This window comes from Moorena producens 3L, from assembly GCF_000211815.1.
In the GTDB taxonomy this organism is placed as follows: Bacteria; Cyanobacteriota; Cyanobacteriia; order Cyanobacteriales; family Coleofasciculaceae; genus Moorena; species Moorena producens.
Window position 1 is genome coordinate 1 of record NZ_GL890966.1, and the last position, 54,257, is coordinate 54,257.

Sequence of the window (54,257 nt, forward strand, 5' to 3'; positions counted from 1 at the left end):
CAAAAACTTTTATTATTTGTTAGACTTAAATTAGGGTAACACCGACAGGGATTATTATGTAACTTAAATTAAAGCCGAAAACCAAGGGTTTAATAGTTGCGCTATATCCATACGGTGGAACCAACTTTGTTGACATTTTTATTGGCGCTCGCGGGATATTCCGTCAGAGCTTTGGGAGATACCCCCTGGATGTGAAAGCATCTTGCATTGGCGATACAGAATTTGCTTTTGGTAGATTTTGGTAGCTAAAAAGTATCGGTTAACCTCTACCTCTCTACTCCATCTGCGTCCTTAGTTCAGTTGGTAGAACGCAGGTCTCCAAAACCTGATGTCGGGGGTTCGAGTCCTCCAGGGCGCGCTCAAAATTGGTAGAATACAAAAGTTAGGTGCGCTCTTACTTGGCGAATTAAATTCTCCAGGGGTCGCACCTGTGCTATGCCAGGGTTTACCTGAGCAAATCCAGTGGTAGTCCGTCAGTTGAGGGGGCTGAGTAGCAGAGTTTGACTCAACCATCAGGACTAGTGGATTATTGTGGCAGGGATCCTACCAGCTAGACTATTGCTGACGCAAGGAGCAGGAAATTGACACCTGTAAATCCCACTTGTGTCTTCTAATCCCTGGCTGGATTAACTCAGCAACATACGCACATAGCACTAAGCACCGACCATGGTAGACAAATTTTGGGTTTAAAGCCCCATCCTTCAACGGAGGGCTTTGAGTTATAATTAGACCTAGCGGTAAAGCGCATATATAAAAAGCGTAGTAGGTCTAGCGGACAGCTTCTGATCCGGAACCCTGGTAGCAAAAATCCTAAATCTTGTATAAATTTGGAAGCCGTAGCACGAGAATTCAATAAATATCTTTCGGTGGGCTTTCCGTTTGGCAAATTTAATTCGCCACGGGTCGCACCGTTCCAAACGCCGCCGGGCAGACGGTGTATGCTTGTGGAGGGTAAAGTCGTTGGACTCCCGGAGAAGCAAGAATCCTCGCTGCGTTATTCACGAGGAGTGTCAATGCGTTGATGGGGGAAAGGAGAAGTTGTGGCGAAGAAAACAAAAGCTGAACCAGAGACTAAAGAAACTGAATCTGGGTTTAACCTAGGTAAGTTCTTCAACGAAACCAAAGAAGAACTCGCTAAAGTCGTTTGGCCTTCTCGGCAACAGTTAATTAGCGAATCAGCAGCGGTATTGTTGATGGTCATTCTGTCTGCCACCATAATTTACTTGGTAGATGGTTTATTTTCCTGGGCATCAGGACAGGTATTTTGATGAGTTTTGCTGCAGACGAATCCCAAGATTTCGATCAACAGGTATCAAAACCTGCAGGTTCACGTTGGTACGCAGTCCAGGTTGCTTCTGGCTGTGAAAAACGGGTTAAAACGAACTTGGAACAGCGTATCCAAACCATGGATGTAGGGGACCGGATTTTGAAAGTGCAGATTCCCCAAACACCTACGGTTAAAATCCGTAAGGATGGTTCTCGGCAACACAGCGAAGAAAAAGTTTTCCCCGGCTATGTGTTAGTCCAGATGGTGATGGATGATGAAGCTTGGCAAGTTGTCAAAAACACACCAAATGTGATTAATTTTGTTGGGGCAGAACAAAAACGCAGCTACGGGCGTGGACGGGGACATGTTAAACCCGTACCCCTCAGCCCTGGCGAAGTGGAGCGGATCTTCAAGCAAGCCGAAGAGCAAGAGCCGATTGTCAAAGTAGATCTGGCAGTAGGGGACAAAATCATTGTGCTATCTGGTCCGTTTAAAGGATTTGAAGGGGAAGTGATTGAAGTTAGCCCCGAAAGGAGCAAACTCAAAGCGTTACTCTCGATCTTTGGGCGGGATACACCAGTAGAATTGGAGTTCAATCAGATTGAAAAAACAAGCTAGACCCTAGATCATGGCTAAAAAAGTTGTTGCATTGATTAAGTTAGCGCTCCCAGCTGGGAAAGCTAACCCAGCTCCCCCCGTCGGACCAGCACTCGGTCAGCACGGGGTCAATATTATGGCATTCTGTAAAGAGTACAATGCCAAAACTGCTGATCAAGCTGGTATGGTGATACCAGTAGAAATTTCAGTGTTTGAGGATCGAAGCTTTACCTTTATCCTCAAAACTCCACCAGCATCTGTACTGATTAAGAAAGCTGCTGGCATTGAGAAAGGTTCAGCACAACCCAACCGCACTAAAGCTGGCAGCCTTACTCGCTCCCAGCTGCAAGAAATCGCCCAAACTAAAATGCCTGACCTCAATGCCAATGATATAGAAGCGGCAATGAAAATTGTGGAAGGCACAGCTAGAAACATGGGTGTAGCCATAACCGATTAGAAGGATGCATAGAAAGAGTGAAGGATGAAGGATGAATTTACACTTTCAACTTTCAACTTTCAACTTTCAACTTTTAACTTTCAACTTTCAACTTTCAACTTTCAACTCCAATGTCTTAAAGTAAACCATAGAGGGGGAGGAGTTTTACTTCGCTAAGTACCCCAGGAGATCTAAATGCCCAAGAAACCATCGCGTCGATTACAAGAACTAAAAAAGAAGGTTGAAGAGCGACCTTATGAACCCATAGAAGCTCTCAAACTCCTCAAAGAAACAGCCACCGCCAAATTTTCGGAATCGGCTGAAGCCCATATTCGCTTAGGAATTGACCCAAAGTATACTGACCAGCAACTGCGCACTACAGTAGCTTTACCGAAGGGAACAGGTCAGACGATACGAGTAGCAGTGATTGCTCGGGGTGAAAAAGTCTCGGAAGCTACTAATTCAGGGGCAGACATTGCCGGTTCTGAGGAGTTAATTGCAGAAATTCAAAACGGGATGATGGATTTTGACCGGCTAATTGCTACGCCGGACATGATGCCCAAAGTAGCCAGATTAGGTCGTCTCCTCGGACCACGGGGCTTGATGCCTTCTCCTAAAGGTGGTACAGTTACTAATGACATAGCTCAGGCAATTCAAGAATTCAAAGCTGGTAAACTAGAATTTAGGGCTGACCGTACTGGCATTGTTCATGTTATGTTTGGTAAGGTATCCTTTAGCCCCGAAGACTTACTGGTGAATCTCAAAGCTTTGCAGGAAACTATCGACCGCCATCGCCCATCTGGCGCAAAAGGTCGGTATTGGCGCACTTTATATGTGTCTGCCAGCATGGGTCCATCGATTGAAGTGGACATTGCTATTCTGCGTGAACTCAAGCTTGAGGGTGCCGCTTAAAACAGAACACTGACGAGCGAGAGTTAGCCACCTACTAATTTATTGGGTGGCCAGGGATCGCGCCGGGATAAATCCCGGCTATCGTGTTAAAATAGAATTACGAGTAAGAATAAGGTTGGTTACGTTGATTTTTTGCTAGTATGGTGAGATTCCAGCCAGTAAGAGACGGGGTTGATCCTACGACTATGGAACAGGCAAGTAATGCAGCAAAAAGTAGTGATTTATTGCCCTGATTTGTTTGGTACAACCACTCCGAAAGTTATTTAAATGAAAAGTAAATCCACAGGTTAACTTCTATGTTAATCCGTTCGCGTAGCGTGGCCTACGGCCAGGGAGGTAGGGCAGTTTTGAATCTGCCGCAACGATATACTAGATTAACTTCTAGATCAGACCGTGAGCTTAGTGGAGCGCGGTTTTAAACCGCGCAACGACATCCGCTCAGAATCCCCGTCTTTTCAAAGCGGGGAGAGTTCAAAAACTAGAAAATTGAAGAAGGCTTGCGCTGAAGACAGCAGGAGTAACTAGCTTAATATCCTGCCGAGGTTAAAGTACTATGTATCATCTGCCCAGGCACTGATCCTACAGTGAGTTCTATAGCGGTAATGATACGACCCTTAACCCCGGCCAAGTCTCCGGGGTTTTAGTTTGGTTATTTGTTATCAGTGAGATCATCGACGGTTGAATACTTATCATTCTTGGTTGAGAGTCAATTGAAAATAAATAATATTTATTTTTATTTATTTTTATTTATTTTCAATGAACAATTAACCAATTAACACTTAACAAAATGGGTAGAACACTTGACGAAAAAAAGACAATTGTGGCGGAGCTCAAGCAAACCTTGAGTGAGTCTCAGTTGGCTGTAGTTATTGATTACCAGGGGCTGTCGGTTGCTGAAATTACCGATTTACGGAATCGTCTGCGTCCCACTGGCACGATTTGCAAGGTGACCAAAAACACCTTCATGCGGCTTGCGGTGGAAGAAGACGAAAACTGGCGGCCAATGACAGAATTCCTCAGTGGTACTTCAGCCTTTCTCCTGGTCAAAGACGATGTTGGTAGTGCCATCAGAGCTTACCAGGAGTTTAAGAAAACCGCCAAGAAGACTGAATTTCGCGGCGGCGTGATGCAAGGTCAAGCCTTGAATGAAGAGCAAGTTAAGGCAATTGCTGACTTGCCTTCTAAGGAGGAACTGATCGCGCAAGTTGCTGGAGCGATTAATTCTATCGCTACCAAACTTGCTGTCGGTATTAATGAGGTACCAGCCTCCTTGGGTCGTAGTATTAACGAGGTGCCAGCTTCTTTGGGTCGATGCATCCAAGGGGTTGCTGCCAAGGAAGAAGGCAACAGCTAGTACTCGGTTTTCCCCCTTCTGAGATTTGTACAACACTCAACTACAAGAGTTAAGTACAACACTCAACAAATTAAACAATTCACCTAAAAGGAGTTATATCAATGTCTGCTACAACTGATGAAATTCTCGAAAAATTAAAATCTCTCACTCTGCTAGAAGCTTCTGAGCTAGTTAAGCAGATCGAAGAGGCTTTTGGTGTCAGCGCTGCTGCTCCTGCTGGCGGTATGATGATGATGCCTGGTGCTATGGCTGGTGCTCCTGGAGCTGCTGAGGCTGAGCCAGAGGAAGAGAAAACTGAATTTGATGTGGTTCTAGAAGAGTTCCCCTCTGATAAGAAGATTGCTGTACTTAAGGTGGTGCGAGCAATCACTGGTTTGGGTCTCAAAGAAGCCAAAGAGTTGGTGGAATCTGCTCCTAAAGCGATTAAAGAGGCCATTGCTAAAGAGGCGGCTGAAGACGCTAAGAAGCAACTGGAAGAGGCTGGTGCTAAAGTTACCGTCAAGTAACATCTACCATCATGTCTGGTTGACTAATCATCATATCCCTTCTCGGGTAATGTAAGCATTCAGCGGTCAGCGGTCAGCCGTCAGCCGTCAGTGATTGGCCGTAGGCCACGCTACGCGAACAGCGGTCAGCTATCATGGTTATTTTATTCAAAAGCACCTCAAGTAGCTTGAGCCTACAGCCAATGGCTGTTAGTGTAGCGTGCCCATAGCGCATAAGCTGATAGCTGAAAGCTGTTCGCGTTCGCGGAGCGTGGCCATTCGCGTAGCGTGGCCAACGGCCAAGGCCAAGCGTGCGCGTAGCGCTTAAGCTGTTCGCGTAGCGTGCGCGTAGCGCTTAAGCTGATAGCTGAAGATTAGGGACTATTTGGTAAGTGATTAACCAGACTTGAGCTCAGTTGAATCAACCTCGATTTTTGGGGAGCCGACGCAATCGGCTCCTTTTTTTTGTGGAACGGACATCTTGTTTTTTGTGGAACGGGCATCTTGCCCGTTTGATTTTATGGAATGATTTGAATAGTTTTGTGGAACGGGCATCTTGCCCGTTTGATTTTCGGTTGAGGGGGTGACAAGCCAGCTCAACTTTTTGGCCTTGCTTAATAATGGAATGATTTGAATAGTTTTGTGGAACGGGCATCTTGCCCGTTTCATTTTCAGTTGAGGGGGTGACAAGCCAGCTCAACGGTGATGCGATCGCATAGCATCGCCTTCGGGGGAATCCCGCCTAGGGCTTGAGAAGACGCTGATTTCAATAACTCCATCCAGTCAGTGAATCCAGTCACCTCATGCAGTAATTAACTTCACCGGTTGATGTGATTTATATCACACCTTTATCTAACTAAATCGATAATAATGATTATTAGGGAAAATTATAAGATTAGTCAGCCAAGTCTTAGAATTTATCATTTCAGGGCAAAGCATCTGATTATATGCTCAGGATTATAAGCTCAGGGTAGCGCGTCTCTGGCTAAGAAAATATATCACTCAAGAAATATAATATCATCTCTGATTGACTAATTATCATATCCGAAATCAGGTAATTTGGAATTGGTAATTTGTATTTGGTGATTTTGAATTGGTAATTGGTAGTTGAGGATTACCCATTACTGATTACGCTTACCCAACAATCTATAGACTATTTTGGAAGTGATTAACCGCACTTGAACTAATAGATCAGTTCAGATCATTTATGTAAAGCTGTATCGGTTTCTTCAGCTAAACGTGAGATGCTCTTTGTGCCGTGTGTTTCACATTTAACTAGATTTTACGTGCATTTCTGCTGAAACTATTCGAGCAGAGGTCGCTGTCATCAGTAACCTAGAAGCAATTCTTTGCAAACGTAACGATTCACTCGTTTGCCTATAAGCCTTAGGGTTGCTTTGCCAGTAAACTGTGAACCTCTCTATCCTAATTTAGCATGTTACAAAGAAAATCGACACCGCTTATCCTACCAGAGGAAAATAAATTTCCAGACTGTCTGACGATGGAGCTTAAAGTTGAGCCAGTCTCGACAGGGATTTTTTCATCTCGCGATAGAGAGCAATTAAAGCTATACCTGACTATTCAATTTAATGAACAGTGGCTGCAGATGCTATTGGGTCGAGTTAGGTTCGGACTCAAAGGTGGAGAACTCAGGCTAAGGCTAAAAAATGGCAAGATACCTTTGGAAGCTCGTAACTTCAGTGGCTCATTTGAGCCTGCTGTTGAAAAACAGAGGAAGCAGCAAGAGAGTAAGGAAAATCACAGTAAAGTCGAGGCTTCTTGGGATAAAAATCAACCTGGAGTTAAAGCTAACCATGGTGAAAAGAATACAGGAGGGACAACAGATGGGTTTCAGTTCATTGACTATCAGATCACAACGAAGGGGTCAGAGGAAACTCCAGCTTGGGTTTTTGAGGTAAAAACGGGTCAACCCGTGTTTAAAGGATTACTCAAGGAAGTCGAGCTGGGAACAATAGATGTAATGGCAAAGCCGTGCTACATAGAAGCTACCTTTGAAGTTTTTAAACCAGATGTTCATGTGACTGGAGCTGAAGGGTTGTGGTCTCCCGAAATTAGTCGGGAAGAACGTGTAGTCTTAGATAGAAAGATTGCCTTACTGATTCTAGAGCACCAATTAAAACCTTATTTAAGTAAAGTGGTACTAAAGTATGACTAACGAACAATCTAAACCGGTGACTAACGAAAAATTCAACCAGGAGTTGGAAGAATTCATCAGAAGTGTTGAAGGCGCTAACACTACTAATTTTTCTCAACTGGCGGAGATAGCTGAACTAAATCTTTATGAAGACTTGGCTAGAGTTGACTTAAGCGGGGTTAACTTAGAAAACGTTAATCTGAATAATGCTGATTTAAGGGGAACGAATTTTAGGAATGCCAATCTAACTGGTGCTGATTTTAGGAATGCCAATCTAACCGGTGCTGACTTTAATGATGCTATTTTAGACAACGCTCAATTTGGTAATAATTCAGGGCTTACTGAGGATATTATATCTGCTCTCAAGGCTCAAGGGGCAATTTTTTTTGATGATTCTGAAGAATTCTTGCTTCCTACAGAAAAATTACATAATGTAGAAGCGCTCTGGAAGCAGGGTATCAAAAAAACTATTTTGATGATAGAGGAATTGAGTGATAAGGATGTAGAATGGATGATTGCTACAGGCAGCAAGAAAGAAATTATTGCTGATACTACGCTTATCGAAGAAGGGAAAGAGATTGATGCACTGTATATAGTGTTGGACGGACAGTTTACAGTTTCAGTTGGGGGCAGAGATATTGCTGAATTATCGGGAGGTGAAGTAGTAGGGGAAATGTCTTTTCTAAAACGAAGTTTACCTGCCGCTACTGTTACCGCTATAAATGACTCAGTAGTTTGGTCAATTTGTCGGCATAAGTTGCAGGAAAAGCTACAGCAAGATAAAGATTTTGCATCCCGTTTCTATAAAGCTACTTCTATTATTTTAGCTGATAGGTTACTCGGCCAATCTTATCAAAATCAATATTCCCAAATTCAGCCATTACCTAACTACTATTGCAGCCCTAAAAATCTTAATAATCAGGCTTATTTGAATCGTTATGATGCACAACAAAAATTATATTCTCTAATCAAAGGGATGTCGGACAAGTGCTTTAGTTAAACCCAACTATTTAGCACTTATCACATTTCTAAATTCGGTGAGGTACTTTTGTCCTAGGTGGCGCAGAAGTAGGGAGTAGGGAGTAGGGAGTAGGGAGTAGGGAGTAGGGATGGAGCGCTCCCCAGAAATTCTGGATTCTTATGATGACTTCAGCAATTCTGTCTACTGTCTACTCCTGAAAATAATTAGTTAAGACATAATTCGAGGGAGTGATAAAATCCTAAAAAGGGTGTTAGACAATCCTAGCATTAGAGAATGGGATTCGGCGTTCGCGCAGCGTGGCCTACGGCCACAGCCGAGGCTACGCGAACCCATGATTAATTTATTTCTATTTTATTGCCGCTAAAACTTTTGAATAGTCTATCATGGCAGCTAAAGGAATATTCATCATCACGTGAATAGTAGTCTTTAATCCAGGTTTGTAAAAATTCAAAATTCGCTTCTTGTTCTTTGGGAGTCTTATACTTATGGGGCTCCCATGGTCTGAGTCGATTGTTTTCTAGGCATTTTTTAACTCCAGGATTCAAAAATATCATCTCGGATGAATAGTTGGCGGCTGTTTCAATTAAACTACCGTAGCATCCTTCAATTATCCATCCAGGATTTTTTTGAATAAAGTCGATTAATAATCTCTCGCTTTCGGCATCTTCCCGTCTTACTCCTGGTAGATCGGGTATCCAAGTAATAGTATCTAGATCTAATATGGGTAAGCTTAACTCAACCTGCAATTTTAAGGCTAAGGTAGTTTTTCCCGCTCCAGAGTTGCCGAATATTAGTATCTTTCTCATGATAAATGAAATAGACAAAAGGTAAGCATATGCGCTACGGGCACGCTAAGGGAACAACCCTTAGCTATCAGCTATCAGGCGGGGAGCCTTGAGCACTAGAGTCTTGCTCAGGTAATTAGGATTGCTTTTTACTTTAAATCCGCTTCCCAAACACCAATGTAAATGCGATCGCTACCGTCTCGTTCAATCACACCCTGCAAGCGGTTATTATTACCACTGGAAAATTTATAGGTCTTAGACTCGCGCTGATATACATCTTTCAGCCCCTGTTTAATGTCAGTGGAGATGTTGTTACTGAGCAGCTTGTCTAAGGTCTGTGACATGATTTCTAGGTCAACGGATTGCGAAAAAGTAACTTCCGTTTGGCGCAGACGCCCAGAACTTCGATCAAACAAGTATCCTAGATCTACTTGATTGGGCACAACGTTTTTATAAAGGAAAGCGCGAGTCTTCCACATGCCGTTTGATTTTTTTGTGGGCTTGCCTAAAGCATATTCCACTGCTCTGCGCTGAGTTCCTGGGGGAAATTTGGGAATAGCCTTGAGCTGAGCAAGATTTTGGTTATTGGTATTGTTTTCTACGATGGGTGAAGGTTCGGTGATAGGTTTCCGTGTTGTTACTGGAACTGGTTTTACAGTAGTGTCTGGTTTGGATGGGGATGTTGGTGTTACCGGATCGGTTACCTTAGTTTCTGGTTTTGATATCGAGGGAGTAGTTACCGGATCAGTTACCTTAGTGTCTGGTTGTGATGGGTTTGATGGTGTGACCGGATCAGTTACGGCAGTTTCTGGTTGTGATGGGGATGATGGTGTGACCGGATCGGTTACGGTAGTCTCTGGTTGTGATGGGTTTGATGGTGTGACCGGATCGGTTACGGTAGTCTCTGGTTGTGATGGGTTTGATGGTGTGACCGGATCAGTTACGGTAGTCTCTGGTGTAGTTACTGGTGATGGATTATTGGTCTGGGACTGTGATGGGTATGATGGTGTTTCTGGTTTAGTTACTGGTGATTTGTCCTTGGTCTGGGACTGTGATGAAGATGAAATAGTCTCTGGTGATGGGTCTTTTGATGATACTTTTTTATCTTGCGATTCTTGAGAACTTGGCTTGTCTGGGTATGATGTTGATTTAGATTGATCATAGGATGGGACGGTCGTAGAGGGATTCAAGAACTTGTTGAATCCCGAACCAAATGCCACCACAATCAGTAATATACCGCCTCCGATTAAACCTCCCTTTAAAACTGCCTTGTAACTATCGTTTTGTTTTACAGTGACTGGTAATGGGCCTTTAATAGTGGACACTGAACCTTTATTGGCTGGTGGTGAGTCACCCGGGGAAATGGGGACTGTGGCTACCGTACCCTTGTTGGCTGTTGATGGGGCACCAGGAGAAATGGGGACTGTGGCTTCCGTAGGTGATGCAGGGTCAGATTGGAGAGCATCAAGCATTTGTCTGGCACTAATAAAGCGATCGCGTGGATGGAATCGAATCGCTTTGTCGAGCACTATTCCTAGGTTTGAATAAAGGGGTGGGGCATCTTGACGCCATAAAATCTCACCAGTCCTCTCATCTGTGTGGAATAGCTGTGGTATTTTACCCGTGAGCAACAAAATTGCTGTCAGCCCCAAACTGTATAGATCACTGCTATAGGTTGGGTGTCCTGCTGACTGTTCCGAAGACATATAGCCAGGAGTGCCAATTATAATTGATGCTGGGTGGGGGGTGCCAGAGTTGGTGACTACGGTACTCATTGCTTCTTTGACTGCACCAAAATCAATCAGAACTGGTACCCCATCTCGTTGGCGGATAATGATGTTATCTGGCTTAATGTCCCGATGAATGATACGGCGAGAGTGGACATACTCTAGAACCCTTAACAAACTAATTAGGAGTTCCCTAACTTCAATCTCAGTAAATTTTTTTCCCTGTCTAACCTGTGTTGTAAAGGTATTGCCTCGAATCCACTCTTGAACCAGGTAAAACTTTTCGGCTTCAGAGAAATAGGCATAAAGTCTCGGAATCTGGTCATGTCCTTCCCCTAAGGCTTCTAAAACAGCTGCTTCTCGTTGGAATCGCTCTTGGACGAGCTTGTAAGCTTTGGGATTATGGGCCAATGCCTTAAGTTGCTTAATCACACACCGCCGTCTTGAAGGCATATGGATATCTTCGGCGAGAAAGGTGTCACCGAACCCACCCGAACCTAGAGTCTCAAGGACACGGTAGCGATTGTTTAAGAGTTTTGGATTCATGACGGATTCAGGGACAATTCGGTTCGAAGTGTGGTCTTCATTCTAATGTTAAGCTGGTGTCCTATTCAATTGGATGGTTGAGCAATGAGTTATTGGTAATTATTCATTGCTCATTTGTCCATAACAGGAGACTGTGCTTCCTCAAAACCGACTCAGGACTGAAAACAGTTATTTGGCATTTTAGGGGGTGATTATATTAATCTATGCATAAAAGTCAATGATTATGATGAAATTAGTAATAATTCTTAATATTAACTGAACCCAACGTGGAAACAGATTTTACTCAACACAGTGCCAATACAGAAAAGCCTTGTGTTTTAGTGTGCCAACATAAGTCTTGTTTAGCAGCCGGTTCAGCTGAGGTGCTGGCTGCGTTCGAAGAAGCTGATCTTTCTGAGTTTAGCGTGATTGGTACAACTTGCCAGGGACAGTGTAGTTCTGGTCCAACAGTGCGGATTGTTCCGGAGGAGACTTGGTATTGCCGAGTCAAGCCACAAGATGTACCGGTAATTGTGGAACAACATCTCCAAGGGGGTAAGTTAGTAAGGGCAAAACTGCATCCCCGCATCCATATGAGTTTTGGGTATTAGCTATTAGGTATAGCAGTTTTCAAGGGTTTTAGGGAGTCGGGAGTCGGGAGTCGGGAGTCGGGATGGACTGGCGCACTCAGGACTGATTCACTCAGGACTAATCTCGCAATACGTAGCCAACACCGCGCACGGTTTGGACTAGACGGCTTTCGTTGTTGGCTTCTAGCTTCAGGCGCAAGTAGCGAATGTAAACTTCTATGATATTAGAGTCACCCATAAAGTCATAACCCCAGACTCTTTCGAGGATTTGCTCTCGGGTAAGGACTTGTCGGGGATGGGCAAGGAGATATTCGAGTAGATCAAATTCTTTGACAGTCAGTTCAATTAATCGCTGACCTCGATAGACCTCACGGGTGCTATGGTTTAAACTTAAGTCGGCAAATTGCAGGATGTTGGGGTCTTCGGTTTGATTGCGTCGCAGATGAGCTCGGACCCTGGCTAATAATTCCTCTACGCTGAAGGGTTTGACTACGTAGTCATCAGCACCAGCATCTAAACCACTAACGCGATCGCTTACTTCATCTTTAGCGGTTAATAAGATAATCGGCACCTGATTACCAGTAGTGCGCAGGCGTCGGCAAATTTCTGGTCCTGATATGCCCGGTAGCATCCAGTCGAGTATTACTAAATCTGGATTAGATTCCCGCGCTGCTCCCAAACCAGCTAAGCCATCGTAGGCAACACTAACCTCATAACCTTCGTACTTCAGTTCCAGTTCAATGAACTGGGCTAGTTTGGTTTCATCTTCGACAACTAAAATATGGTGGGTCATAATAGCTTGATGGTGTCTAGGCCAAACAACTGTAAGTTTTCAGGACTAATACAGAAATAATAACGGCTCTAACAATTCATGATATCTTCCACAACAATAGTTTTATAGTATTTTGCTATGGATAAATTTGGGAGATAATCGGTGCGTAGACTAATCTTTCGTTTAGGAATTGCATTCATAGTCGGCTTATTTGGGTTAATCAGCTACTTTACCACTGTCTCTGAGAATCCAGTCACTGGGGAAAAGCAGCGCATCCAACTTTCCCCCCGTCAGGAAGTGGTGATTGGGTTACAAGCACGGGGACAAATGGCGGCTCAACACGGTGGTCTTTACCAAGATAAAGCCCTTCAAGGATATATTTCTCAAGTGGGAGAGGGGATTGTCAAAAAGTCGGCAGCCTCTGGTTCACCTTATCCCTTTGAGTTCTATTTGTTGAGTGACCCCCGCACTGTGAATGCCTTTGCTTTACCAGGGGGACAAATTTTTCTGACTCTAGCCATGCTCAGGCGACTCAATACAGAAGCGCAGCTGGCCGGGGTGTTGGGCCATGAGATTGGTCACGTGGTGGGACGACATGGTGCAGAACATCTGGCCAAGCAGAAACTTGGGGTAGCATTGGTTAATGCTGTTGGTATTGCTGCCAGTGATGATGCCCAAAGTGGTAGGCAAGCAGCACTATTTGCCCAAGCCATTAATCAAATGGTTAGCCTTAAGTATGGACGCGAGGATGAATTAGAAAGCGATCGCCTGGGTTTTCGGTTTATGACACAAGCGGGCTATAACCCTAGGGGAATCGTTGAACTGATGCAAGTCCTTAACTCGATTCGACAGGGTGGACAACCACCGGAGTTTTTTAGTACTCACCCTAACCCTAGTAATCGGATTGAACAACTCCAGAGTCTGATTGCTAAAACTTACCCTAATGGTATTCCTGCTAATCTGCAAGAGGGTCGGGAGCGGTTTGCTCGGAATCTTAAACGGCAACGGTAAGGAGTGTGGTGCTAGATTAATCACCCTCAAGGTATACTCCTTTAGGATCTGGTTTCACATCTCCTTAACTAAATTTTTATGGCAGTTAATCAAGACACACTTTGGGAGCGTTTCTTATCCCCGATCATCTTTAGCTTGATTGATCAAGAAAAGCTGCTACAGTTTAACGAAACTATGGATTGGGAAGCTGAGTGCGATCGCTTCCGTAACCCTGAGCTAATCTATCCTGACTATTACAGCACTCAGAATTTCCATGGTATTGAAGGGGGCTACTTGAATGGAAGTGCAGCCACAAGCTACGACCCAATTACCCAATATGCGTTGCCCCCTAATGAAACCTGGGTGCGTCAGGGGTTGATTGATAGTATAGTAGGGAAGCCACGACGAATTCTGGATTTGGGCTGCGGCACCGGTTCCACAACCTTGATGTTAAAGCAGAGGTTTCCTGATGCCCAGGTGATTGGTCTGGACTTATCACCTTATATGCTGGTCATGGCTGACTACAAAGCTAACAAGGCTAATGTGGATATTCAGTGGCTTCATGGTATGGCTGAACAGACGGGTTTAGCTGATCAGTCTTTTGATCTAGTTACAGCATCACTGTTGTTTCACGAAACTCCACCTCAGGTAACTCAGTCGATTTTGCATGAATCCTTCCGACTGCTCCAAGGGGGAGGACAAGTTTTGATTCTAGACGGCAATCAGACTACGATCCGGGAGGCGAATTGGCTAACGGAAGTTTTTGAAGAACCCTATATCAAGGCTTACGCTAATGGTAGCGTTGATGCTTGGATGGGTGCAGCTAGTTTTGAAGCAGTGCGCACTACGCAATGGTGGTGGCTCCATCAAATAACTCAGGGTCTAAAACCTTTGCCAGTAGGTAAATCAGCTGTTTGGGAATCTCAATCTCAGGAGAGTTTTCCAGATGAAATTGCTTCACAAGGGGTGCCGGTTCCAGCGGTATAGTGCCTTTCTCAAGTAGTAAGCATTCAGCGTTCAGCGCTCAGCGCTCAGCAGACTTAACTCAGATAAATGAATGGTTACCTGTTTTATTCAAAAGTCAAGTAGCGTCGCACAGGCTAGAAGCCTGTGAGGTAACGCATAAGCTGATAGCTGATACGCGACACGCTGATAGCTGACCTCAAGTAAGCACTTGGACACAATTAACCTTGAATGTTAAGATTAGTAAAGTTTACTCTTAAAATAAGGGGATAGGCAAGGGGGAACGGGGAACAAAAAAGGGTTTATTAACGTTATTTTATTTATGTTTATCAACAAGATAAACATAATTTATCTCTAGGTACTTATGAGTTTGAAAGCAGTTCTGTTTGATTTTAACGGAGTAATAATCAATGATGAGCCGATTCACGAAAAACTAATTGAGGAAATTATTATTGGGGAAAATTTGCGTCCGGATTCCGAAGAGTTTCGACAGGTTTGTACAGGCAGAGGCGATCGCTCTTGTCTGCGAGAGTTACTTAAGCGTCGCGGTCGGGTGGTTACGGAGGATTACTTAAACCAGCTAATCACCCGCAAAGCTGCTGCCTATCAACGTCAGCTAGAAAGTATGGAAACCTTGCCCATTTATCCTGGTGTGGAGGATTTAATGGTTCAGATCCAGGGTGCTCAGATACCGATGGCTCTGGTGACTGGAGCACTGCGGAATGAGGCAGAAGTGGTGCTCCATCGCGCTGGTTTAGCTAACTATTTTAGTTTGATTGTTGCTGGTGATGATATTACTACTAGTAAACCGGAACCGGATGGCTATCTGCTAGCGGTAGAGCGGCTCAATCAAGCCTATGGTAACCTCAACTTGAAACCTGGGGAATGTCTAGTGATAGAAGATTCTTTGGCTGGAATTGAAGCAGCAAAGCGAGCTGGCATGCCAGTGGTAGGAGTGGCTAGTACCTATCCCCTTCATATGCTACAGCGTCACGCTAACTGGACTGTGGATTATTTGAATCAGCTGGAATTAGAACGAGTGCAGCAGGTCTCTTCTGGGGTATCACCTCAGCCAGTAGCAGAAATCTAGACCATACAAGGGCACAGGGATATTAGTCCCGGTGCTAGAATAAACATATAAATAAAAGTAATAAACCAAAGTACTAGGGGAATTGGCTCAGTTGGTAGAGCGCTGCGATCGCACCGCAGAGGTCAGGGGTTCGAATCCCCTATTCTCCATAGATAGCAGGTAAGCTATCAGCTATCAGTTTTCAGCCGTCAGCCGTCAGCCGTCAGCTTGGTGGCACAGGCTTAATGTTTGTGGCACAGGCTTTGACGCTGTGACATAACTCAGCATTATTCGAATGCTGACCTGTTTGATTCAAAAGCTGATAGCTGATCGCTGATAGCTGATAGCTGATAGCTTACATATTACCTATCCCTGAACTGGTTCAACCAATTGGTCAAATCCACTTCGGTTTCAAAATCCAACAAGGCTTCCCCTAAATCCTCAAACTGGGAAAAGGATAATTGCTCAATTTGATGCTGTAATTGGGGATTGAGCTGACCTAGGCGACGGTTAAGTAGACGGATAATTAAATTAAGCTCATTGCGCTTTCCTTGTTCTAATCCTTGTTCTAATCCTTGTTCTAATCCTTGTTCTAATCCTTGTTCTAATCCTTGTTCTAATCCTTGTTCTAATCCTTGTTCTAATCCTTGTTCTAATCCTTGTTTTAATCCTTGTTTTAATCCTTGTTCTAATCCTTGTTCTAATCCTTGTTCTAATCCTTGTTTTAATCCTTGACTAATAATGCGTTGATAAACCACCGACTCTTGCATCATATCCTCCCGAAAATAAGCTTGAATTAACTGCTCATCAAATTTCACCCCAGCCAACAGTTGCACGCAAGCAGACAGGTTACGCTGCTGTTGTCTATCTTCAATCATATCGATTTTGGCTGCTACCTGGGAGAGTAATGTTTCTGGGACTTCAGCTTGTGCTAACACTGCCAAGGGTAGTAACCCTGGCGTTGTCAGTAACGGTTGTGGATCACATTCCCAAATCCGAATCACTCGGTAGTGGAAGGATAGGTTCGGTTCGGTAAATTGATTCACAAATACTCCCGCTAATCGGGTTGGTTTCAGAAAAATTATTACCTGGTCAATCTTACAGCGATACTGGCGATACAACCTCACCCAATAATCAATCATCCGCAGGGGTAACGGAGGTTCAGATTGGGGTAGGGTTTGAAATTCTAGATGCAAAATAGCATCAGCAACTCGCACAAAAAACAAGGCATCTGCCCGAATTGGTTCTGTACTTAATTCGGTGTTGAGAATTTCTATATCTTCTGGTGGTTCCTGGTTCCACAACCAACGGGTAAAGGATTGGGGATATTGTTCCACCAAATATTTCAGGGTACTGTCATAACTCATAACACATAATAAAAACCGGAAGTTACAGGTTACAGGTTAGTTTAGATTACAGGTTAGTTTAGATTTAATTTCATGAAGGGTCAATTGGCTATAATAGTAGATTATGCTCGTCTATAGTAATCTTGCTCACTTAGGCAAGTGCGATCGCATAAGCCTCTGAGCCTCGTAAATATCTAAATCTAAAATACTTATCCAACATTCCGCCGGAACTCGGCAGGGGTGTGCCCGGTCCAACGCTTGAAGGCTCTGCGGAATGCACGATCTTCTGAGTAACCCAGCAAACAAGATATGGCTTCGATACTGAGTCTGGGGTCACTGAGGAACTGTTGTGCGTTTGCTTGACGAGTTTCGTCTAACAATTGCCGAACGGTGATACCATGGTCTTGGGTCAAGCGTTGTAAAGCACGAAGACTCATGTTCATCTTTCGTGCTAGAGCCTCTGCACCATATTCAGAACGTTCAGCATTGTGAGCGATCGCATCACGGACTCTAGATAGTTCCGGAGAATCACTAGAACCTGCTAACCGTTCTCGCACCAGGTCTAGATGGCTCTGGATATAACGAAATAGATCCGGATCAGGCTGTTTGGTGGGTAGGTCTAGGGCCCCTTGACGAAAGACAAAGGCATTGTGGGATTGTTGAAAGCATACTGGGGTACCAAAGAACTCCTCATAAACCTGGATTGGTCCGAAGGGCAGGTGATTAAAGTCCACGCGCACAAGGAGATCATCCGCTCCCAGAATTTCCCGCATATAGCGCAACCCCAAAGCTAGTCCCACTTCAGCCGCGCAACCCCCATCCTCGGCATCCATCGGATGATGCATTTGTAAAATTCCCTCTGAGGAGGACTCAATCAGGGCGATGTGCAGTTGATCCGATAGCACAGACCGATAGCGCACTAAGTTCTGCAACGCTTGTCTGAGATTTTCAGCATATCTAGCTCCATAGGCTAGTGTTCCAAAGTATGAGAAGGGAGTAGCACTGGCCATGTGGAGTGCGATCGCTTCTCCTGGGTAAGCCTTGGTCAGTAAGCGCCATACCGTTGGTACCAGGTGTTGAGACAGGTGGGCATCGGGATCGAGCAGATCGGTACGGGTTAGTCCTGTGGCGGCAGTGATCTGTTCCATGTCCACTCCCCGTGCCACTGCATAAGCTACGGTACTCGCCACCACGCTAGCTAGCATTTCGGGTTTGTGCAATCTGTCGCGAAATGTCCGTTTTGGTGCGCCCATTGTCCTTATCACACCTCTGTTAAAGATGGCAATTTGGTTATAGAAAGCTCTTAAGCATTCAGCTCTCAGCTCTCAGCCGTCAGCTTAAAACAAGCTATTCGACTGATCAGTTCAACGGACTCAAAGCCAAAGACTATAAATTCCTAGCTTGGGCGTTCCCGTAGCGTAGCCGAAAGGCCAGGGAACTGAGATTAAACGAATGCTTAGCTCTTTCATTCAAAAGCTGATAGTAGCACAGGCTTCGACGCTGGGAGTTAGCCCATTAGCTGTTCGCGTAGCGTGCGCGTAGCGCTTAAGCTGAATGCTTACTATTTCAAAACCATTATAGTGCCCCATGAGCTGCATTATTGGTTTGCCATTTGTAAGGCATTTGATGACAGGGTTGCACCTTTAAATTTAGTCAAGAAATTTTTCAGTAAAGCGAGATTAAAGGAGTAGAACAATGAGTGAATACAATGTAAACGATCGATTTGATGCCCAGGATCTCCTTAAGAAACCTGGTGAAGGAGAAAGGACAGCCACCGACATGATAATCATGGCCCGATCCAGAGACATGGGTGGTGATTTCTCAGTGATGCAGGGTGTGATCAATCCCGGTCACTTGCTGTCACCCCACAGCCATAAGTTTTGCGATCAACTGGTCTACGTGATCTCCAGTGAACTTGTGTTCGAGATTGGCGGTGCAGATGGACTAAGGTTCACAGCTCCTGCGGGAAGCTACGTCCAAAAGCCACGGGGCATTGTCCATGCTTTCTGGAACTCCACCGATACACCGGCTCATTACATCGAGCTGTCAGGTCAGGAAACCTTTGAGGGGTTTGTTGACTCCTTGAAGGGGGGCGATCGCAAGGGTCTCGCGAACGCAGAGCGGGACTGGGGCATGGTTTTTGCTCTCGACGAAATTCCAAGGCTGATCAAGGATAACAACCTCACGGGCCTCGCCATGTCCGAGACTCCCGACTTACCCCATCTACCTAATCTTCCCGAACCAGTGGCAAAGCTGTTTAGCAATATGAAGTTGCGCTAGAAAATCTTGTAGGGTGGGCAAAAATTGTTTGGTTCTTTTGAGTTTTGTAGATAAAAGAACGTTGCCCACCCTACTTTAATGGCGTTGCTGAATCAAGGAATGAATACGCGATCATCTGGTTTTGGTCAAGCCCCCGTGGGTCCCCCAACTTTGCGGTGCGACCCAAGGGCGATTTACTCGCCCTAGGAGGCGCGCACCGGAAGGGACGCAAGAAAGTCTTATTCCCCCCAAGCGAGCAATCCCTCGCTTGGGGGGCTAGGGGGGCAAAACCATACCCAGAATCAGCAACGCCATTTTTTTTACTTGTAGGAATGGGGAGATAGGAAAATGGGTAGGTTGTTGAGAATTCTAGGGATAGCGATCGCATCGGCTTATTTTGCCTCGATGTTAGCACTTAGCAGTGCCACAGCAACCATCCCTACACCGCCATCTCCCTCCTTTGCAAGGAATTTTACTGGGCAAACAGCGATAATCTCAGCCCAAGCTATGGAATCATCAAGGGTTCAACCTGCTATACCGGTCAAGGCTGAGATTGATGCTAAAACTGAAGTGTTGTTTGAGCAACTTTTTGAGGGATTTGGGGCATTCAATATCCTGATTATCTTTTTACTTACCGTCGGTCCGCTCAAACTAATTGTACCCTTTGTCAAGCTGACAGCTAATGCTGATCCGGCCTTGCGTCGCCAGCTTGCTTTACGGGGGTTTGGCATATCCACCTTAGTTATTTTTGCGGTAGCACTACTTTGCCAAAATGTTCTGAAAGCCTGGCAAATCGATCTCTCAGCAATGCTAATCGCAACAGGTATTATCCTTTTTTTAGTGGCTCTGCGAACAGTATTATCCCAGTATAATCACCACCAAAATAACGAGCACTCGCCTGTAAATCCTTCTCTGAAATTAACGATTAATCCTTTAGTTTTTCCCAGTATTTTAACTCCCTATGGCATTGCTGTTGTGGTGACCATTAGCGCCATGTTCGGACGGATGGCAATTGCTCCCGGTTCTATGTTTTTGCTATTATTTGTGGTAATGGTACTAAACTTAGGAGTGATGTTGGTCGCCCATCCCCTTTTGAATCTCATCAAACCCGTCACTCTAAGAGTGCTTGGTTTTGTGTTTGGGGTGATGCAGGTGGCTCTGGGACTAGATATGATTTTGACGGGAGTGAAACTGGAAGCGATCGCACTGAAATTTCTTCTAGGGTTGTAACATAATCGGCGTTGCTGATTCTGAGTATGGTTTCGCCCCCCTAGCCCCCCAATTCTGGGGGGAAAAAAACTCTAAAAGTCCCTTCCGGTGCGCGCCTCCTAGGGCGAGTAAATCGCCCTTGGGTCGCACCGCAAAGTTGGGGGACCCACGGGGGCTTTAAGAAAACCAGATGATCGCGGATTCATTCCTTAATTCAGCAACCCCACATAATCGACCCATAATTACCCGATCTCACCACATACTTCCCATAAATTTCCCTATTCCCGATCACAGACCAAGCTGTTGTCGCAACGCATCGGGCATATTCTCGGCTTTGTCCAAACCTGTAGCATTTTTCCACTTCGTCTGTCGATTCCAAGAGATGCCTTCAAGGTTAGCACTAGTTAGATCTGCACCAGTCAAGTCCATACCATTAAGGTTTGCATCTGTGAGATCTGCACCACTGAGGTCCGCATGTTTGAGGTTTGCACCATTGAGCTTTGCATATCTGAAATCTGAACCAGTCAGGTTCGCACTAGTGAGGTCTGCACCAGTGAGATCCGCACCCATGAAGTTGGCACCACTGAGATCAGCATTCCTGAGATCAGCATTCCTGAGCTCAGTAATACTCAGGTTGGTTTTACTGAGGTTCGCTCTAATTAGCAATGCTTTACTAAGCTTGGCTGTATTAAGGTTAGCTCTCGCAAGATTGGCTTTAGTTAGATCAGCTCCCGTAAGATTAGCTCCAGTAAGTTCAGCGTCATTGAGACTAGCTTGATGAAGTATAGCATTCGCCAAGTCAATGTCAATCAAATCGGCATTTGGGGCATCCAGCCCCCTCATGGAAACACCATAGTTGTTCAAAACCTCAAGGGCTTTTACTCTGGCATGACTAGTAGCTACTCCTGCTCCTGCGGCATTATCGACAATTTGCCATGCCTCATAGATTATCCTTTTTCTGCGCTCTAGACCTTCAAGCATGTAAAGAGACGCTCCAAATAAAAGAGCGAAACCTTCAAGATTTTGCACTTTAGAGACGAACAATAGTTGCTTTACCAAACAAAACCCGTCTGAATCTTGAGGTGAGCAAACTTGTTCGGTTTCAGTTGTCTTTGGCTCCAATGACGTTTCAGTTGTTTTTGGTTCGAATAACGTTTTAGTTATTTTTTGCTCCAATACACTTAATCCCACTAGAAAGAAGTAAGCAATAATGAAGGAAAGCACTACACGAAGCCAGATATTGCTTAGATACTTTTCGCTTTTGGGAACCACTACACGAAGCCAGACATTCCTTAGACGCTTGTTTAATAAGCCAATCACCTGTATCCTTATTTACTAAAAGTCCTGATCTTATTTGCAGTATATAGCAGGTCTTAATTGAGAGAGGTAATTTCGTCCTAGGTTGCGCGGGAGTAGGGAGTAGGGAGTAGGTAACTTCGGAATAGCTATACAGCTTTGGCAAAAGGCATTGCCACCATGAGCAACTGCCGTGGTTTCCCATGAGCAACTTCCCGTTGAGATTGGTTTTAGCACTTTTGGCTTATTTGAATTGGTCAATACATGAGTGCGTATTGTTATAATATGCTATAAGCAAAATAGTATCCCCCCCTGCGCCCGCGCCCCATAATTTGGTGAAAGGGTATTGCAGCTGTTACCCCCTTATAGATTGGGGGATGGGTACCTTGGGTGGAATTTTGCAGGTGGCGCTCTAGCCATCAGAATGCCTGGGAATTTGTCCTGCTTAACAAGGGATAGCTCCTGAAGGGCATCGGGAGCAGGTCAAAGTTGGCTAAAAAATCAACTATATATAGAGTTTTTCGTTCTTATGAGGGACAATCAGTGTCTTGATGCAGTCGGCCAAAGGGTGAAACCCTCAGCATAGGGCTGCATCCCTACTCTGTGTTACGAAGTCTCTGCTCCGATTAACCCACCACAAAAGCACCTCAACCAATTGAGAAATGCTATAAGTGACATACTCCCAAGGCACCTGATGATTTAGAGATGATTTCAAGTTAACTTATTTTGTCCTAAGCTAAGCTGATCTAGCTGGAGCAGTATCTTAGACCCTAGGGTAATACCGAACAGCCACAAAAGATGGTTGTTATGGTCTAACTATTTATGTATTTCACTCAGGGCAAACGCATCTAAAATTATAGAAGCCTTACTCAGAAGCAATGCAGCGCTTTAATCAGGGGGTTTCCACCAGTCGCTACTGCATCAAGACAAAAATTTCAAAATTAATCAGCAAAAATTAATCAGCAAAACTACCTATCCTATGAATCTCATATCCAGTAGGCATTTCAAAATAAGATGCGTCTACCCTGCGTCCTACCCTAAAGTTAAAAAACGCTAATCATCCACCAAGCTATAAAATTAGCTAAAGCAATTAATTCAATTAAAATAACCCAATGATAAGCTTAGAACCAGGAGATTCTATTAAAGACGGCGACTATACCATCCAACGTGAATTAGGAAAGGGAGGCTTTGGAACGACTTACCAAGCTACTCGTCACTTACCCGATGGTCAGGAAGAGATTGTTGCCATAAAAATTGGAAGAGAAGAACTACCCGATAATCAACGAAGCGAAAGAGAAAAAAAATTTAAAGATGAAGCGCAGCGACTCAACCAATTTAACCATAACCATATTGTTAAATTCATAGAGTACTTCTATGAACCAACAATATATCGTCCTTGCATCGTGATGGACTATATCGAAGGAGAGAACCTACACAGACTCACTCAACCAGGGAATGGAATTCCAGAGGAACAAGCCATCAAATATATTCAGCAAGTTGCCGATGCCTTGACAGCAATGCATAAGGTTAAGTTGATTCATAGAGATGTCAAGCCTAGTAATATTATGGTAAGACATGGAACTGAAGAAGCAATACTGATTGATTTTGGGATCTCCCGGGAATTTGTTCCTGACCGGACAATAGAGCTAACGCGACAATGGTCGGAACGTTATGCTCCACCCGAGCAACAACTACGCCGCTTTAAAGCAGGCCCACCACTTGATATCTATGCCTTATCCGCCACCTTCTATTTCTTGTTAACCGGACGCCAACCAGTTAGTAGCAGAGACCGGGAACATGAATTAAAAAGATATAGAAAAGACCCTCAAAAACAAGATGTGGAAAACTTCGTCACCAACAAAAAATTGAGAATAGCAATTCTCAGAGGTATGGAACTAGATCAACAGCGAAGACCTCAGTCAATCTCAGATTGGCTAAAATTACTAGAGTCTCCAGCAATAATAAGTCTAACTGATAGGTTTAGACCTATTGTTGGATATATATTTAGTTTTAGTATTGAAGCTCAAGTTAAAGTTTTATTGACAATTTATAAACTTATAAAATACAGAGATTTATACAGCTTAGAAAAAGCTATCAATCTATTTGAGCAAAATCAAAACAACTATCAAGGAAACAAAGAATTTGAAGAACTCTTTAGTGAAATAACTCGTAGATATGCTCAAGACGTATTAGCTCTAAGCGGAGAGCCAGGAGTTCGTAAGGGAATTGAAAAGTTGGAAGAAATTCAGCAAAGACTGGAGAATAACTTCGACATTGAAAACCTGCCGGAAGATGATATCATCGCTCAGGAATATAAAGATGTTAGTGCTCTTCTAGAGCAGATGATAAATTCCCGTAACGGTAACAATTAGGATTTTCATGTATTATTTAAATAACAGCCAAAGCAATTATCCCCAATAAAGCCAAAGCTGATACAATTGTAGAAGCACCTTTCTTATCCTGAGATAAATCCTCCTGTTCTTCAATCGGTTCTTTAATAGTTTCCCAGCACGCCTCTCTAATGGTCGCACTCCACTCACTGCCCATTTCTGAAAACCAAAACACATTAGGATCACCAATAAATGGCTGACGGTTAATGGTTTGCTCTTCACGGTTGACGGAAATTGGGTGACGGTTAATGGTTGAGCCTTGACGGTTAATGGTTGGCCTTTGATGATTGGTTAATGGGTGACGGTTATGGTAGTATTCGGACTGATATCGGTAAGTATCAACAATAATTGGTTTGGCCTGATCACCAGTAACGGTATTGTTTTTCTGTGACATCGATTAACACCCGATTCTCAAGGTTGACAAGGTAAGCATTCAGCTAAGGCACTAGCTGCTCAATGCTGAGTGCTAATAGCTGATTTCTAAGTATCTATAGACTTATCGGGTTAATCACCAAGAATTATGCAGAAAATTTTCAAGACCAGTAAGCTGTCAGCTGTCAGTGGTCAGCGGTCAGCGGTCAGCGGTCAGTGGTCAGCCGTCAGTGGTTAGCAGTCAGCGGTCAGCCGTCAGCCGTGAGCTTTTAGCTCACGCTACTTGAGGTGCCGTCAGCTTATTTTATTTAAAAGCACCTCAAGTACTGTGGCACAGGCTTCCAGCCTGTGACCTAACCCATAAGCTAATCGCTGCTATTAGCCTAGCTGAGAGCTGAGAGCTGATAGCTGATAGCTGTTCGCGTAGCGTGCGCGTAGCGCATACGCTTACCCTAAACCTATCGCCTCAAATTAACATAGCGAGTCAGAATCCGAATGATCTCACCCTCGACAGGGGAAGGAATCGGCGGGGTCCACGCTATGACTTCGGCAAAGCGAAGCACGTGCAATTGGTTAATCACACTCTCAACACCTTTGGGTACACCACAGGCGAGGAGGCGGACTGGGGTTTTGCCCTGAGGGACATCATAGATCGGAGCTTTGATGAGCTCTGGAAGCGATGCAGCGCGGTCTTGGGGGTTTCCCCCATGAGCGACTGCATCAAGACAGGAACGTGGGTTTACCATGTATATATCACCTTGTTTCTTTGGTGGTGGAATAGCGATCGCACAGAGGTTGTCGAGCCATAGAGTGCGATCGCTTTGTGCTGGCGAGGGAATTGCCAATCACTGTAACTGCGTACTTTTATAGTATATCCTATCTTGGCCAGTTTGTCAACACTTTGAGTTTAAAAAAAAATTAGAGAAGTATTATTTTCAACAATTCATGCTGCGAGCGGTTACAATCAAACGTAACGACCGTTTAGTATGGTAAGAGGTTAAACACTAAAGTGGTAATTCACTGGAAATTGGCAGTAGTCATGGCTGAGCGCAACATCAGCAACAAAGACCTAGCTGAGATAATTGGAAAGCATCCTAACTCCGTTTCCAGGCTCAAACGGCATCGCCGTCTACCTAGAATTGACGAAGATATACTCAACTCTCTGTGCAAAGCACTCAAGTGCCAACCAGGGGACTTGATAGTCTATCAAGAGGATGAACAAGACCCCTAAAACGGGAAATTTACCGGTAATCGGAAATCGCAAATCGCAAATCGGTAACCGGTAATCGGTAATTTTCCCTGAGCCTTAGCCATCAGCGCGTTATGGATGGGCCCAAAATATAGGAGCCCCTAGCTGTCTGGTGAATCGTCTCTGCAATTTTTTTAGCCACCTTTTCACTAGTCCAGTAGCTGTCGTGAGCACTGCCACCATTGATTAATGCTAAAAATGTCGATTGTATCGGTTTAGCGACATTTTCTAATAATCCAGAACCGTAGGTAAGTACATCTTCAAGTTTGATCACTTTGTCATACTCATCTACTAATTTGGGTAACACTCCTTCTAGGGGCCAAGCAATGGGATCCCCCGGATGTACAAAGTTTTGCCAGGGTAACGCCACTCCTTGTTGAGTCAGACTTCCCAGTAATTCCTTTAGTTTGGAACTAATATCATGGGTACTCCCCTCTCTGGTGTTGCCAACAATATGGATCAGAGTAAATAGGGCAATCGGTGAACCCATGGTATGAACACTAGCCAGAGGAATAGCACTGTCTTGCTCCGATTCGATGCCCAAAATGCTTTTGCGAATCTCCTGAATACTCTGATGACCAGGTATACTTGGGTCATCCCATCGACTAGCAAACAACACATCAAATAGGATAATCGTTCCCCAACTGTGAGTAACTAGGTGCAAACGATCCTGATCTTGGTATCCTTCCAATCCCTGATAGGCTTGTTTACTCATCTGCTCAATAGCCAGAGAGCTAACATGTCTGCTGAGGTAGAGAGCCCCGTCTCCAACGAATTGTAAGATTTGCTTTTCACGGAAGTCTCTGAACCAGAATTCATTCCACACCTTCGATGCATTCAATGCTGCTACTAGTTCCTTCTCCTGCTCAATTACCACATTCCCCCAGTACAGAGGGATCTTTTTGAGTTGAACGGATGACTCAACATTATTTTGAATCAGATCGAAAAGCTTGTCAGCGTATTGGGGTGTTTCTCGATCTTGGCGAGTATTGACACCATGTATAAACAAAATGTAGTCAGTAGCCACGGATCACCCTCTCTTTTATGGAATTTTATAGATGATTCCATCAGTTTATGCGATCGCGTACCCTACCCGACCGCGATCATGGATTCCTGGTAGGGAGTAGAGAGTAGGGAGTAGAGAGTAGGGAGTAGAGAGTAGGGAGTAGGGAATATGGCATCAAAAATTCTCACAATTCGTAAGCATTCAGCTATCAGCGTGTCGCGTATCAGCTATCAGCTAATGCGCTACAGATGGTGCTACTTGAGGTGCTATCAGCCAAACGCGAGTGCGTGGCCATAGGCCAAGGCTTATGGCACCTCAAGTAGCGTGGCCATAGGCCAACGGCTGACAGCTAAATGCTTACCTTTCAATTCTGATTAATCTCGAACTATTAGGTGCGACCCGTGGCGAATTTAATTCTTAATGGGTCAAGGGCACCTTTAAATTCTTCTGTTCGCGTAGCGTGGCCATAGGGCAAAGAGGTTTATTTTAATTAAGCTGAACGCTGTTCGCGTAGCCCATATGCTTCCCCTCAGACTCATAATGGTAGTTCAATGGTAGTTTTCAACTTTTACTCTAATTATTTATTAGACCTCTTGCAAAAGTCTTTTTATGATAGTGTTTACGTCAATTATTGTCCACTATTCCCAGATCCGCTGTTCCTTCCGACTTCTGCCGCGAAGTCTATTTAGGCTGTGCTTATCTAAATGGAATTATTGTTCGATTATGTTTTTACAAATATAAGATGCACCAGATCTAATTTATGTCTTCTGTATCCTATAAAAAAAACGCAAATTTATTAGAATAATATTAAGCCCTAATCAGGTAGTATGGTAAAATAGTTTCGCTATCTATTTGTGCCAATTCAATCTGCTTTTTGGTCAGATTTTTAGCTCCTTGGAGGTTAGCCCCTCTTAAATCTGTACCGTGGAGATTAGCTCCTTCTAAATTTGCCTCTTGCAAGTTAGCTTGAATCAACGATGCCCGCTGTAAATTAGCATTCCAGAGGATTGCCTGTTCTAGCTTAGCGCTCCTGAGAAATGCCCCTTCTAGGTTAGCATCAGATAAGCAAGCGTCTGTCAAGTTAGCTTTGATCAAGTATGCTCCTTGGAGGTTAGCTTGATTACAGTCTGCCCCTTCTAGATTGGCTCCGATCACATATGTTCCTTTTAGATTAGCCTGATTAAGATCAGCTCCTTGTAGTTTGGATCCATTAAGGTATGCCTCTTGCAGGTTTGCTTCTGTTAAGTTTGCCCCGATCAGTGTGGCGTGACGTAAATCAATTTTATCATCTTCGAGCTCTTTTGAGCTGTCGCGCCTGCCAATAACCGTCAGGGCACCTTGAATATCAATAGGAAGTTTTTGGTCTTCTGTAATTGGAAGAGGACTGCATGAGTCATTGATTTGCTTTTGCATCTCTACATGAATCTTCCCAGGGGACTGATATCGCACAAATGTCGATAAAATTTCCATGATTTTCCAGTGGTCTTGGGCAGAAACCTTAGCAATTCGTTCTAGGGCATAAATTCCACCTAGCCGCAGGGCAATCTGATCAGAACTCAGCCACTCAAGGGCATTATTCAAGCATTGAATCATTTGCCTGTCTTCTGAACAGATAGCCTTTTTGTCACTTATACCAGTCTTTTCTAAATCGAATGAACGCTTGCTTAAGTAGTAAATTTTCAGCAAAATTACTAGTCCTATAGCCATTATTAAAACAGCTATATAAAAAACAATTCGGTCTTTTTCATCTACTTGATTCAGTAAAAAAAATAGTTTATTGAGTTGGGATTCTTCAAGAAATCCATCAAGGAAATTTATGGGAAATACCACAAACCAATATAACGAAGCAATCCCTAAGTATACTAATCCACTATAAATCAAAAAAACAACCATTTTGAACCGTAACGGGTGATTTTTTGCCTGGTTTACCTTGAGTTTCATGCCTTGTATTATCCTTAACTCAACTGGTAGACTTTATTAAATCACCATCTTGTGAATATTATGTGAATAAATCAAAAAATCTAACTAACGAGCTATTTCTATATACAGCGGATCTGGGAATCGGGAGTCGGGAGCGGTGCGACCCAAGGGCGATTTACTCGCCCTAGGAGGCGCGCACCGAGGGAATCGGGAGCGGTGCGACCCAAGGGCGATTTACTCGCCCTAGGAGGCGCGCACCGAGGGAATCGGTAAAAGCGGGAAATGGGGAGAATTATCCCGGGAATTATTGTGTATTTTGATACATATGGGTAGATTTTTTTCGGACATACTTATGTATTTTGATACATATTTTGATTAATTTATACGTAATAAACGTACCTACTCGCCCCTTTTTAAAAAACCTACCCTTGTAAGCATCTCCCCAGGGAGCAGGTCTTGCGTTGCTGAAACATTAGTACTATTTCCGTAAGCATTCAGCTATCAGCTATCAGCTATCAGCTATCAGCTATCAGCTATCAGCTATCAGCTATCAGCTATCAGCTATCAGCTATCAGCTATCAGCTATCAGCTATCAGCTATCATTTATCAGCTATCAGCTATCATTTATCAGCTATCAGCTATCATTTATCAGCTATCAGCTATCATTTTTCAGCTATCAGCTATCAGCTATCAGCTATCAGCTATCAGCTATCAGCTATCAGCTATCAGCTATCAGCTATCAGCTATCAGCTATCAGCTATCAGCTATCAGCTATCAGCTATCAGCTATCAGCTATCAGCTATCAGCTATCAGCTATCAGCTATCAGCTATCAGCTATCAGCTATCAGCTATCAGCTATCAGCTATCAGCTATCAGCTATCAGCTATCAGCTATCAGCTATCAGCTATCAGCTATCAGCTATCAGCTATCAGCTATCAGCTATCAGCTATCAGCTATCAGCTATCAGCTATCAGCTATCAGCTATCAGCGATTAGCGCTATGGGCACGCTACTTTACGAACAGCTTTTGAATACAATAAGCTGACCACTAACGGCTGACCACTAACGGCTGACCACTGACGGCTGACGGCTGAATGCTTACCTATTTCCGATTAGCGCAAGCTTAAACCCGGGAGCTATAGATAATGTACAAATATTCATAGGTGACATGCTCCCCCTCAGACCTATTACCCATTACCTATTACCCATTACCTATTACCGATTACCCAAATAAGCGTACAAATGTTCTGCATAAGTGACATGCTCCCATCTCCCCATCTCCCCATCTCCCCACCTCCCCACACCTCCCACACTTCCCACACTTCCCTCTCTTTTCCTACTCCCTACTCCCTTTGACTAATCAACGGAATAGAATCGGATAAATCTGACGCCAAGCTAGCCTAGAAAACACAGCAGTACATACCAACAACCAGATTAATTCTAAAAACCAGAACTCTGGTAACCCTAAAGGCCAACGTAACAAATCAACTATCGATGATAGGGGTAAAATAGCAACAACATAACCCAGTCCAGTGGGTAATGTATCCCTAGGAAAATAAGTACCACAGAGAGTAAACATTGGTATCATAAACAAGAAAATTGGCACATTAATCTGATCAACAGTACGCACCGTTCCGGCTGTAAATAGCCCAATAGCACTAAACAGCATACTCCCCAAAATAATTACAGGAAAAGATACCAGCAATTGCCAGCCAGAGTAAAGTCCCCAGATCACCGCTACTAACCCTGTGATGGTACCAGCTAGAGCTCCCTTTGTAGTTGCCCATAGCCAATCTCCAATAAATACTTCCATGAAAGTCAACGGTGCTGTCAGCAGTGCATGCCAAGTTTTTTGAAAACTCAAGCGAAAAAAACTCCCAAATGCTCCCTCAAAGAATGACTGAAATAGTACCCCAAGTCCGATCATTCCAGGAGCTATAAAGTTCAAGTAAGATGTGGGTTGACCATAGTAAGAAACATCTCCCACTAGGGGAGTTAAACCATAGCCAAAGGCAATCAGATAGATTATAGGTTCAGAAATTGGGAGTAAACTATTGACTAGCCAAGTTTTTTGATACACTTTGGCATGACGATGCCAGACCGAGTAGATACCCCAAAATGTTACAGAAATTCCTTTCATTTTTATTTTAAGATTTTACAAAATTACTAATTAATTATTAACAGAACTTACCCATTGCCCCCTAAATCCCCCAATTCTGGGGGACTTTGACATCATTCCCCCCTAAAATTATGCCCAACTAAACTTCGTAAGTCCTAACTAATTACAAATATCCCAATATAAGATATTACAATTAGTAAACCGGATGTTGATAGTAAACCTGTCTAACTTAATCAATCCAATGATGTTCCGGTCAGTCGTAAAAATACATCTTCTAAGTTGGTGCGGCGGCGGGTTAGACTAACAGATGGAATCGTATTTAGGTCCTGCCAGAGAGGTTGGGGATTGTCCATAGGTAATGCAATCAGATAGTTACTGCCAAAGGTGCGATACCAAGTTCCGTACTGAGTCGCTAATTGTTGCAGGATATCTGGCGAGATTCCCTCAATCTCCACTAGCTCTTTACCAACAGTGCGCTCAATCAGGTCATCGGGGGTACCTTCGTCAATCACCTTACCCTGCTGAAGTAAGATTAAGCGATCGCATAACCGTTGTGCTTCATCCATATAGTGAGTAGTCAACAACACCCCACACCCCTGATGTTTCAGGTGAATCACCAGCTTCCAAAAATCCTGCCGTGCATCCGGGTCAAGTCCTGTAGTAGGCTCATCTAAAAACACGACTTGGGGATGATTAATCAAGGCTCGTGCCAATACCAAACGCCGCTTCAAGCCACCAGATAGCTCATCAATCCGCCGCTGAGCATAATCCTGTAGCCCCACGAGCTCCAGTAACTCCCCTGCTCGTGTCCGAGCTGACTTACCGGTGATCCGGTAGTGGTGGGCAAAGACAACCAAATTCTCAAATACGGTGAAGTCCGGGTCAAGATTATCCTCTTGAGTAACAATCCCCATGGAAAAACGAACCTGTCGCCCTTGAGAATGTACCTGATATTGACCCAACTGTACAAAGCCACGACTAGGCACAACTGCGCCGTAGAGCATTCCCACCGTAGTCGTTTTACCCGCACCATTCGGTCCAAGTAAACCCAAAACTTCCCCAGGATTTAGGGTAAAACTAACTCCACTAACGACAGTGCGATGCTCCTTTGGAGCCGCTACGCGAACGCCATAAGATTTCCACAAATCGTAAGCCGTCAGTGCTACTCGTTCCGTATCGATTTCAGATGTTGTAAGATGCATAGCTAAGACCACAGATGGGTGGCTCAATTTTGAAGGTTAGCGGGTTGAAGGTTAGCGGGTTGAAGGTTAGCGGGTTGAAGGTTAGCGGGTTGAAGGTTAGCGGGTGAAGGTTAGCGGGTTGAAGGTTGGCTGGTTGGAGGTTGGTCTGAGACACGCAACAGGGGGATAGGCAAGGCACACAGGGGGATAGGNGGTTGGAGGTTAGGCTGGTTGAAGGTTAGGCTGGGTTGAAGGTTGGCTGGTTGAAGATTAGCTGCTTGAAGGTTAGCTGAGTGAAATACCCAAGGATAATCGGTAATGGGTAATGGCTCACGGACCACTGACCCAAGGTTAATTGAGTCTTACTTAAATAAATTCATGACTTGGGTAAATTCATTAGCTTCGCAAAGCCAAAGGAAAAACTTTGCTTTCACTTGTACTACAAAAGTAGTATAACGAGACGTTTTAATGCTGTCAAAATTAATCAAGACACCAAAGATGGATGAAGGGATAGAAATCAGGCATTAAAGCCAGAAAAACAGGTACTTATCAAGTCTTATCTCTATTTATCGTTAATTTCAAAGGTAACCAGTTAACCTGTAAGCATTCAGCGATCAGCGATCAGCGATCAGCGATCAGCGATCAGCGATCAGCGATCAGCTAGCTAACCTTGGCCAAAAGGCCACGCGTTCGCGTTCAACCTTGGCCTTTGGCCACGCGTTCGCGTTCAACCCCCTAACCTTAAACCCACTAACCTTAACCCTTCAACCAACTCCCAAAATCAACTCCCAACTATTCAACCTTCCCGTATCCATCGCTACATCATCCACCACCTGTAATTGCCATACTCCCGATGCTGGTTTATTCAAAACCGACTTCAAACCAGGAGTAGTTTCCACGGAATAGGTTTGTTTTAATAGGCATCGGGGATGAATAGGGAACCTTTTAGGACTATTTTCAGTCTGAACCTTAGATCCAACAACTCTGGTACCTGCTTTACCTTTCCAAGAAGCCCTTAATCGTTTGTGGTAATGGTACTATACCAATAGTTTGGATTTACTCTATTATTTTAGGTAACCAATTCCCAAAGCTATAGTATGGTTTATTCTGGCACTCTTAATCCGGTCAGGCTCGCCTGTTTCGTTGCTCTTCCCGTGATGGCAGCTTTGGTAGTACTGCCACCAGCACAGGCGCAAGGTGCTGATATCCAAGTAGAATCAGACATCACTGACCCCAACAATACCGGGCCGTTGACTCAAGAAGACAGCCTATTGAGTATGCCGGGGGGAGAGCGGATGATGCAAGAGGCGACGAACGCTATTGATTCAGGGAACTATAGCGTAGCGGCCAAAAAACTCCAAGAGGCACGTCAGATATTCAACCAGTTGTCTAACTTTTACCAACAGCTGGCTTCCAGTTTTTCCGGCATTGACAACCGAGTCTACGAGTCTCAACGGCAAAAAGCCCTGGAAACTGCTGAAAAGCGAGATGAAGCTACCTATCGGCTAGCCCTAGTCCATCGAGCCAATGACCAGCCAGAATTAGCTGTGCCCTTGTTAATTCAAATTATTCGGTCTCAAAATCCAACCAGGGAATTGGGAAAAAAATCCTACCAACAGCTGTTTGAGCTAGGATTCGTCGATTCTCCCTTTCCTAGAAATGGCAATAGCCAGCCCACCTCGTCCGCTGGTTCTAATAAAGGCAGTTAAATTGTAAGCTATCAGCTATCAGCTATCAGCCAATGGCCTTGGCCGTTGGCCACGCTACGCGAATGGCCACGCTGGGCGAACAGCTTATGGGCACGCTACTTGAGGTGCTTTTGAATAAAACAAGAGGTAAGCATTGGTTTGATCTGAGTTACGGAAAGCTGACCGCTGACCGCTGACCGCACCTTAAGTAGCGTGCGCGTAGCGCATATGCTTACGTTAAATTTTAGTGTATTTTAGAAATTCCAATAGAAACTGGAATAAAAAAAATGGATCCGATTAGTACACAGCAAGTTGAAGAAAAGATTAAAGAATCGATACCGGATGCTCAGGTAAAAGTAGAAGATTTAGGGGGTGGTAACCATCTCCAAGCCACTGTTGTCTCCTCCGAGTTTGAAGGTAAATCCTTGGTGAAACAACATCAGCTGGTTTATGGAGCCCTAAGCGAAGAGTTGGCAACGGAGGCCATTCACGCCCTAGCTCTAAAAACCTATACCCCCGAAGCTTGGGCTGGCAAGCAGTAAACTGGCCTAAGTCATAATTGGAAGAGTCTAGGATTTCGCGCCCGCTAGACTAATATAATATCGACTATCGAAATAACTATCTAGATATCCCAGGAGTTTAAGACAACGATGACACCAGAACTGAAAGAGAGAATAGAAAAATTAACACAAGAGCACAAAATTTTGGTATTCATGAAGGGCAGCAAACTAATGCCCCAGTGTGGCTTTTCTAATAACGTTGTCCAAATTCTGAATAGCCTAGGAATTAAGTACGAAACCGTAGACGTACTAGAAGATTACGAGATTCGCCAGGGAATCAAAGAATATTCCAACTGGCCAACTATTCCTCAAGTGTACATTAAGGGAGAGTTTATCGGTGGCTCCGATGTGATGATTGAAATGTATCAAAATGGTGAATTGCAGCAGACCGTGGAAGTCGCCCTGGCATCCTAATCCTTGACAGCAGCAAAGTATTGACAGAACTGAAGAACCGCAAAAAGCGATCGGATTAGGAAATGCGATCGCTTTTTTTTAGGACTTAAATACTGAAACGAAAAATCAAGATTTCAGCCCTAAGGCTGCTGATCCAACCAAACCGCTAAATCCGTTGCTGTCTCAAAATCCAACAAGGCTTCACTCAATTCCTCCAATCGAGTAATGGATAATCCCTCAATCCGCTGTTGGAGCCCAGGGTCAATTAAACCTAACCTCAGGGTTAGCTGACGCATCACAATTAATACCGCTTCCTGCTGCTTTCCTCGCTGGAGTCCCTGCTGGAGTCCCTTTTGGACTCCTTTTTGGATAATATCTTGATAGGTGACTGATTCTTCCATAACTTCCTCTGACAAGGTGAACACTAACAGTTCAATCTCAGCCGTGATCCAACCAAACCGCTAAATCGGTTGCTGTCTCAAAATCCAACAAGGCTTCACTCAATTCCTCCAATCGAGTAATGGATAATTCCTCAATCTTCTTTTGGAGCCCAGGCTCAAGTAAACCTAACCTCAGGGTTAGCTGACGCATCACAATTAATACCGCTTCCTGCTGCTTTCCTCGGTCGAGTCCCTGCTGGAGTCCCTGCTGGAGTCCCTGCTGGAGTCCCTGCTGGATTCCCTTCTGGACTCCCTTTTGGATAATATCTTGATAGGTGACTGATTCTTCCATAACTTCCTCCCTCAACAATCGACGCACTAAATTTTTGTCAAACCGTAAACCAGCCAGCACATCCACACAGGCTGCTAAGTTTCCTCGTAATGGTTTTTCTTCAATTTTATCCACTTCAGCAACCACTTGCTCCAACAATAGATTAGGCCGATTACTCCTAGCTAGAGTTGCCAAGGGTAACAAAGCCCGATTGGCTAACAGTGGTAATGGGTCTTGCTCCCACAAGCGAATTACTCGATAACGATGCCAGGTATTAGTATCCCTAAACTCGTTATTGAATACCATCTGTGAGGTCGTAGACTTTAGAAAAATCACCACCTGTTCAATCGGACATCGGTATTTGCGCTGTAGCCTGACCCAATAGTCCAACATCCGAAATGGTAATGGTGGCTCAGATTGAGGTAAGGTTTGAAATTCTAGGTGCAGAATTTGGTTTGTACTTTGGAGTAAAGTCAGAGCATCAGCTTGAATGGGTTCAGCACTTAATTCGGTTTTAAGTACCTGAATATCATCAGGTTCCTCACCCAATAGCCACTGAAAAAACTCTGATGGATATTCTTCTGCTAGGTATTTGCAGATATTATCGTAGGCCAAGGCAAATTGTTCAAAGTTAACACTATCTCAGACAGCGATGCAGCGCGGTCTTGGGGGTTTCCCCCATGAGCGACTGCATCAAGACAGTGTAGTGAATCTGAGCTAAAAAATTGATCGCACCTGGATCTTGTTTATTTATTCAAGTTATGATACCGGAGTATTTCTGATTGACAGAATACCTTTAGATAAGATCTAAATCAGAAGGGTGCATCTCATTAAAGGTGTTTGACCTGGTGCCTGGAACAGGCATCTTGGTGGAACAGGCATCTTGCCTGTTTCCAGATCCACTGCTCCCTGTTCCCAGATCCGCTGTTCCCTACTCCCTATTCCCTACTCCCTACTCCCTACTCCCTACTCCCTATTCCCTTTGCTATTAGCTGAATGAGCATCCTAGAGTTAGAGTCTACTCTCAATCGTTATGAAGCTGCCCTGACCGCCCTTGAAAAAACTGACAATAATCCATCTCCTGAAGCCATTCTTCGTGTCCTGATTGCTCGCAATATTGTTCAGGAAAAATTTGCTGATATTGCCCACATTTCTAAAGATAAACTGATTAAACTGATTGAGTTAGATAGCAGATTGAAAAAGCAGGCTGGTTTGATTACTCAGACTGTGCAATTAACTAATTGGCGGACTAGCTTTCATCCCCCACAAGACTACTGGTGGTGGTTTCTACAAGCACCTACTCATCGCTTAGACCGTTTCGACTGGCTGTGGAATGCACTGACAGTTACTTCTTTAACGGCATCGGTGAGTCTAGTGGTAGATATTTCCTCCCGTTTTTTAAGTACTAGTCCGGGTTTTATAGGTTCTTTTGCGGTGATTTCCCAGAGTGCATTGACCTTGTTGACAGCTGGGGGGGTTTTAACCAAAGCTGGTCGTACAGGTGTTGAAGAAATTCTATCGGGATTAGGGATTAAAAAATATCTTTGGCAAGAAGTAAAATTGGGACTATCGGTGGTACTTTTAGTTTCGTTAATTGGCTTTCGAGGATCTTTGCCCTTGATTTCGGACTGCTTTAATAAATGGGGTTTCGACAAATATGATAATAAAGGAGACTGGTCAAGTGCTCAGTCTAATTATGAACGAGCATTGAGTCTCAATCCAGATAATGCCGAAGCGCACTACAATTTGGGTCGTCTTTATGAAGATTTACAGGAGTTGGATAAGGCGCGAACTCAGTATAGGTTAGCGGTAGAGGGGGGTTTAGATGCTGCTTATAATGAATTGGTGCGGTTGTATATTCAAGATAAAAACTATTCCCAAGCGGTATCTTTACTTTTGAAGGGGTTAGATACTGTGCCAGAAGCAGAAACGGGAACTCAATATGCATTATTGAAAAACTTAGGCTGGGCTAGGTTGAAGCAAGAACGCTATGCCGAAGCCGAAACCTACCTCAGAGATGCTATTGAACTAGACAAAACCTTTACGCGAACTCCGGCAGCGGCTCACTGTTTATTAGCGCAAGTCATTGAAAACAAACCAGAAAAAGATCCAGACAATGCCTTGGCAGAATGGAAAATTTGTTTACGCTATACTGATATCCGTAACCCTGATGAAGATATCTGGGTTGGGATGGCTCGTGAACGTATAGATGCTCAAGTAGGTGTTAAAGATAAGACTAGTGAATCGACTAAGTAAGCTGATTTGCTCTGCCCCGATCTTGACCATAGTTATGATTATGTTGGGAAGCCTGGTGAGTAAGCCAGTACTGGCAGGGCATTGGATTTTTAAAACCACGGGTAGAGTTGAGCTAGAACGGGAGGGATGGTCACGTTTCCATCCAGTGCCTAACTATACCACGATAAATCCAGGGGATCTGCTGAGACCACCATCGGGGGTTAGGGTTAAACTATTTTGTGATCATGGTAAAACTCACTCTGTACCTGCTGGGGTAACAACAGGCATTAATGGCATATGTCCACCACCGCGAATTAAAAGCTCCAGGAGAATTGTCAGAGCACGTCCGGTAAGCTCCTCTATTCCCTACATTATCAGCCCACGGGCAACTCGTTTACTGACTGACAAGCCCACTCTAAGCTGGCATGATGCCACCGATGCTAGCAGTTTCATGGTAACAGTGAGAGGGCGAGGCTTGAATTGGACTGAGGAATTTAGTCGAGAGCAGGTTTGTCAACAGGGTATTTGTCAGGTTGTTTATCCAGGTGCGACTCGTTAGCTATAAACCTTACCCTATAAGGGTTTGGAGGATTAGCTGCTTGGTTCAACAAACCATGACAACTTGATAATCATGATGGTGAAAAACCATCCCGGAGACAAAACCTTAGAATAGTGCAGCCTTAGTACAAAACCTTACTCCTATGATGCCTAACCTGCTGACCATAAAGGCTGCACTATTGTTTCGGTAACTTCTGACCCTCGCGAAATCCGAGTGACAGCCCTACCCTGATTTATAGAAATAGCAAACCTATAAATTGATGCAAGGGTCGAACGAGCGAAACATCCTTTAACCTGATCGATGTCAACTTAGGCAACGAACTCATGGGTACGCACAGGAAAGTACATCCGAATCATCGTCAGCAACACGTAGCGAAAATAAGGTTGACACGCTACAGACAAATAGTCAATGGAGTAAGGACTATAAGATTCTGGGTTCTTATAAGATTTCCCACAACTCCCGGTGAACAGTACTGCCCTAAAAGTTCAAAATATGATTATCAGGAACGAGGTAATTCTCACATGTACTCTCGAAAAGGTCGAACATTTCGAGTAGGTAGCTAGCCGCAAGTCATGTGAGGACAAGATTGAGTCAGAAGCAAATGCCTAGGGTAATACCTAGGATACGCAGACAGACTCACGTTATAGGAAAAGATATGGTCGTAAGTAGTAATGAATAAGTCTAAAACTCGGGGGTTCGCTCCACAGTCAGAATGGAACAAAGTTAACTGGCAAAAGCTAGAAAAGACTTTGTGGAAGTTACAAAAACGAATATATCAAGCCTCTCAACGTGGAGACGTCCGCGTGGTACGAAAACTACAAAAAATCCTGATGAAGTCCTGGACAGCCAAAATGATTGCGGTCCGAAGGGTTACCCAAGAGAACAAAGGCAAAAAGACTGCTGGAATAGACGGGAAGAAAGCTCTAACAAGTAAGCAACGACTCGCCTTAGTAGACAGCCTAATAATCTCAAAAAGGGCACAACCAACCAGAAGGGTATGGATACCCAAACCTGGACGGAAGGAAAAACGCCCATTAGGAATACCGACCATATACGACCGCGCATTACAGGCAGCGGCCATTCAGGCTCTTGAACCTGAATGGGAAGCCAAATTTGAACCTAACTCATATGGATTCAGACCAGGACGCTCATGTCATGATGCCATCGGAGCAATATATGTAAGCATTAACAAAAAACCTAAATGGGTATTAGATGCTGACATTGCCAAATGCTTCGACAAAATTAACCACGAAGCACTTCTAACTAAATTAAATACTTATCCATCCATGAGACGTCTAATAAAGTCCTGGTTAAAAGCCGGTGTGATGGATAACGGGATATTCTCACCTACAAATGAGGGTACTCCTCAAGGTGGAGTCATCTCTCCACTAAAGCGCGAACATAGCCCTCCACGGAATGGAAAAAGCCATATGGGATTACGCCAACTCTGTAAAAGGTAAAAAAACCCACTACAAAAAGGGATTAGCCTTAATCAGATATGCTGACGATTTCGTCATCCTACATAAAGACCAGAAAGTGGTAGAAGAATGTCAGGAAGTGATTAACAACTGGCTACATAACATGGGTTTGGAATTAAAGCCTAGTAAAACTCAAATGACCCATACCCTTGACGGATTCAACTTCCTCGGATCTAACATACGTCAATACAAAGCAGGTAAAAACCACTCAAAACAAGGCTTTAAAACCATCATCAAACCATCTAAGGAAAAAGTCCAAGAGCATTACGGGCAGCTCTCAAATGCCATTAGGAAACATAGAGCTGCCCCTCAGGAAGCATTAATACGCCACCTTAAACCTATTATACGTGGATGGTGTAACTACTACAGAGGGGTCTGTAGTAAAGAAACCTTCAACGACTTAGGGAACATGCTATGGAATAAACTCCAAAGATGGGGATACAGGAGACATCCAAAGAAATCGAAATCCTGGGTAAACAAGAAATATTGGGGAACCATCGGAGATGATAACTGGGTGTTCATGACTAAAGAGGGTATTAGCCTCCCAAAACATGCTAAAACAGAAATTGTCAGGCATAAAAAAGTCCAGGACACCAGAAGCCCTTACGATGGAGACCTAATCTATTGGAGCACCAGAATGAGAGAACATCCTGAGATGACCACTCAGAAGGGAAAGCTTTTAGAACGGCAAGAAGGGAAATGTACTCATTGTGGACTTACCTTTAAAGATGGAGATTTGTTGGAAAAACATCACATAATACCACGTGCCTTAGGTGGAAGTAATCTAAACAAAAATTTAGAATTATTACACCTCCACTGTCACGATGCCAAACACGGAAACAAAATCAACTCACATGAGATAGATGAAAATCCGTTTTAGAGGTACCAATGACAATGGTTCCTATGATGAGGAGCCGTATGATGGGAAACTATCACGTACGGTTCTGTTGGCGTAGCCTTCCCGAAGGGTAGACGAGTCGGTGAGGCGACTCACCGGCTTAGTTTAATGAAGTAAGCCACTAAAACCTGGAGTTAGTTATAAGTTGGTCGTCGAGACTGATAGAAATCGTGCCTCTACAGAAGATAGCACTGGAGGACTAGGATTTACGCGGATTAAGTCAGATCAAGCTAGAGAAATTCAGGTTATTGCTCGGCGGATTCAGGAACAGAATCTACCAAAGGAGTTCAAGCCCTTAGCTCTAGCTGAACTCTATGCTGACTACGATTTAACGGCTGAGGCCATTGAAATCCTGGAAGGACAAGAAAACGATCAAAAAATAGCACCGATTTATCGCTTACTGGGTGATTTGTATAAACGGATAGGACTAGTTGTGGAAGCTAAGGGTCCTTATTCAAAGGCAGTAGAACTGACCACAGCAACTGAGCATTGGGAAGAACTAGCAGCAGCCAAAGCTGGATTAGGGGAGGTTCAGTATGCTCGTGGGAATCGGCAAGAAGGAGTGAGTTTGTTAGAACAAGCGAAGGCAATCTATGAACAGTTTGGGGACCGAAAACGGGTAGGGGAATTAGAAAAGCAACTGTCAGAGTTAAAGTAAGATTTGAGATTCCCTAGGGATTAACACTGGCTATACCAATCCTAAATGAATTGTGATATGTTTTGCGGCCATATTACCTACTCCCTACTCCCTGCTCCGAAGCTCCCTAAAACCCAGATATTTTTACCTCACTCGTTCTGAGAATTGCTAGATATGATTCAAACTATACCAGCCAGAGAAATTACTCTATACGAATTAGAAACAAAATTTGGGATTCACTTAGTTGAGGATAACGAATTTTTTCGAGAGTGGCAAGATGATTTGCCAGAAATTACTGCTACGGAAAAAGAAAGATTAGACCGAGTCAAGGTTAGTTATACAAATTTAACGAAATATCCTCCTCTGTTAGAAAACACCGTCAAAATGGTTGTGCTCTCTCCCTTGTTAGATTTAGCAGGGTTATACTTGCCTCCTTTTCACATCAAGTCAGAGAAGTCTGTAGAAATTGCCGAAGAAGACCGGGGAGTTATCGTCAGAGGAAATATCGATGTATTGGTGTTATGGGAGCAGTTTTTGGTAGTGGTTATTGAATCCAAGAAAGTGGCCTTTTCTTTGGAAGTGGGTAAACCCCAACTCCTGGCTTATATGCTGTCAAATCCCTATCCTGAAAAACCGGTTTATGGACTGATTACGAATGGCAGTAGCTTCAGGTTTATCAAATTAGTTAAAGGCGAAATAACTCAGTACGCTGTCTCTAAATTGTTTGATATTTTCAATCCAGGAAATGAGCTGTATAGCGTTCTAAGGGTACTGAAGGGTTTGGGTCAATTGGCAATTAACCAGGAATAATGGTGATTTGTGATGAGGGATAGGAGTTTACCGCCAATAGTTCTACATTACCTGGGAGTTCGTCTGTTGATGGTAACCCTGGTTCCTGCTATCTTCTCTGCTACTGTAACTGTGCCACTGATGGCTCAATCGAGCTGGGCACAGACTCAAAACTCCCAGGAAGAAGCCACCCCCTCAGACTTACTTCAGGCTAAAGCTGACCAACTGTTTGAGCAAGGAATTGAACAATACCAGTCAATATAAAGCTGCCCTCCAGTCCTGGCAAGAAGCCCTAGGCATTTATCGCGAACTGGAAGACCGCCACGGGGAAGCCAACTCCCTCAACAATCTCGGGCTTGCTTAGGATAGCCTAGGGCAATACCGCAAAGCGATTGAGTTTCATCAGCAGTCTTTATCCGATACTTTTTAGCTACCAAAACCTACCAAAGGCAAATTCTGGCTCGCCAATGCAAGATGCAATAGCATCCAGGGGGTATCTCCGCGCTTCTCTGACGGAATATCCCGCGAGCGCCATAAAAATGTCAAAAAAGTCTAACACCGGGATAGAGAGCGCAACTACTAAACCCTTGGTTTTCGGCTTTAATTTAAGTTACATAATAATCCCTGTCGGTGTTAACCTAATTTAAGTTTAACAAATAATAAGAGTTTTTGGTAGAGTCTGCGATATTTTCTCTAGCTGTTTACTAACTCTCCGCAACCGTCCCAAAAACCAGTGGGATCACGAAACGATTGCCGAAACCGAAAACAACCGAACTGCTCTGCGAAAAGACTACCAGGACTTGCTGGTTCAATTAAAAGTCCAAAACCCTGAAATCGCTAGCTTAAAAACTGTAGAAGTTGCCTCCCTCCCTGAAATCCAAGGCTTGCTGGATAGCGATACTACCCTAGTCGAGTACTTTGTCACGGATGAACGCACCCTAGCCTTCATTATCACCCGCAACAGCTTCCACACTGTCCCCCTCAATGTCACTCGCCAACAACTGACCGAAGAACTGACACTTTTCCAAGACTTTGCTGACTTAGATCAACCCCATCCCCTAGAACTTAAAAACCTGCACGACTGGCTAATTGTACCCCTCCAGCCCCATCTCAACACCACCACTATCACCATTGTTCCCCACGGTATCCTGCACTATCTTCCCTTTGCTGCCCTCACTGACGGCAAGGAGTACCTCAGTGACAACTACGCCCTATTGTCCCTGCCCAGTGCTAGCATCCTGCGCTACTTACCCGACAAGGGCAAATCAACCACAGGCAGTCTTCTCGCCCTGGGAGATCCCACCATTCCTGGACTTTCCCCCTTAAATCATGCTCAAAAAGAAGTAGAGACCATTGCCAAGCTCTTCCAGACCAAAGCCCTGGTGGGGAAAGCGGCTACCGAAACCGCTCTCCGCTCTAGGGCTTGTAACAGTTTCCGAAAATATTCATATACCTCCCACAATCTCCCAGAATGTGTGTTAGATTAAAAACATGGCACTCATTCCACTCCGTAAGGCGGTCGAACTTACGGGACTCTCCAAAAATACACTAAGAAAGTACGCGGACGATGGAACGATTAGATGCGAGAAAACGCCAGGCGGAACAAGATTGTTTGACGTCGAAAGCCTGCTCACTTTCGGGAACAGTTCGTCAAGCTCTCGATCAGATCATTTTACAATTTGCTACTGTCGAGTCAGTTCCACTAAACAAAAAGACGACCTCGCCAGACAAATCGCCTACATGCACTCCCTTTTCCCGCAAGCCGAAATCATTAAAGACATCGGCTCAGGACTCAACTACAAAAGGAAAGGGCTTCGATCCATATTGGAACGAGTTGTGCGTGGAGATCAGCTCACGATTGTTGTTGCCTGTAGAGACAGACTTACACGATTTGGGTTTGAACTCATTGAGTACTTGGTTAGAAGTTACCGTAAGAGTAGTGCAGCCTTTATAGTTGGTAAATTATGCAGCATAGGGTAAAGGTTTTGTAGTAAGGCTGCACTACTCTAAGGTTTCATCTCCGGTCGGCATCAACGGTGGATAAATCTTGGTTCTCGACCAGCCTGAAAGTTGTCCAGAATCAGAACTTACCGCAGATATTCTCTCCATCATTCACGTCTTCTATTGCCGTGTCCACGGACTCAGAAAGTACGGGTCAAAAATCAAAAAAGATCCGGATATTCCTCAATGCTGAACAGCGATATACTGTTCGTAAGTGGTTTGGAGTTTCCCGTTATGTTTTCAACAAAACCGTCAAGATTCTTGAAGATGGTGAGACTAAAGCTAACTGGAAAGCCATCAAGACCGACATTCTGAATAGCTTACCAGAGTGGTGTAAGGCAGTACCTTATCAAATCAAATCTATAGCGATAAAGGATGCTTGCACCGCTGTAAGGGAGGCCAAGAAAAAGTATAAAAAGACTGGACAAATAAATCGAGTGCGATTTAGATCTCGTAAAAATCCTGTTCAGTCTTGCTACATCCCTAAGTCGGCTGTATCTAGCAAAGGGATTTACCATACAAAACTGGGTGAATTGACCTTTACTGAAACACTTCCAGATGATATTGGAGATTGTCGATTAACTAGCACCAATGGGGATTACTACCTGACAGTCCCTCACAAGACTACTCAAGTAAAATCCGAGAACCAAGGTAGAGTAGTAGCTTTAGACCCTGGTGTTAGAACATTTTTGACACTTTTTAGTGAGAATTCTGTAGGAAAAATTGGTTGTGGAGATTTTTCTCGAATTCAACGACTTTGCTCTCACCTCGATGGCCTCTTATCAAGAATAAGCAAGGCAAAAGGGAAGCAAAAACGTCGAATGATAAAAGCTGCCAGGCGAATAATCATTAGAATTCAGAATCTGATTAACGAACTACATCATAAGGCTGCCCGTTTTTTAGTTGACAACTTTGACGTTATACTACTTCCTACTTTTGAGACATCTGAAATGACAAAAAAAGGAAACAGGAAGATCAGGTCTAAAACTGTTCGGAATTTGCTTTCTTTTGCTCATTATCGCTTCAAAGAGTTCCTCAAACACAAAGCTGGAGAAACAGGGAAAACAGTAGTAGACGTCTGTGAAGCCTATACCAGTAAAACTGTTAGCTGGACAGGTGAGTTAATAAATATCGGTGGTAGCAAGAAAATTAAATCAAAAATTGATGGCCGATCGATGGATCGCGACATCAATGGCGCACGTGGGATATTCCTACGTGCCTTGGTAGATACACCCTGGCTGAGAAATCAGCTTGCATTGGCGAGCCAGGATTGACTTTTTGGGAGATTCTGGTAGCTAAAAAGTATCGGCATTACAGCAAGCTCAGAAAGACTTACGGGAAAAATATCCCCATCCTTATTATTGGGCAGCATTTTCTTTGACAGGGGATGCTGGGAAAAGGGAGTAGGGAGTCGGGAGTAGGGATATTGAGATACACCGAATTTTTGGCGTTGCTTAATAATGGAATGATTTTAAGAGTTTTCTGGAATGGGCATGTTGGTAGAACTGGCATGTTGGTAGAACTGGCATCTTGGTAGAACTGGCATGTTGGTAGAACTGGCATGTTGGTAGAACTGGCATCTTGCCAGTTTCATGCTTATTTTCGAGCGGGCAGGATGCCCACATATTTTCGAGCGGGCAGGATGCCCACTCTACTCCTATTCAGCGCCAAGACATTAGCAACGCCGAATTTTTTCCTATTCCCTATTCCCTAGTGCTCCAACCAAAGCGCTAAATCCGTTGCTGTCTCAAAATCCAACAAGGCTTCACTCAATTCCTCCAATCGAGTAATCGATAATCCCTCAATCTGCTGTTGGAGCCCAGGGTCAAGTAAACCTAACTTCAGGGTTAGCAAACGCATCACAATTAATAGGACTCCCTCCTGCTTGCCGCGCTGGATTCCCTTTTGGACTCCCTTTTGGATAATATCTTGATAGGTGACTGATTCTTCCATAACTTCCTCCCTCAAAAATCGACGGATTAAATCTTTATCAAACCGCAAACCAGCCAGTACATCCACACAGGCCGCTAGGGTTCGGAGTTGACCTTGTTCTTCAATTCTATCGACTTCAGCAACGACTTGCTCCAACAATAGATTAGGCCGATTACTCCTGGCTAAAGTGGCCAAGGGTAACAAAGCCCGATTGGCCAATAGTGGTAATGGGTCTTGCTCCCACAGACGAATTATCCGATAACGATGCCAGGTGTTAGTATCTCTAAACTCGTTAGTAAATACCATCTGTGAGGTCGTAGACTTTAGAAAAATTACCACCTGCTCAATCGGACATCGGTACTTGCGATGTAATCTGACCCAATAGTCCAACATCCGAAATGGTAATGGTGGCTCGGATTGGGGTAAGGTTTGAAATTCTAGGTGCAGAATTTGGTTTGTACTTTGGAGTAAAGTCAGAGCATCAGCTTGAATTGGTTCACTACTCAATTCGCTTTTAAGTACCTGAATATCTCTAGGTTCTTCACCCAATAGCCAGTGAAAAAACTCCGATGGGTATTCTTCTGCTAGGTATTTGCAGATATTATCGTAAGCCAAGGCAAATTGTTCAAAGTTAATACTATCTCAGACAGTGTAGTGAATCTGAACCAGAAAATTGATCGCACCTGGATCTTGTTTATTGAGTCAAGTTATGATACCTGACCAAGTCTGATTGAGATCAGATACATAAGGAATAATAGTAAATCCGGTTAATCACTTCTAAGGGAAAAATTTCAAAAATGCTGAAATCCCTTATTTAAACTCAGCAATTGATCAGCATAAGTACCAGTCTTATCTTTCAACCAGACCTCATTACCACTAGTAATCTTGCCAATTACTGCTGCTCCCTCCCCCAGTTGTGCCACTAATTCCTCAGCAGCTTCAGTGGGCAAACATAGCACTAATTCAAAATCTTCACCACCATACAACGCCCAATCCAAAGCTTGCTCTGGAGACACCAATTTACTGAAGCTTGGAGGTAGGGTAATTCGGTTAGGATCAATCTCTGCACCAACACCACTGGCACCACAAATTTGTACAATAGCATCTGCTAAACCATCGCTACTATCCATACCCGCAATGGATAGTTGGAGGGTTGAAGGTTGAAGGGTTGAAGGTTGAAGGGTTGAAGGTTGAAGGTTTGAAGGTTGAAGGTTTGAAGGTTGAAGGGTTGAAGGTTGAAAGTTATCAGATTGAAAGTTATCAGGTTGAAAGTTATCAGGTTGAAAGTTCCAACTTTCAACCTTCAACCTGTTAACCTGTAACGTGAGTAAAGATACAACATCAAGTCTGGGTTGGGGACGCTGGTGAGCTTTAATCAAAGATAGTCGTTCCTCTGGACTTAAGTGTTTGCCGAAATCTGGGTTGAGGAGTAATTCTAGTCCAGCCCGGGAAGCACCATGAACACCTGTCACCACAATGGCATGTCCCACCTTAGCACCTGTTCTGCGGATAGCTTGGTCGGGGTAGACTTGACCAAAGGCAGTGATAGCAATAGTAATAACCGGCGAGCGACAGATATCTCCTCCGACTATTGGTGTATTGTACTGGTTTAAACACTGAGTCATGCCTTGGTAAAGTCTCTCAACCCAGCTAACCGCTACATCCCCTGTCAGGCTTAAGCCTACCGTAATGCCTAGGGGGGATGCTCCCATCGCAGCTAAATCAGACAAATTAGCAGCAGCAGCACGCCAACCAGCATCTTCTGGACTAGTAGTGCATTGGCTTACCCCACCGTAGCGATCGCTAAAATGCACCCCATTCACTAAAACATCTGTAGTAATCACCAAGGATTGACCAGACTCTGGAGGGGGAATTACCGCTCCATCATCCCCGACAACCCCTGGTGGACAGAAAGGCTGTAACCGTTCTAGAAGACCTTGTTCTCCGATATCTTTTATTAATTCAAGGGTCACGAGACAACGATCAATGATTGATACTTCTGACTGGCATAAACGGAGCTAAAGGTAATTAATCAAGCTTATCCCTGGCTTCGCCGCAGCCGCTTAGGAGCTGACCGCTTATAGCACTAAGCATTAAGGTGTTTGACATTTATAAAAGCAGCAAAAGCTATTATATTCAGCTATTGCTAGCATGCCTCTTGCCTCTTGCCTTGGGCGTAGCGCTATAACCGATAGGATAGCTATGCCTGCGGCTCAACTAAATTCTCAATCCCATCAATAACTCTCATCGACTCAATTACATCCCCTCGTTTGAGCTGTCTGAGTAACTCTTTGTTTTCTACAACATAGCCAAAGACAGAATAGCGCCCATCCATAAAGTTGATACCAGCTGGGGTAAGTTCTGGTTGAAACAGGAAGAAGAAAAACTGAGAAGAGCCACCATTGGGATCCTCTGCAGGACGTGCCATTGCTAGGGTACCAAAAGCAGAGAAAGGTAGCACAGGTTGCTCACGATAACGACCAATTTCTTCCAGGGTAAACTCATAAACCGGTTCCGAGTCCCCTTTCAGCATGATTTCTATGGGAATCCCTCGGTATTCACCAGTTTCTGGGTCAATAAAGCCTGTCGCTTTTCCTGGAGGGTCTCCTGCTTGCAGGATATAGTTATCTTCAGCACGGTTGAAGGTTAGACCATCATAGAAACCCCGCTGTACCAAATCCACAAAGTTACCGGCGGTGACTGGAGCATTGTAACCATCTACCACCATTCTCAAGGAACCTTCCTCTGTGGTCATTTCCACGGTAGCGCGACCCTTAAGTTGAGGTAAGTTACTATACTCTGGGGGTACCTCAAAGGGAAACTCCTCTACCATCAATTGTTCCAGTTCCCCTACTTGATCCAAGAGTATCCCGCGCTCAATCAAGACTCTTTCCTTGTCTTTAGCCTCCACAGCTTCTCGAATCTTAGCAATTTCGGCTTGGATCTGGGCAATTAGGGCTTCGCCTTGGGGTTTTCTGGCATCTGGAATGTCCGCTAGCAATTTCTGATCACTACTAGTTAAAACCACAGCAGCTTTAGTAATATCGCTGGTGATAGGACTCCAGCGTTTTCCCCGCATTTGTTGAGAAATATCCTCCAAACTGGCTTGTATTTTCCGCACTGGCTGATTATCTATCGGTAGGGCATAGCGCAACAAAGCTCTACCATCAGTAATGGCATTACCCCCTGGTAATCGACTTTCACGAGCAGGTTCTTGATTACCAAAGTTAAACTTAAAGTTCCACCAAGCTCCACTCAGACCTAGGGAAAGGGACATTAACAGCAGCCCCAAGAGGGTAGTCTTGGTCAAGGGTTTCCACCAATCTGGCAAAGAAATCTTTAAAAGTTTCATAAACAATAATTACCCCAAGCATTACACCAGTGGGGTCAAGGCTGATCCACAACGTATCAAAACTTCATCTCATATCTTCCCATGTCAAGGAAGTTTATGATACCGTTTCTCAATTAGCGTGGGTCTTTCAGCAGCGTTGCTTAATAATGGAATGATTTTAATAGTAGGTGCGCGCCTCCTAGGGCGCGAGGGATTGCTCGCGCCCTTGGGTCGCACCTGTGGAATGGGCATCAGGCGTGGAACTGGCATCTTGCCAGTTTCATGCTTATTTTCGGGCGGGCAGGATGCCCACTCTACTGCTATTCAGCGCGAAGATTCAGCAACGCCCTTTCAGCTGGGGCCCGCGCCCATCACACCAATAAACCACTGAGCTAGCCAGGTGATCACCCTCTCCCCCTGTCCCTATCCCTCCATCGATTTCACTAGCTTTGAGGTGATTGGCCAACAGTATCGTTTAGTTTAAGTTTGGCAAGTCCCTTGCCGCACCACTTTGGGACAAATCTTTAGGTTAACCTCCAAAGTGCAACTTTCAACCTTCAACCTCTCAAGGGTAAAATAAGATGCCGATTGTTCTGCCCGAGTTAGCAGGTTAATGATTTCTAGTAACGACTTTCGCACCGGTGTCTCCATTGAGTTAGATGGATCCGTATGGCGGGTAGTGGAATTTCTCCACGTCAAGCCTGGAAAAGGTTCCGCCTTTGTTCGCACCAAACTAAAAAATGTCCAGACAGGGAATGTTGTAGAGAAAACCTTTCGGGCTGGGGAAACAGTACCCCAGGCAAACCTCGAAAAACGTCCCATGCAGCATACCTACAAAGATGGCGAAGAATTTGTCTTCATGGATATGGAAAGCTTCGAGGAAACTCGTCTGAGTGAAGCACAGATTGGCGATCGCTCCAAGTATCTCACTGAAGAAATGGAAGTGAACATCCTCACCTGGAACGACCAGATTCTAGAAGTAGAACTGCCCAATTCTGTAGTGTTGGAAGTAGTCGATACCGATCCTGGTGTTAAAGGTGATACCGCTACTGGTGGTACCAAACCAGCCATTGTTTCAACAGGAGCTCAGGTGATGGTTCCTCTATTCATTTCCATAGGAGAGCGCATTAAAATCGATACCCGTAATGATTCTTACCAAGGTCGCGAGTAAATTGTTTTGATGCCCTGATTTGATGCTCTTAATAGATCATGAGATCATGGCAATCAAGATAATGGACTCAGCTGACTACTAAGGCAAAATAATGCCAAAAAATCTTAACCCTTAGCCTTTAGCCCCAAGACCCTAACCTTTTTTTAAAAATTGTGGCATTAGACATCAATCAACTTCGTGATCTGTTAGCTGCTATTGCTGAAACTGATATTACAGAACTGACCCTCAAGAGTGATGATTTTGAACTCACAGTGCGTAAAGGGGTCAGTATCACCCCTACCAGTGATTCTGGTGGAGCTAGCACTACTTATCAAGCCCCTACAGGCTCCGTAGCGGTTCCCATCGGCTCCACTCCCACTACTTCCACCCCAGTACTAGAGGTAGCCCCAACACCAGAACCAACCCCACCAGTACCTCCACCAGGGGTAGATCAAAAGTGGGAGGAAATTAAGTCACCCATGGTCGGGACATTTTACCGCTCTCCTGCTCCTGATGAAGACCCCTTTGTGGAGGTGGGGGAACGCATTAGTGCTGGTCAAACTGTTTGTATTATTGAAGCTATGAAGCTGATGAATGAAATTGAAGCAGAAGTGACTGGACAAGTAATGGAAATTTTGGTGACAAATGGAGAACCAATAGAATATGGTCAAGCACTAATGCGGATTAAACCTGACTAAGCATTACTCCTTAGATAGGTTTCACAGATGTCAAGCTAATAATAGCTGCTAGAAGCGAAAATAGGTTTGCTGGGCATGGGAATTAGAGGTCTGCCAACGTATATTTATTTGCCGCAGCGTCGGTTGAAAAATTTTCATCCAACGCTAGTGAGCAACTGCTCAAAGCAGTCTAAGCTGGGAAACCTCTAGAGTGGGAAGTTTTGATTGACATCTTGGCGAGTCAGTGGTTGATCAAGCATTAAGCCTTCTCCACCTAAAACCTCTAGTTGTTTCCCATCTACCTCAATCCATACTTGAGTATTGGGGTCTAGACTGCTTGCTGTATAAACAATTTGCGCCAGACGACCGCTCATGGAGCTACTGCCCCCACCAACGGTAAATTCCTGGGACAAGTCTACATGAACACCATCATTTTTGAGAGAAACACCCCGTAGTTTTGTACCTTGGGGAATAGTGGTCGTAAATGTGCCATTGGTCGGCCCAGCCAATAAACTGTTGAATGCGCTCTCTAAGATCTCACCTTTGTTAAGGGTCTTATTATTTAAGGGAATTGAACTGGGACTTAAAACAATTTGGTTATCAACATCATTGAGCCAATAAACCTGAATTTTTTCCTTAGTTGAGGGTTTTTCAGTTGTGGGTTGTATAGTCTGAGATGACTTGGGTGTAGATGACTTGGGTGTAGTTGTTGTCACAGACGAAGATTGCTGTGAACGCCATGCCCACCAGCTACCTCCACCTGCTGCTGCTAAGACTAGGATGGAAATACTGGCAATCACACCGAGAGGAATACCACGATCGTCTTGTTGGTCATGCATAATAACTGATTAATCAAAAGGTTGATTTACTGTAATTTGATTTACTGTGATCAGATCTGACTAGTGGCACGAAACCAAATTGAATTTTTGATATTTCATCCTTCATCTTTGATATTTCATACTTAACACGCTTTATTCCTTGATCCGGACAAATGCTGCTAATTCTAATTCACTAGGACTTAACTGGAATTGTAAGATACGGGCTGTGATGCCTTCATCTTCGATATTGCTCAGATTTAAGCGCTGGCTAAGACTACCAACAAATAACTTGATTATCTGAGGAGGGAGTGGGTTCCCATCAACCGACAACTTGGGTTCAATTAGCTGTATGCTTTTCCCGGTCAGGATGCCCACACCGGAGTTTAATATAATCTCTAGGGGTTGATTATCTCCTTGCTGCAATGTCACTTGTAAATAAATACGGTTGTTATCTAGGAAGTTGACTTGTGAGTTCAGTAGTTTATAACGCCTACTGCCACGACTGATCACAGCATTGATCAAATCGTTTAATACTTCTATAACTTCCGGCGACTCTAGAGCTTGGTTAATATCTGACTCGGTTAAAACTAGACGCACTCCAGCTTGTAGCGGTTGCCTCAGAGAGTTCGCTAGTGAGTCTTTACCACCTTTACGGACCTTCTCTATATCAAGGTCAATCGGATCAGTTTCTAATTCCAAGACACCAATCCGGATATCTGGCGTCAGCCATAATCCCTTACCAGCAATTAAAACCTGGTCTACTTTGCCTGGCAAAATTTGGTAATTGGGAGTGTTGTTAACTCGGACTTGCAATTGCTCGACCTGGGAAAGCTGGGAGCGGATATTGCTTTCGATCACCTTGTCGAGGATGAAACCCACCCCAGAAACGACAGTGATTAAGCCTGATAGGAATATGGTCAAAAATTCCATGGAAAAAAAAAGGCACAACGTTAAGAGTGAGGTCAGGCAAGGTAAGTATTCAGCTATCAGCTAATGCGCTACTTGAGGTGCTACTTGAGGTGCTATCAGCTAATGCGCTACTTGAGGTGCTACTTGAGGTGCTTTTTAATAAAAGAGGTAAGCATTCGAATAATGCTGAGTTAAGTCTGCTGACGGCACCTCAAGTAGCGTGAGCTAAAAGCTGACGGCTGACGGCTGACGGCTGAATGCTTACGAGGCAACGAGGGCAGTTAAGGGAGATAGGGCAGATGTAAGTAGTAGAGCAAAATTCAAGTTAACTGTTAAGACTTGGGAACAATAAACTTCAGATCAGGCAATAGAAGGGGATTCAATGCCTTCACAGGTCTTACACACCTATTACACAGGTCTTAACACAGTTAACTTGATCAGGACTTACGCACCAAGACCCTTAAACCCTGGTTTATGGTAATACATCAAAGGTTTAAATCGGTGTAATTACCGTCAATAACCAGGTGGCTGGGGTAAGTCCTGTTTATTTCTATCCAGGTACTTACCAGAAAATTCCCTCTTAATCTTATCCCAAAACCCAGTTGAACAACCCTGTGCTAAGAGCAGGGGATGAACACTGGTTTTCCTTCTCACAATTCCAATTTCCATGGAAACACTATAACTTGACACTCCCCACGGTTAGAAACCGGGGGATTCTTCGTTCAGCGACCCAAGTTGCTGAGACAGGATTTCTCCAGTCCCAGTAGTGCTCAGGTCTCCCGAAGCGTTGGGATCTTTATCGATCCAAGTTCCGATGTGCCCCATCGTACTTAAAGCAGAATTCAGAATATTGATGGCGGCATTTTGGTCGCGATCTAGAACACATCCACATCGACAAACATGGGTTCGAGTTGATAGTGATTTCTTGACCGTTGTTCCACAACTTGAACAATTTTGGCTTGTGTAGGCAGGGTTAACGACAACTGTTACTCTGCCCAACTTTTTGCCAAAATACTCTAACCACTTCCTGAATTGATACCAACCTGCATCATTAATAGACTTGGCGAGACAATGGTTTTTCACCAGGTTCTTAATCCTCAAATCTTCGTAGGCGACCATGTCGTTAGACAGGACTACGCAACGCGCTACTCTCTTAGCATGTTCTTCACGTTGCCTACTTATTTTGAGGTGTACACGTCCTAGCTTATTAATGGCGCGCTTACGGTTAGCACTGCCTTTTTTCTTTCGAGAAACGCGACGTTGATAGAACTTCATCCGTTTCTCGCTTTTTCTGTAGAATCGTGGGTTGGGTTCAGTATTGCCATCTGAATCTGTGTAGAACTCTTTGAGTCCGACATCTAAACCAACGTTGTGCTTTGTCGGTTCAACATCAACGTTGACATCTACTTGAATACAGAATTGGCAATAATAACCATCAGCTCGTCTAACCAGTCTCACTCGCTTAATCTGTTTAACTCGATAGAATGCCAAATCCCACGTCCCAATCAATTTAAGTTTACCAATCCCTTTTTGTCG

At 44.2% G+C, this 54,257-nt stretch carries 58 protein-coding genes, 2 tRNA genes and 1 other annotated feature; of the genes, 35 read left to right on the forward strand and 25 right to left on the reverse strand.

Annotated elements, in window-relative coordinates:
- Positions 1–285: 285 nt before the first annotated feature.
- From LYNGBM3L_RS26970 to rplL, 7 genes are all read left to right on the forward strand, one after another.
- Positions 286–358 (forward strand) — tRNA-Trp (locus LYNGBM3L_RS26970).
- 682 nt (positions 359–1,040) lie between these two features.
- Positions 1,041–1,268 carry a preprotein translocase subunit SecE gene (gene secE / locus LYNGBM3L_RS26975; RefSeq protein ID WP_008188891.1) on the forward strand — a complete coding sequence of 76 codons (228 nt, stop codon included), beginning with the start codon at positions 1,041–1,043 and terminating at the stop codon, positions 1,266–1,268.
- Positions 1,268–1,885, forward strand: a complete 618-nt coding sequence (nusG, locus tag LYNGBM3L_RS26980; RefSeq protein WP_008188893.1) for a transcription termination/antitermination protein NusG — start codon at positions 1,268–1,270, stop codon at positions 1,883–1,885. The genes secE and nusG overlap by 1 nt, the downstream gene beginning before the upstream one ends.
- Positions 1,886–1,895: 10 nt before the next feature.
- Complete coding sequence (rplK, locus tag LYNGBM3L_RS26985; protein WP_008188895.1) at positions 1,896–2,321, forward strand: 50S ribosomal protein L11; 426 nt, start codon at positions 1,896–1,898, stop codon at positions 2,319–2,321.
- A gap of 174 nt (positions 2,322–2,495) precedes the next feature.
- Complete coding sequence (rplA, locus tag LYNGBM3L_RS26990; protein WP_008188897.1) at positions 2,496–3,212, forward strand: 50S ribosomal protein L1; 717 nt, start codon at positions 2,496–2,498, stop codon at positions 3,210–3,212.
- Between the two features lie 484 nt (positions 3,213–3,696).
- Positions 3,697–3,865 (forward strand) — a sequence feature (ribosomal protein L10 leader region).
- Between the two features lie 134 nt (positions 3,866–3,999).
- Positions 4,000–4,566 carry a 50S ribosomal protein L10 gene (gene rplJ / locus LYNGBM3L_RS26995; protein WP_008188899.1) on the forward strand — a complete coding sequence of 189 codons (567 nt, stop codon included), beginning with the start codon at positions 4,000–4,002 and terminating at the stop codon, positions 4,564–4,566.
- Between the two features lie 101 nt (positions 4,567–4,667).
- The gene (gene rplL / locus LYNGBM3L_RS27000; protein WP_008188901.1) at positions 4,668–5,072 is read left to right on the forward strand and encodes a 50S ribosomal protein L7/L12; all 405 of its coding nucleotides are present in this window, start codon (positions 4,668–4,670) and stop codon (positions 5,070–5,072) included.
- 375 nt (positions 5,073–5,447) lie between these two features.
- Here the strand turns inward: rplL and LYNGBM3L_RS27005 are convergent, their stop codons facing one another.
- The gene (locus tag LYNGBM3L_RS27005; protein WP_008188903.1) at positions 5,448–5,720 is read right to left on the reverse strand and encodes a hypothetical protein; all 273 of its coding nucleotides are present in this window, start codon (positions 5,718–5,720) and stop codon (positions 5,448–5,450) included.
- A 2-nt stretch (positions 5,721–5,722) separates the two neighbouring features.
- Positions 5,723–5,851, reverse strand: a complete 129-nt coding sequence (locus LYNGBM3L_RS49040; RefSeq protein WP_267872105.1) for a hypothetical protein — start codon at positions 5,849–5,851, stop codon at positions 5,723–5,725.
- Between the two features lie 635 nt (positions 5,852–6,486).
- On the opposite strand from LYNGBM3L_RS49040, the gene LYNGBM3L_RS27010 reads away from it, so the two are divergent.
- A complete protein-coding gene (locus LYNGBM3L_RS27010; protein WP_008188904.1) occupies positions 6,487–7,227 on the forward strand; it encodes a hypothetical protein in 741 nt (246 codons plus the stop codon).
- A complete protein-coding gene (locus LYNGBM3L_RS47920; protein ID WP_008188905.1) occupies positions 7,220–8,206 on the forward strand; it encodes a pentapeptide repeat-containing protein in 987 nt (328 codons plus the stop codon). The genes LYNGBM3L_RS27010 and LYNGBM3L_RS47920 overlap by 8 nt, the downstream gene beginning before the upstream one ends.
- Positions 8,207–8,523: 317 nt before the next feature.
- Here LYNGBM3L_RS47920 and LYNGBM3L_RS27020 read toward each other — a convergent pair whose 3' ends face one another.
- Both LYNGBM3L_RS27020 and LYNGBM3L_RS35120 read right to left on the reverse strand, forming a co-directional pair.
- A complete protein-coding gene (locus LYNGBM3L_RS27020; protein WP_008188906.1) occupies positions 8,524–8,994 on the reverse strand; it encodes a P-loop NTPase family protein in 471 nt (156 codons plus the stop codon).
- 128 nt (positions 8,995–9,122) lie between these two features.
- Positions 9,123–11,246, reverse strand: a complete 2,124-nt coding sequence (locus LYNGBM3L_RS35120) for a serine/threonine protein kinase (protein WP_008188907.1) — start codon at positions 11,244–11,246, stop codon at positions 9,123–9,125.
- A gap of 266 nt (positions 11,247–11,512) precedes the next feature.
- On the opposite strand from LYNGBM3L_RS35120, the gene LYNGBM3L_RS27030 reads away from it, so the two are divergent.
- The gene (locus LYNGBM3L_RS27030) at positions 11,513–11,836 is read left to right on the forward strand and encodes a (2Fe-2S) ferredoxin domain-containing protein (RefSeq protein ID WP_008188915.1); all 324 of its coding nucleotides are present in this window, start codon (positions 11,513–11,515) and stop codon (positions 11,834–11,836) included.
- Between the two features lie 97 nt (positions 11,837–11,933).
- On the opposite strand, the gene LYNGBM3L_RS27035 is transcribed toward LYNGBM3L_RS27030, so the two are convergent.
- Positions 11,934–12,608, reverse strand: a complete 675-nt coding sequence (locus LYNGBM3L_RS27035) for a response regulator transcription factor (RefSeq protein WP_008188917.1) — start codon at positions 12,606–12,608, stop codon at positions 11,934–11,936.
- Positions 12,609–12,749: 141 nt separating this feature from the next.
- Here LYNGBM3L_RS27035 and LYNGBM3L_RS27040 point away from each other — a divergent pair, with 141 nt between their 5' ends.
- From LYNGBM3L_RS27040 to LYNGBM3L_RS27055, 4 genes are all read left to right on the forward strand, one after another.
- The gene (locus LYNGBM3L_RS27040) at positions 12,750–13,598 is read left to right on the forward strand and encodes a M48 family metallopeptidase (protein WP_008188919.1); all 849 of its coding nucleotides are present in this window, start codon (positions 12,750–12,752) and stop codon (positions 13,596–13,598) included.
- Between the two features lie 78 nt (positions 13,599–13,676).
- A complete protein-coding gene (locus LYNGBM3L_RS27045) occupies positions 13,677–14,564 on the forward strand; it encodes a class I SAM-dependent methyltransferase (RefSeq protein WP_008188920.1) in 888 nt (295 codons plus the stop codon).
- A gap of 340 nt (positions 14,565–14,904) precedes the next feature.
- Complete coding sequence (locus LYNGBM3L_RS27050) at positions 14,905–15,630, forward strand: HAD family hydrolase (RefSeq protein ID WP_008188921.1); 726 nt, start codon at positions 14,905–14,907, stop codon at positions 15,628–15,630.
- A gap of 76 nt (positions 15,631–15,706) precedes the next feature.
- Positions 15,707–15,779: transfer RNA gene (locus LYNGBM3L_RS27055), tRNA-Ala, on the forward strand.
- 192 nt (positions 15,780–15,971) lie between these two features.
- Here the strand turns inward: LYNGBM3L_RS27055 and LYNGBM3L_RS27060 are convergent.
- Positions 15,972–16,976, reverse strand: coding sequence for a DUF4351 domain-containing protein (locus LYNGBM3L_RS27060; protein ID WP_008188923.1), 1,005 nt, complete (start codon positions 16,974–16,976; stop codon positions 15,972–15,974).
- 188 nt (positions 16,977–17,164) lie between these two features.
- Entirely contained in the window at positions 17,165–18,160 is a 996-nt protein-coding gene (locus LYNGBM3L_RS27065) for an AraC family transcriptional regulator (RefSeq protein ID WP_202799268.1), read from the reverse strand.
- Between the two features lie 583 nt (positions 18,161–18,743).
- On the opposite strand from LYNGBM3L_RS27065, the gene LYNGBM3L_RS27070 reads away from it, so the two are divergent.
- Positions 18,744–19,235, forward strand: a complete 492-nt coding sequence (locus LYNGBM3L_RS27070) for a cupin domain-containing protein (protein ID WP_202799269.1) — start codon at positions 18,744–18,746, stop codon at positions 19,233–19,235.
- Positions 19,236–19,562: 327 nt separating this feature from the next.
- Complete coding sequence (locus tag LYNGBM3L_RS27075; RefSeq protein ID WP_048815341.1) at positions 19,563–20,444, forward strand: MarC family protein; 882 nt, start codon at positions 19,563–19,565, stop codon at positions 20,442–20,444.
- Positions 20,445–20,711: 267 nt separating this feature from the next.
- Here the strand turns inward: LYNGBM3L_RS27075 and LYNGBM3L_RS27080 are convergent, their stop codons facing one another.
- Positions 20,712–21,743 carry a pentapeptide repeat-containing protein gene (locus LYNGBM3L_RS27080; protein ID WP_008188934.1) on the reverse strand — a complete coding sequence of 344 codons (1,032 nt, stop codon included), beginning with the start codon at positions 21,741–21,743 and terminating at the stop codon, positions 20,712–20,714.
- A 30-nt stretch (positions 21,744–21,773) separates the two neighbouring features.
- Entirely contained in the window at positions 21,774–21,980 is a 207-nt protein-coding gene (locus tag LYNGBM3L_RS41895) for a hypothetical protein (RefSeq protein WP_131827127.1), read from the reverse strand.
- Between the two features lie 851 nt (positions 21,981–22,831).
- Between LYNGBM3L_RS41895 and LYNGBM3L_RS27085 the strand changes: the two genes are divergently transcribed.
- A complete protein-coding gene (locus tag LYNGBM3L_RS27085) occupies positions 22,832–24,091 on the forward strand; it encodes a serine/threonine protein kinase (protein ID WP_008188935.1) in 1,260 nt (419 codons plus the stop codon).
- Between the two features lie 16 nt (positions 24,092–24,107).
- Here LYNGBM3L_RS27085 and LYNGBM3L_RS27090 read toward each other — a convergent pair whose 3' ends face one another.
- Together LYNGBM3L_RS27090 and LYNGBM3L_RS47925 are read right to left on the reverse strand one after the other, a co-directional pair.
- Positions 24,108–24,503 (reverse strand): hypothetical protein, encoded by a 396-nt coding sequence (locus LYNGBM3L_RS27090; protein WP_008188937.1) that lies wholly within the window; start codon positions 24,501–24,503, stop codon positions 24,108–24,110.
- 436 nt (positions 24,504–24,939) lie between these two features.
- Positions 24,940–25,326, reverse strand: coding sequence for a hypothetical protein (locus LYNGBM3L_RS47925; protein ID WP_008188938.1), 387 nt, complete (start codon positions 25,324–25,326; stop codon positions 24,940–24,942).
- Positions 25,327–25,490: 164 nt separating this feature from the next.
- On the opposite strand from LYNGBM3L_RS47925, the gene LYNGBM3L_RS27100 reads away from it, so the two are divergent.
- Positions 25,491–25,712, forward strand: coding sequence for a helix-turn-helix domain-containing protein (locus tag LYNGBM3L_RS27100; RefSeq protein ID WP_008188939.1), 222 nt, complete (start codon positions 25,491–25,493; stop codon positions 25,710–25,712).
- An 82-nt stretch (positions 25,713–25,794) separates the two neighbouring features.
- Here LYNGBM3L_RS27100 and LYNGBM3L_RS27105 read toward each other — a convergent pair whose 3' ends face one another.
- The 5 genes from LYNGBM3L_RS27105 to LYNGBM3L_RS38960 all read right to left on the reverse strand — a co-directional run bounded on the left by LYNGBM3L_RS27105 (position 25,795) and on the right by LYNGBM3L_RS38960 (position 32,854).
- Positions 25,795–26,757 carry a hypothetical protein gene (locus LYNGBM3L_RS27105; protein WP_008188940.1) on the reverse strand — a complete coding sequence of 321 codons (963 nt, stop codon included), beginning with the start codon at positions 26,755–26,757 and terminating at the stop codon, positions 25,795–25,797.
- Between the two features lie 786 nt (positions 26,758–27,543).
- Complete coding sequence (locus LYNGBM3L_RS34315) at positions 27,544–28,677, reverse strand: pentapeptide repeat-containing protein (protein ID WP_008188941.1); 1,134 nt, start codon at positions 28,675–28,677, stop codon at positions 27,544–27,546.
- Between the two features lie 1,338 nt (positions 28,678–30,015).
- Positions 30,016–30,795: an ABC transporter permease gene (locus LYNGBM3L_RS27115; RefSeq protein WP_008188942.1), complete on the reverse strand. Its 780-nt coding sequence runs from the start codon at positions 30,793–30,795 to the stop codon at positions 30,016–30,018.
- 212 nt (positions 30,796–31,007) lie between these two features.
- Positions 31,008–31,976: an ABC transporter ATP-binding protein gene (locus LYNGBM3L_RS27120; RefSeq protein WP_044495031.1), complete on the reverse strand. Its 969-nt coding sequence runs from the start codon at positions 31,974–31,976 to the stop codon at positions 31,008–31,010.
- A 743-nt stretch (positions 31,977–32,719) separates the two neighbouring features.
- Positions 32,720–32,854, reverse strand: a complete 135-nt coding sequence (locus tag LYNGBM3L_RS38960) for a proprotein convertase P-domain-containing protein (RefSeq protein ID WP_008188949.1) — start codon at positions 32,852–32,854, stop codon at positions 32,720–32,722.
- A gap of 198 nt (positions 32,855–33,052) precedes the next feature.
- Between LYNGBM3L_RS38960 and LYNGBM3L_RS27130 the strand changes: the two genes are divergently transcribed.
- The 3 genes from LYNGBM3L_RS27130 to grxD all read left to right on the forward strand — a co-directional run bounded on the left by LYNGBM3L_RS27130 (position 33,053) and on the right by grxD (position 34,617).
- Positions 33,053–33,664, forward strand: a complete 612-nt coding sequence (locus LYNGBM3L_RS27130; RefSeq protein WP_044495021.1) for a tetratricopeptide repeat protein — start codon at positions 33,053–33,055, stop codon at positions 33,662–33,664.
- A 266-nt stretch (positions 33,665–33,930) separates the two neighbouring features.
- A complete protein-coding gene (locus tag LYNGBM3L_RS27135; RefSeq protein WP_008188957.1) occupies positions 33,931–34,185 on the forward strand; it encodes a BolA family protein in 255 nt (84 codons plus the stop codon).
- Between the two features lie 108 nt (positions 34,186–34,293).
- Entirely contained in the window at positions 34,294–34,617 is a 324-nt protein-coding gene (gene grxD / locus LYNGBM3L_RS27140; RefSeq protein WP_008188959.1) for a Grx4 family monothiol glutaredoxin, read from the forward strand.
- Between the two features lie 119 nt (positions 34,618–34,736).
- Here grxD and LYNGBM3L_RS27145 read toward each other — a convergent pair whose 3' ends face one another.
- Both LYNGBM3L_RS27145 and LYNGBM3L_RS27150 read right to left on the reverse strand, forming a co-directional pair.
- Positions 34,737–34,997: a DUF4351 domain-containing protein gene (locus tag LYNGBM3L_RS27145; RefSeq protein ID WP_081431891.1), complete on the reverse strand. Its 261-nt coding sequence runs from the start codon at positions 34,995–34,997 to the stop codon at positions 34,737–34,739.
- 37 nt (positions 34,998–35,034) lie between these two features.
- Positions 35,035–35,922, reverse strand: a complete 888-nt coding sequence (locus LYNGBM3L_RS27150) for an Rpn family recombination-promoting nuclease/putative transposase (protein ID WP_008188961.1) — start codon at positions 35,920–35,922, stop codon at positions 35,035–35,037.
- A 233-nt stretch (positions 35,923–36,155) separates the two neighbouring features.
- Between LYNGBM3L_RS27150 and LYNGBM3L_RS46165 the strand changes: the two genes are divergently transcribed.
- The 12 genes from LYNGBM3L_RS46165 to LYNGBM3L_RS27195 all read left to right on the forward strand — a co-directional run bounded on the left by LYNGBM3L_RS46165 (position 36,156) and on the right by LYNGBM3L_RS27195 (position 45,178).
- Complete coding sequence (locus tag LYNGBM3L_RS46165) at positions 36,156–36,299, forward strand: hypothetical protein (protein ID WP_165691808.1); 144 nt, start codon at positions 36,156–36,158, stop codon at positions 36,297–36,299.
- Between the two features lie 4 nt (positions 36,300–36,303).
- A complete protein-coding gene (locus LYNGBM3L_RS27155) occupies positions 36,304–37,563 on the forward strand; it encodes a tetratricopeptide repeat protein (RefSeq protein WP_008188962.1) in 1,260 nt (419 codons plus the stop codon).
- A 40-nt stretch (positions 37,564–37,603) separates the two neighbouring features.
- Positions 37,604–38,101: a hypothetical protein gene (locus tag LYNGBM3L_RS27160; RefSeq protein ID WP_229414737.1), complete on the forward strand. Its 498-nt coding sequence runs from the start codon at positions 37,604–37,606 to the stop codon at positions 38,099–38,101.
- 671 nt (positions 38,102–38,772) lie between these two features.
- Positions 38,773–39,561 carry a reverse transcriptase N-terminal domain-containing protein gene (locus LYNGBM3L_RS49550; RefSeq protein WP_008188965.1) on the forward strand — a complete coding sequence of 263 codons (789 nt, stop codon included), beginning with the start codon at positions 38,773–38,775 and terminating at the stop codon, positions 39,559–39,561.
- The gene (locus LYNGBM3L_RS49555; RefSeq protein WP_008188966.1) at positions 39,518–40,459 is read left to right on the forward strand and encodes a group II intron reverse transcriptase; all 942 of its coding nucleotides are present in this window, start codon (positions 39,518–39,520) and stop codon (positions 40,457–40,459) included. The genes LYNGBM3L_RS49550 and LYNGBM3L_RS49555 overlap by 44 nt, the downstream gene beginning before the upstream one ends.
- A 163-nt stretch (positions 40,460–40,622) precedes the next feature.
- Positions 40,623–41,135, forward strand: a complete 513-nt coding sequence (locus LYNGBM3L_RS34320; protein ID WP_008188968.1) for a tetratricopeptide repeat protein — start codon at positions 40,623–40,625, stop codon at positions 41,133–41,135.
- Between the two features lie 153 nt (positions 41,136–41,288).
- On the forward strand, positions 41,289–41,924 hold the full coding sequence (locus tag LYNGBM3L_RS27180) for a PD-(D/E)XK nuclease family protein (protein ID WP_008188971.1): 636 nt from the start codon (positions 41,289–41,291) through the stop codon (positions 41,922–41,924).
- A 12-nt stretch (positions 41,925–41,936) separates the two neighbouring features.
- Positions 41,937–42,167 carry a hypothetical protein gene (locus LYNGBM3L_RS46170; protein WP_075873635.1) on the forward strand — a complete coding sequence of 77 codons (231 nt, stop codon included), beginning with the start codon at positions 41,937–41,939 and terminating at the stop codon, positions 42,165–42,167.
- Positions 42,145–42,267: a hypothetical protein gene (locus LYNGBM3L_RS49045; protein WP_008188975.1), complete on the forward strand. Its 123-nt coding sequence runs from the start codon at positions 42,145–42,147 to the stop codon at positions 42,265–42,267. The genes LYNGBM3L_RS46170 and LYNGBM3L_RS49045 overlap by 23 nt, the downstream gene beginning before the upstream one ends.
- A 436-nt stretch (positions 42,268–42,703) precedes the next feature.
- Positions 42,704–43,390, forward strand: a complete 687-nt coding sequence (locus tag LYNGBM3L_RS27185) for a CHAT domain-containing protein (RefSeq protein WP_008188977.1) — start codon at positions 42,704–42,706, stop codon at positions 43,388–43,390.
- Positions 43,391–43,394: 4 nt separating this feature from the next.
- Positions 43,395–43,883 (forward strand): IS607 family transposase, encoded by a 489-nt coding sequence (locus LYNGBM3L_RS27190; RefSeq protein WP_008188980.1) that lies wholly within the window; start codon positions 43,395–43,397, stop codon positions 43,881–43,883.
- 56 nt (positions 43,884–43,939) lie between these two features.
- Positions 43,940–45,178 (forward strand): RNA-guided endonuclease InsQ/TnpB family protein, encoded by a 1,239-nt coding sequence (locus tag LYNGBM3L_RS27195; protein WP_044495023.1) that lies wholly within the window; start codon positions 43,940–43,942, stop codon positions 45,176–45,178.
- Positions 45,179–45,236: 58 nt separating this feature from the next.
- On the opposite strand, the gene LYNGBM3L_RS41910 is transcribed toward LYNGBM3L_RS27195, so the two are convergent.
- The 4 genes from LYNGBM3L_RS41910 to LYNGBM3L_RS27210 form a co-directional block, all read right to left on the reverse strand.
- Positions 45,237–45,467, reverse strand: coding sequence for a hypothetical protein (locus LYNGBM3L_RS41910; RefSeq protein ID WP_131827126.1), 231 nt, complete (start codon positions 45,465–45,467; stop codon positions 45,237–45,239).
- A 147-nt stretch (positions 45,468–45,614) separates the two neighbouring features.
- Positions 45,615–46,451 (reverse strand): Rpn family recombination-promoting nuclease/putative transposase, encoded by an 837-nt coding sequence (locus LYNGBM3L_RS27200; RefSeq protein ID WP_008188986.1) that lies wholly within the window; start codon positions 46,449–46,451, stop codon positions 45,615–45,617.
- A gap of 176 nt (positions 46,452–46,627) precedes the next feature.
- Positions 46,628–47,809 (reverse strand): thiamine-phosphate kinase, encoded by a 1,182-nt coding sequence (gene thiL, locus LYNGBM3L_RS27205; RefSeq protein ID WP_008188988.1) that lies wholly within the window; start codon positions 47,807–47,809, stop codon positions 46,628–46,630.
- Between the two features lie 227 nt (positions 47,810–48,036).
- Entirely contained in the window at positions 48,037–49,188 is a 1,152-nt protein-coding gene (locus tag LYNGBM3L_RS27210; protein WP_008188990.1) for a peptidylprolyl isomerase, read from the reverse strand.
- A 592-nt stretch (positions 49,189–49,780) separates the two neighbouring features.
- Between LYNGBM3L_RS27210 and efp the strand changes: the two genes are divergently transcribed.
- On the forward strand, positions 49,781–50,338 hold the full coding sequence (gene efp / locus LYNGBM3L_RS27215) for an elongation factor P (protein WP_008188994.1): 558 nt from the start codon (positions 49,781–49,783) through the stop codon (positions 50,336–50,338).
- Positions 50,339–50,490: 152 nt separating this feature from the next.
- Complete coding sequence (gene accB / locus LYNGBM3L_RS27220) at positions 50,491–51,015, forward strand: acetyl-CoA carboxylase biotin carboxyl carrier protein (protein ID WP_008188996.1); 525 nt, start codon at positions 50,491–50,493, stop codon at positions 51,013–51,015.
- Positions 51,016–51,200: 185 nt separating this feature from the next.
- Here accB and LYNGBM3L_RS27225 read toward each other — a convergent pair whose 3' ends face one another.
- The 3 genes from LYNGBM3L_RS27225 to LYNGBM3L_RS27235 form a co-directional block, all read right to left on the reverse strand.
- A complete protein-coding gene (locus LYNGBM3L_RS27225; protein WP_008188998.1) occupies positions 51,201–51,833 on the reverse strand; it encodes a GerMN domain-containing protein in 633 nt (210 codons plus the stop codon).
- 132 nt (positions 51,834–51,965) lie between these two features.
- Positions 51,966–52,742: an LmeA family phospholipid-binding protein gene (locus LYNGBM3L_RS27230; protein WP_008189000.1), complete on the reverse strand. Its 777-nt coding sequence runs from the start codon at positions 52,740–52,742 to the stop codon at positions 51,966–51,968.
- A gap of 678 nt (positions 52,743–53,420) precedes the next feature.
- Positions 53,421–54,257 (reverse strand): RNA-guided endonuclease InsQ/TnpB family protein (locus tag LYNGBM3L_RS27235; RefSeq protein ID WP_008189007.1); only part of this gene is annotated, 837 nt, incomplete at its 5' end.

Coding starts and splice junctions, on each gene's coding strand:
- LYNGBM3L_RS27005 (WP_008188903.1), bottom strand. CDS start 5,720: ATGAAACGGGCAAGATGCCCGTTCCACAAAACTATTCAAATCATTCCA.
- LYNGBM3L_RS27115 (WP_008188942.1), bottom strand. CDS start 30,795: ATGAAAGGAATTTCTGTAACATTTTGGGGTATCTACTCGGTCTGGCAT.
- LYNGBM3L_RS27050 (WP_008188921.1), top strand. CDS start 14,905: ATGAGTTTGAAAGCAGTTCTGTTTGATTTTAACGGAGTAATAATCAAT.
- LYNGBM3L_RS46170 (WP_075873635.1), top strand. CDS start 41,937: ATGAGGGATAGGAGTTTACCGCCAATAGTTCTACATTACCTGGGAGTT.
- LYNGBM3L_RS47920 (WP_008188905.1), top strand. CDS start 7,220: ATGACTAACGAACAATCTAAACCGGTGACTAACGAAAAATTCAACCAG.
- LYNGBM3L_RS27120 (WP_044495031.1), bottom strand. CDS start 31,976: ATGCATCTTACAACATCTGAAATCGATACGGAACGAGTAGCACTGACG.
- grxD (WP_008188959.1), top strand. CDS start 34,294: ATGACACCAGAACTGAAAGAGAGAATAGAAAAATTAACACAAGAGCAC.
- LYNGBM3L_RS27065 (WP_202799268.1), bottom strand. CDS start 18,160: ATGCTAGCTAGCGTGGTGGCGAGTACCGTAGCTTATGCAGTGGCACGG.
- LYNGBM3L_RS27225 (WP_008188998.1), bottom strand. CDS start 51,833: ATGCATGACCAACAAGACGATCGTGGTATTCCTCTCGGTGTGATTGCC.
- rplA (WP_008188897.1), top strand. CDS start 2,496: ATGCCCAAGAAACCATCGCGTCGATTACAAGAACTAAAAAAGAAGGTT.
- LYNGBM3L_RS27090 (WP_008188937.1), bottom strand. CDS start 24,503: ATGTCACAGAAAAACAATACCGTTACTGGTGATCAGGCCAAACCAATT.
- LYNGBM3L_RS27230 (WP_008189000.1), bottom strand. CDS start 52,742: ATGGAATTTTTGACCATATTCCTATCAGGCTTAATCACTGTCGTTTCT.
- LYNGBM3L_RS27210 (WP_008188990.1), bottom strand. CDS start 49,188: ATGAAACTTTTAAAGATTTCTTTGCCAGATTGGTGGAAACCCTTGACC.
- LYNGBM3L_RS41910 (WP_131827126.1), bottom strand. CDS start 45,467: ATGCCAGTTCTACCAACATGCCAGTTCTACCAAGATGCCAGTTCTACC.
- LYNGBM3L_RS49550 (WP_008188965.1), top strand. CDS start 38,773: ATGAATAAGTCTAAAACTCGGGGGTTCGCTCCACAGTCAGAATGGAAC.
- LYNGBM3L_RS27075 (WP_048815341.1), top strand. CDS start 19,563: ATGGGTAGGTTGTTGAGAATTCTAGGGATAGCGATCGCATCGGCTTAT.
- LYNGBM3L_RS27145 (WP_081431891.1), bottom strand. CDS start 34,997: ATGGAAGAATCAGTCACCTATCAAGATATTATCCAAAAAGGAGTCCAA.
- nusG (WP_008188893.1), top strand. CDS start 1,268: ATGAGTTTTGCTGCAGACGAATCCCAAGATTTCGATCAACAGGTATCA.
- LYNGBM3L_RS49555 (WP_008188966.1), top strand. CDS start 39,518: ATGGAAAAAGCCATATGGGATTACGCCAACTCTGTAAAAGGTAAAAAA.
- LYNGBM3L_RS27060 (WP_008188923.1), bottom strand. CDS start 16,976: ATGAGTTATGACAGTACCCTGAAATATTTGGTGGAACAATATCCCCAA.
- LYNGBM3L_RS27010 (WP_008188904.1), top strand. CDS start 6,487: ATGTTACAAAGAAAATCGACACCGCTTATCCTACCAGAGGAAAATAAA.
- LYNGBM3L_RS27035 (WP_008188917.1), bottom strand. CDS start 12,608: ATGACCCACCATATTTTAGTTGTCGAAGATGAAACCAAACTAGCCCAG.
- LYNGBM3L_RS27180 (WP_008188971.1), top strand. CDS start 41,289: ATGATTCAAACTATACCAGCCAGAGAAATTACTCTATACGAATTAGAA.
- LYNGBM3L_RS34315 (WP_008188941.1), bottom strand. CDS start 28,677: ATGAAACTCAAGGTAAACCAGGCAAAAAATCACCCGTTACGGTTCAAA.
- LYNGBM3L_RS27045 (WP_008188920.1), top strand. CDS start 13,677: ATGGCAGTTAATCAAGACACACTTTGGGAGCGTTTCTTATCCCCGATC.
- efp (WP_008188994.1), top strand. CDS start 49,781: ATGATTTCTAGTAACGACTTTCGCACCGGTGTCTCCATTGAGTTAGAT.
- LYNGBM3L_RS27160 (WP_229414737.1), top strand. CDS start 37,604: ATGTTGGGAAGCCTGGTGAGTAAGCCAGTACTGGCAGGGCATTGGATT.
- rplL (WP_008188901.1), top strand. CDS start 4,668: ATGTCTGCTACAACTGATGAAATTCTCGAAAAATTAAAATCTCTCACT.
- LYNGBM3L_RS27155 (WP_008188962.1), top strand. CDS start 36,304: ATGAGCATCCTAGAGTTAGAGTCTACTCTCAATCGTTATGAAGCTGCC.
- LYNGBM3L_RS35120 (WP_008188907.1), bottom strand. CDS start 11,246: ATGAATCCAAAACTCTTAAACAATCGCTACCGTGTCCTTGAGACTCTA.
- rplJ (WP_008188899.1), top strand. CDS start 4,000: ATGGGTAGAACACTTGACGAAAAAAAGACAATTGTGGCGGAGCTCAAG.
- rplK (WP_008188895.1), top strand. CDS start 1,896: ATGGCTAAAAAAGTTGTTGCATTGATTAAGTTAGCGCTCCCAGCTGGG.
- LYNGBM3L_RS27020 (WP_008188906.1), bottom strand. CDS start 8,994: ATGAGAAAGATACTAATATTCGGCAACTCTGGAGCGGGAAAAACTACC.
- LYNGBM3L_RS27130 (WP_044495021.1), top strand. CDS start 33,053: ATGGTTTATTCTGGCACTCTTAATCCGGTCAGGCTCGCCTGTTTCGTT.
- LYNGBM3L_RS27135 (WP_008188957.1), top strand. CDS start 33,931: ATGGATCCGATTAGTACACAGCAAGTTGAAGAAAAGATTAAAGAATCG.
- LYNGBM3L_RS27190 (WP_008188980.1), top strand. CDS start 43,395: ATGGCACTCATTCCACTCCGTAAGGCGGTCGAACTTACGGGACTCTCC.
- LYNGBM3L_RS27070 (WP_202799269.1), top strand. CDS start 18,744: ATGGCCCGATCCAGAGACATGGGTGGTGATTTCTCAGTGATGCAGGGT.
- LYNGBM3L_RS27085 (WP_008188935.1), top strand. CDS start 22,832: ATGATAAGCTTAGAACCAGGAGATTCTATTAAAGACGGCGACTATACC.